The 57,671-nt window shown below is 73.0% G+C and carries 46 protein-coding genes (1 of these 46 running past the window's edge); 24 read left to right on the top strand and 22 right to left on the bottom strand.

Annotation, left to right across the window (positions count from 1 at the left end; translation table 11 throughout):
- Positions 1-1,950: the 3' portion of a DUF5107 domain-containing protein gene (locus ACFTWP_RS36215; RefSeq protein WP_380269321.1), read on the top strand. 9 nt of this gene lie to the left of the window's left edge; only the last 1,950 of its 1,959 coding nucleotides appear in the window; its start codon lies off the left edge, out of view; its stop codon occupies positions 1,948-1,950.
- A gap of 178 nt (positions 1,951-2,128) precedes the next feature.
- On the opposite strand, the gene ACFTWP_RS36210 is transcribed toward ACFTWP_RS36215, so the two are convergent.
- Positions 2,129-3,295, bottom strand: a complete 1,167-nt coding sequence (locus tag ACFTWP_RS36210; RefSeq protein ID WP_380269320.1) for a thiolase family protein — start codon at positions 3,293-3,295, stop codon at positions 2,129-2,131.
- Positions 3,296-3,344: 49 nt separating this feature from the next.
- On the bottom strand, positions 3,345-3,710 hold the full coding sequence (locus tag ACFTWP_RS36205) for a hypothetical protein (protein WP_380269319.1): 366 nt from the start codon (positions 3,708-3,710) through the stop codon (positions 3,345-3,347).
- A 408-nt stretch (positions 3,711-4,118) separates the two neighbouring features.
- Here ACFTWP_RS36205 and ACFTWP_RS36200 point away from each other — a divergent pair, with 408 nt between their 5' ends.
- Positions 4,119-6,974 carry an ATP-binding protein gene (locus tag ACFTWP_RS36200; protein ID WP_380269318.1) on the top strand — a complete coding sequence of 952 codons (2,856 nt, stop codon included), beginning with the start codon at positions 4,119-4,121 and terminating at the stop codon, positions 6,972-6,974.
- Positions 6,975-7,050: 76 nt separating this feature from the next.
- On the opposite strand, the gene ACFTWP_RS36195 is transcribed toward ACFTWP_RS36200, so the two are convergent.
- From ACFTWP_RS36195 to ACFTWP_RS36180, 4 genes are all read right to left on the bottom strand, one after another.
- Complete coding sequence (locus ACFTWP_RS36195) at positions 7,051-7,494, bottom strand: hypothetical protein (RefSeq protein ID WP_380269317.1); 444 nt, start codon at positions 7,492-7,494, stop codon at positions 7,051-7,053.
- 79 nt (positions 7,495-7,573) lie between these two features.
- Positions 7,574-8,842, bottom strand: coding sequence for an MFS transporter (locus ACFTWP_RS36190; protein ID WP_380269323.1), 1,269 nt, complete (start codon positions 8,840-8,842; stop codon positions 7,574-7,576).
- A 17-nt stretch (positions 8,843-8,859) separates the two neighbouring features.
- Positions 8,860-9,399, bottom strand: coding sequence for an ArsR/SmtB family transcription factor (locus tag ACFTWP_RS36185; RefSeq protein WP_380269316.1), 540 nt, complete (start codon positions 9,397-9,399; stop codon positions 8,860-8,862).
- Between the two features lie 128 nt (positions 9,400-9,527).
- Positions 9,528-10,160 (bottom strand): TetR/AcrR family transcriptional regulator, encoded by a 633-nt coding sequence (locus tag ACFTWP_RS36180; protein ID WP_380269315.1) that lies wholly within the window; start codon positions 10,158-10,160, stop codon positions 9,528-9,530.
- A gap of 258 nt (positions 10,161-10,418) precedes the next feature.
- On the opposite strand from ACFTWP_RS36180, the gene ACFTWP_RS36175 reads away from it, so the two are divergent.
- From ACFTWP_RS36175 to ACFTWP_RS36145, 7 genes are all read left to right on the top strand, one after another.
- Complete coding sequence (locus ACFTWP_RS36175; protein WP_380269314.1) at positions 10,419-11,555, top strand: FAD-dependent oxidoreductase; 1,137 nt, start codon at positions 10,419-10,421, stop codon at positions 11,553-11,555.
- A gap of 235 nt (positions 11,556-11,790) precedes the next feature.
- Positions 11,791-13,650, top strand: coding sequence for a hypothetical protein (locus ACFTWP_RS36170; RefSeq protein ID WP_380269312.1), 1,860 nt, complete (start codon positions 11,791-11,793; stop codon positions 13,648-13,650).
- 285 nt (positions 13,651-13,935) lie between these two features.
- Positions 13,936-14,541 carry a hypothetical protein gene (locus ACFTWP_RS36165; RefSeq protein WP_380269311.1) on the top strand — a complete coding sequence of 202 codons (606 nt, stop codon included), beginning with the start codon at positions 13,936-13,938 and terminating at the stop codon, positions 14,539-14,541.
- 310 nt (positions 14,542-14,851) lie between these two features.
- Positions 14,852-14,992, top strand: coding sequence for a hypothetical protein (locus tag ACFTWP_RS36160; RefSeq protein WP_380269310.1), 141 nt, complete (start codon positions 14,852-14,854; stop codon positions 14,990-14,992).
- 126 nt (positions 14,993-15,118) lie between these two features.
- Positions 15,119-15,445 (top strand): hypothetical protein, encoded by a 327-nt coding sequence (locus tag ACFTWP_RS36155; protein WP_380269308.1) that lies wholly within the window; start codon positions 15,119-15,121, stop codon positions 15,443-15,445.
- Positions 15,446-15,803: 358 nt separating this feature from the next.
- Positions 15,804-17,639, top strand: coding sequence for a glycoside hydrolase family 15 protein (locus ACFTWP_RS36150; RefSeq protein WP_380269307.1), 1,836 nt, complete (start codon positions 15,804-15,806; stop codon positions 17,637-17,639).
- A gap of 280 nt (positions 17,640-17,919) precedes the next feature.
- A complete protein-coding gene (locus ACFTWP_RS36145) occupies positions 17,920-20,397 on the top strand; it encodes an OmpL47-type beta-barrel domain-containing protein (RefSeq protein WP_380269306.1) in 2,478 nt (825 codons plus the stop codon).
- A 208-nt stretch (positions 20,398-20,605) separates the two neighbouring features.
- Here ACFTWP_RS36145 and ACFTWP_RS36140 read toward each other — a convergent pair whose 3' ends face one another.
- The 3 genes from ACFTWP_RS36140 to ACFTWP_RS36130 all read right to left on the bottom strand — a co-directional run bounded on the left by ACFTWP_RS36140 (position 20,606) and on the right by ACFTWP_RS36130 (position 23,174).
- Positions 20,606-20,893, bottom strand: a complete 288-nt coding sequence (locus ACFTWP_RS36140; protein WP_380269304.1) for a hypothetical protein — start codon at positions 20,891-20,893, stop codon at positions 20,606-20,608.
- 189 nt (positions 20,894-21,082) lie between these two features.
- Entirely contained in the window at positions 21,083-22,105 is a 1,023-nt protein-coding gene (locus ACFTWP_RS36135; RefSeq protein WP_380269303.1) for a substrate-binding domain-containing protein, read from the bottom strand.
- 208 nt (positions 22,106-22,313) lie between these two features.
- Positions 22,314-23,174, bottom strand: a complete 861-nt coding sequence (locus ACFTWP_RS36130) for an NAD(+)/NADH kinase (RefSeq protein WP_380269302.1) — start codon at positions 23,172-23,174, stop codon at positions 22,314-22,316.
- Positions 23,175-23,485: 311 nt separating this feature from the next.
- Between ACFTWP_RS36130 and ACFTWP_RS36125 the strand changes: the two genes are divergently transcribed.
- A complete protein-coding gene (locus ACFTWP_RS36125; RefSeq protein WP_380269301.1) occupies positions 23,486-23,845 on the top strand; it encodes a UBP-type zinc finger domain-containing protein in 360 nt (119 codons plus the stop codon).
- 106 nt (positions 23,846-23,951) lie between these two features.
- Positions 23,952-24,575 (top strand): histidine phosphatase family protein, encoded by a 624-nt coding sequence (locus tag ACFTWP_RS36120; RefSeq protein WP_380269300.1) that lies wholly within the window; start codon positions 23,952-23,954, stop codon positions 24,573-24,575.
- Positions 24,576-25,001: 426 nt separating this feature from the next.
- Here ACFTWP_RS36120 and ACFTWP_RS36115 read toward each other — a convergent pair whose 3' ends face one another.
- The 6 genes from ACFTWP_RS36115 to ACFTWP_RS36090 all read right to left on the bottom strand — a co-directional run bounded on the left by ACFTWP_RS36115 (position 25,002) and on the right by ACFTWP_RS36090 (position 30,922).
- Positions 25,002-25,664 (bottom strand): CoA transferase subunit B, encoded by a 663-nt coding sequence (locus tag ACFTWP_RS36115; RefSeq protein WP_380269299.1) that lies wholly within the window; start codon positions 25,662-25,664, stop codon positions 25,002-25,004.
- Positions 25,664-26,440, bottom strand: coding sequence for a CoA transferase subunit A (locus ACFTWP_RS36110; protein ID WP_380269298.1), 777 nt, complete (start codon positions 26,438-26,440; stop codon positions 25,664-25,666). Before ACFTWP_RS36110 ends, ACFTWP_RS36115 begins: the two co-directional genes overlap by 1 nt.
- A gap of 14 nt (positions 26,441-26,454) precedes the next feature.
- Positions 26,455-27,285, bottom strand: a complete 831-nt coding sequence (locus ACFTWP_RS36105; protein ID WP_380269297.1) for an alpha/beta hydrolase family protein — start codon at positions 27,283-27,285, stop codon at positions 26,455-26,457.
- Positions 27,286-27,418: 133 nt separating this feature from the next.
- On the bottom strand, positions 27,419-29,041 hold the full coding sequence (locus ACFTWP_RS36100) for a bifunctional 3-(3-hydroxy-phenyl)propionate/3-hydroxycinnamic acid hydroxylase (RefSeq protein WP_380269296.1): 1,623 nt from the start codon (positions 29,039-29,041) through the stop codon (positions 27,419-27,421).
- Between the two features lie 4 nt (positions 29,042-29,045).
- Positions 29,046-29,972, bottom strand: a complete 927-nt coding sequence (locus tag ACFTWP_RS36095; protein WP_380269295.1) for a VOC family protein — start codon at positions 29,970-29,972, stop codon at positions 29,046-29,048.
- 107 nt (positions 29,973-30,079) lie between these two features.
- Positions 30,080-30,922 carry a fumarylacetoacetate hydrolase family protein gene (locus tag ACFTWP_RS36090; RefSeq protein WP_380269294.1) on the bottom strand — a complete coding sequence of 281 codons (843 nt, stop codon included), beginning with the start codon at positions 30,920-30,922 and terminating at the stop codon, positions 30,080-30,082.
- 191 nt (positions 30,923-31,113) lie between these two features.
- Here ACFTWP_RS36090 and ACFTWP_RS36085 point away from each other — a divergent pair, with 191 nt between their 5' ends.
- Positions 31,114-31,887 (top strand): FadR/GntR family transcriptional regulator, encoded by a 774-nt coding sequence (locus tag ACFTWP_RS36085; protein WP_380269293.1) that lies wholly within the window; start codon positions 31,114-31,116, stop codon positions 31,885-31,887.
- A gap of 350 nt (positions 31,888-32,237) precedes the next feature.
- On the top strand, positions 32,238-33,545 hold the full coding sequence (locus ACFTWP_RS36080; protein ID WP_380269292.1) for an MFS transporter: 1,308 nt from the start codon (positions 32,238-32,240) through the stop codon (positions 33,543-33,545).
- 13 nt (positions 33,546-33,558) lie between these two features.
- Here ACFTWP_RS36080 and ACFTWP_RS36075 read toward each other — a convergent pair whose 3' ends face one another.
- Entirely contained in the window at positions 33,559-34,281 is a 723-nt protein-coding gene (locus ACFTWP_RS36075) for a GntR family transcriptional regulator (RefSeq protein WP_380269291.1), read from the bottom strand.
- Between the two features lie 125 nt (positions 34,282-34,406).
- On the opposite strand from ACFTWP_RS36075, the gene ACFTWP_RS36070 reads away from it, so the two are divergent.
- The 5 genes from ACFTWP_RS36070 (at position 34,407) to ACFTWP_RS36050 (ending at position 39,168) form a co-directional block, all read left to right on the top strand.
- Positions 34,407-35,213, top strand: a complete 807-nt coding sequence (locus tag ACFTWP_RS36070) for an IclR family transcriptional regulator (protein ID WP_380269290.1) — start codon at positions 34,407-34,409, stop codon at positions 35,211-35,213.
- A 273-nt stretch (positions 35,214-35,486) separates the two neighbouring features.
- On the top strand, positions 35,487-37,085 hold the full coding sequence (locus tag ACFTWP_RS36065) for an FAD-dependent monooxygenase (RefSeq protein WP_380269289.1): 1,599 nt from the start codon (positions 35,487-35,489) through the stop codon (positions 37,083-37,085).
- A 19-nt stretch (positions 37,086-37,104) separates the two neighbouring features.
- Positions 37,105-37,425 (top strand): hypothetical protein, encoded by a 321-nt coding sequence (locus tag ACFTWP_RS36060; RefSeq protein WP_380269288.1) that lies wholly within the window; start codon positions 37,105-37,107, stop codon positions 37,423-37,425.
- Between the two features lie 46 nt (positions 37,426-37,471).
- Positions 37,472-38,548 carry an amidohydrolase family protein gene (locus ACFTWP_RS36055; protein ID WP_380269287.1) on the top strand — a complete coding sequence of 359 codons (1,077 nt, stop codon included), beginning with the start codon at positions 37,472-37,474 and terminating at the stop codon, positions 38,546-38,548.
- A complete protein-coding gene (locus tag ACFTWP_RS36050) occupies positions 38,545-39,168 on the top strand; it encodes a nuclear transport factor 2 family protein (RefSeq protein WP_380269286.1) in 624 nt (207 codons plus the stop codon). Before ACFTWP_RS36055 ends, ACFTWP_RS36050 begins: the two co-directional genes overlap by 4 nt.
- A gap of 85 nt (positions 39,169-39,253) precedes the next feature.
- On the opposite strand, the gene ACFTWP_RS36045 is transcribed toward ACFTWP_RS36050, so the two are convergent.
- Positions 39,254-40,861, bottom strand: coding sequence for a carboxylesterase/lipase family protein (locus ACFTWP_RS36045; protein ID WP_380269285.1), 1,608 nt, complete (start codon positions 40,859-40,861; stop codon positions 39,254-39,256).
- A gap of 362 nt (positions 40,862-41,223) precedes the next feature.
- Here ACFTWP_RS36045 and ACFTWP_RS36040 point away from each other — a divergent pair, with 362 nt between their 5' ends.
- Positions 41,224-42,954 carry a ricin-type beta-trefoil lectin domain protein gene (locus tag ACFTWP_RS36040; RefSeq protein ID WP_380269284.1) on the top strand — a complete coding sequence of 577 codons (1,731 nt, stop codon included), beginning with the start codon at positions 41,224-41,226 and terminating at the stop codon, positions 42,952-42,954.
- A 251-nt stretch (positions 42,955-43,205) separates the two neighbouring features.
- On the opposite strand, the gene ACFTWP_RS36035 is transcribed toward ACFTWP_RS36040, so the two are convergent.
- Complete coding sequence (locus tag ACFTWP_RS36035; RefSeq protein WP_380269283.1) at positions 43,206-43,397, bottom strand: hypothetical protein; 192 nt, start codon at positions 43,395-43,397, stop codon at positions 43,206-43,208.
- Between the two features lie 290 nt (positions 43,398-43,687).
- Between ACFTWP_RS36035 and ACFTWP_RS36030 the strand changes: the two genes are divergently transcribed.
- Complete coding sequence (locus ACFTWP_RS36030) at positions 43,688-44,317, top strand: HAD-IA family hydrolase (protein WP_380269281.1); 630 nt, start codon at positions 43,688-43,690, stop codon at positions 44,315-44,317.
- A gap of 117 nt (positions 44,318-44,434) precedes the next feature.
- Here the strand turns inward: ACFTWP_RS36030 and ACFTWP_RS36025 are convergent, their stop codons facing one another.
- Together ACFTWP_RS36025 and ACFTWP_RS36020 are read right to left on the bottom strand one after the other, a co-directional pair.
- Complete coding sequence (locus ACFTWP_RS36025) at positions 44,435-45,271, bottom strand: alpha/beta fold hydrolase (protein WP_380269280.1); 837 nt, start codon at positions 45,269-45,271, stop codon at positions 44,435-44,437.
- A gap of 131 nt (positions 45,272-45,402) precedes the next feature.
- Positions 45,403-46,251 carry an alpha/beta fold hydrolase gene (locus tag ACFTWP_RS36020; RefSeq protein ID WP_380269279.1) on the bottom strand — a complete coding sequence of 283 codons (849 nt, stop codon included), beginning with the start codon at positions 46,249-46,251 and terminating at the stop codon, positions 45,403-45,405.
- A gap of 757 nt (positions 46,252-47,008) precedes the next feature.
- Here ACFTWP_RS36020 and ACFTWP_RS36015 point away from each other — a divergent pair.
- The 3 genes from ACFTWP_RS36015 (at position 47,009) to ACFTWP_RS36005 (ending at position 52,152) form a co-directional block, all read left to right on the top strand.
- Positions 47,009-47,878 carry a Bax inhibitor-1/YccA family protein gene (locus ACFTWP_RS36015; RefSeq protein WP_380269278.1) on the top strand — a complete coding sequence of 290 codons (870 nt, stop codon included), beginning with the start codon at positions 47,009-47,011 and terminating at the stop codon, positions 47,876-47,878.
- A gap of 593 nt (positions 47,879-48,471) precedes the next feature.
- Complete coding sequence (locus ACFTWP_RS36010) at positions 48,472-48,900, top strand: hypothetical protein (RefSeq protein WP_380269277.1); 429 nt, start codon at positions 48,472-48,474, stop codon at positions 48,898-48,900.
- Between the two features lie 480 nt (positions 48,901-49,380).
- Positions 49,381-52,152 carry an AAA family ATPase gene (locus tag ACFTWP_RS36005; protein WP_380269276.1) on the top strand — a complete coding sequence of 924 codons (2,772 nt, stop codon included), beginning with the start codon at positions 49,381-49,383 and terminating at the stop codon, positions 52,150-52,152.
- 124 nt (positions 52,153-52,276) lie between these two features.
- On the opposite strand, the gene ACFTWP_RS36000 is transcribed toward ACFTWP_RS36005, so the two are convergent.
- Together ACFTWP_RS36000 and ACFTWP_RS35995 are read right to left on the bottom strand one after the other, a co-directional pair.
- Positions 52,277-52,855, bottom strand: a complete 579-nt coding sequence (locus ACFTWP_RS36000) for a hypothetical protein (RefSeq protein ID WP_380269275.1) — start codon at positions 52,853-52,855, stop codon at positions 52,277-52,279.
- Positions 52,856-53,417: 562 nt separating this feature from the next.
- Entirely contained in the window at positions 53,418-55,052 is a 1,635-nt protein-coding gene (locus tag ACFTWP_RS35995) for an ABC-F family ATP-binding cassette domain-containing protein (RefSeq protein ID WP_380269274.1), read from the bottom strand.
- Between the two features lie 960 nt (positions 55,053-56,012).
- On the opposite strand from ACFTWP_RS35995, the gene ACFTWP_RS35990 reads away from it, so the two are divergent.
- Positions 56,013-57,623 (top strand): DUF6351 family protein, encoded by a 1,611-nt coding sequence (locus ACFTWP_RS35990; RefSeq protein ID WP_380269273.1) that lies wholly within the window; start codon positions 56,013-56,015, stop codon positions 57,621-57,623.
- Positions 57,624-57,671: the final 48 nt, after the last annotated feature.

The raw sequence follows: 57,671 nt of genomic DNA, 5'->3' as shown, positions 1-57,671 counted from the left end.
CTGCGGCTGACCGCGCTGACCCTGCCGACCGCTGCGGTCGGCCCCACCAACCCCCTGCCGCCGCTGTTCTCCGGCGCCGACCTGCACCAGGTCGCCGACGCGAGCGAGGCCGACGAGGAGATGCGGCACAACATCGCCTACGGCCGGGTGCCCTCCGTCATGCCCTACCTCATGCAGGACGGCTACACCCGCGAACGCGCACCCGCCGACCACCTCGTGGCGGTACTGGAGAACGCCACCCTTAAGGCCACCTTCCTGCTCGGCGCCGGCGGCCGACTCTGGTCACTGATCCACAAGCCCACCGGACGCGAACTCCTCTTCCGCAACCCGGTGTTCCAACCCGCCAACCTCGCCCTGCGCGGCGCCTGGCTGGCCGGCGGCGTCGAATGGAACATCGCCACCATCGGCCACACCCCCACCACCTGCGAGCCCCTGCACGCCGCCCGCGTCACCCGCCCGGACGGCACCCCCGTCCTGCGGATGTGGGAGTACGAACGCATCCGCGGCGTCGTCTTCCAGATCGACGCCTACCTCCCCGACGACTCCCAGGTCCTGCTCGTCCACATCCGCATCACCAACCCCCGCGACACCACCGTACCCATGTACTGGTGGTCCAACATCGCCGTCCCCGAAGCCCCCGACGTCCGCGTACTCGCCCCCGCCGACGCGGCCTGGCAGTTCTCCTACGACCGCCGCGTGCGCCACATCGACCTGCCCCAACCCGACGGCACCGACCTCACCCGCACCACCCACGCCCGCGACGCCGCCGACTACTTCTTCGACATCCCCGACGACCGACGCCGCTGGATCACCGCCCTCGACGCGAGCGGACGCGGCCTGGCCCAGGCCTCCACCCAACGCCTGCGCGGCCGCAAACTCTTCCTCTGGGGACAGGGCGAAGGCGGCCGACACTGGCAGGACTGGCTCTCCGAACCCGGCCACGGCTACCTGGAGATCCAAGCCGGCCTGGCCCGCACCCAACTCGAACACCTCCCGATGCCCGCCGGCGCCCACTGGTCCTGGATCGAGGCCTACGGCCTCCTCGAAGCCGACCCCACCGCCGTCCACAGCGACGACTGGACCACAGCCCGCGAAGCCGCCCACCACAGCCTCGACACCCTCATCCCACAGAGCGTCCTCGACGCCGAACTCGCCGACGCCGCACACTGGGTAGACCAGCAGCCCGACGAGATCCTGCAAGCCGGCTCCGGCTGGGGCGCCCTCGAACACCACCGCCGCACCCGCACCGGCCAGACCCCACCGAGCACCCCCGGCACCCCCTTCCCCGACAGCACCCTCGGCCCCGACCAGCAACCCTGGCTCGACCTCCTCGACCACGGCCACCTCGTCCCCGCCGACCCCCACCAGGCACCCACCTCCTACCAGACCGACCCCGCCTGGCAGGAACCACTCCAAGCAGCCGACGGCTGGCTCCCCCACCTCCACCTCGGCGTCCTACACGCCCACGCCGGCCACCTGGAAGACGCCCGCAAGGCCTGGCAACGCTCCATCGAGCACCGCCCCACCGCCTGGGCCTGGCGCAACCTCGCCGCCCTCGCCGACCACACCGGCAACCCCACCGAGGCGACCCACGCCTACCGCCAAGCCCTCCACCTCGCCCCCGACCTCCTACCACTCACCCTCGAAGCCGCCACCGTCCTGCTCCGCGCCGGACACCCACACGAAGTCCTGTCGCTCCTCGCCGCCCTCCCCGCCGCCCGCCGCACCCTGGGCCGCGCCCGCTGGGCCGAAGCCCGCGCCGCCCTCGACACCGGCGACACCGAACGCTGCGGCCGACTCCTGCACGAGGGCATCGAACTCGCCGACATCCGCGAAGGCGAAGCCTCCCTGCACGAACTCTGGTTCGCCCACCAACACGCCACCAACACCACCGAACCGGCCCTCCCACTGCCCCGCGCCTACGACTTCCGGATGCTCGCTACGAGTTGAGGCTCGGTGCACCGGAGGTGTGCGGTGGTGGCGTCGGCCGCCCTGCATCGGGCCGTCACCGTTGGGGGGCGCCGATCGTTCAGTGGTCGACTCGCCTGCGACGCGTGGCGCGGCTTCATCGGCCGCCCCCACGCGTCGGCCTGTTTCGGGCCGGGTGCCGCTCCAGTCCGGCCGGGTGTCAGAGCAGTTCGAGGACGGTGGCGTTGGCCATGCCGCTGCCCCCGCACATGGACTGCAGGCCGTACCGGATGCCCTCGTCGTGCAGATGGTGGACCAGGGTGGTCATCAGGCGGGCACCGGAGCCGGCGAGCGGGTGGCCGATGGCGATGGCACCGCCGAGCGAGTTCATCCGTTCGTAGGCGGCGCCGGTCTCGCGCAGCCAGGCGAGGGTGGCCGGCGCGAAGACCTCGTCGATCTCGAAGGCGCCGATCTCGCCGATCCGCAGACCGGCCCGTTTCAGTGCCGTGGCCGTGGCCGAGATCGGGCCGCCGAACATGCGGACCGGGTCGGTGGGGGCGGCCACCGCGGTGTGGATGCGGGTCATCGGGGTCCATCCCCTGGCCCTGGCGAAGTCGCCGGTGGTGACGAGCAGGGCCGCGGCCCCGTCGGAGACCTGCGCCGCGTTCCCCGCGGTGATGCCGCCCCCCGTGCCGAAGGCCGGCTCCAGGAGAGCGAGGGTCTGCAGGGTGGAGCCGCGGCGGATGCCTTCGTCGTCGGCGAGGACGCGACGTGTGCCGTCCCCGCCGGTGACGGTGACGGGGACGATCTGGCCCGTGAACCGGCCCTCGTCGGCGGCCCGGGCCGCGCGGTGGTGGGAGTCCACGCCGTGCTGGTCCATCTCGGTGCGGCTGATGCCGTACTCGTCGGCGATCAGCTGCGCGGCGGCTCCCCACTGGAAGCGCACACCGCCGTGGCGGGCGAGGACGTCCGGCCCGAAGGGCTCGCCGGCGCGGCCGTGGAGGCGGGTGGCGCCTGGCGGGACGGAACCGGTGAGCTCGACGCCGCCGGCCACGGCGACGTCGTACTGCCCCGACACCACACCGGCGGCGGCCTGGTGCACGGCCTGCTGCGAGGAGCCCTGTTGCCGGTCGACGGCCACTGCGGTCACGGACTCGGGCCAGCCCGCCGCCGATACCGCGGCGCGCCCGACGCCGCCGGCCCGACCGCCGACATCGGCGGCGCAGCCCCAGACCACCGCGTCGACCAGTGCGGGGTCCAGCCCGGTCCGTTCGGCCAGCGCGTCGAGGACGTGGGCGGACAAGCAGGCCGGGTCAAGCCCGGACAGGGCGCCGTTGCGCCTGCCTACCGCGGTGCGTACGGCGTCGACGATGACTGCGTCGCGCATGGGGATCTCCTGGGTGCCGCGGACGTGGGGACGGGCGAGGACGGAAGCGTCAGCGCATGGCCTGGACGTGGGCGCGGTACGGGGAGGGCAGTTCCACCACTGCGCAGCCCATCCTCCGCAAGCGCCGGGCAACGGCGCGGGCCTGGTCGTCGAAGAGGGAGAAGACGAAGAGCCCGGGAACCAGCACGATGTGGACGGCACCGTCGGCCGCCCGGTTCAGCAGGTGTTCGAGGGACGGCCTCACCTCGCAGGAGCGGATCCCGTTGTCCAGGTGCAGCACGGGCCGGGGGAGGGCGAGGAACTCGGCGTGACCGCGCAGAGCGCTCTGGTGGTTGGCCATCTCCCAGCGGTCGAAGGGGTAGCAGCGGAGGTACATCGCCGTGCGGACCACGGAAGGCACGGAGGTGGGGTACATGGCGGCTCTCGTTCGGTTCTGGGGATCGGGTCTGTGGCCGAGCGGCTTTCTGGTAGGGGAATCTCCGACCAAGACCAATGGAATAACGGGAGGTAAGCGCATTGCCATGCGTTTCTGAGGTCAAATCGACCATTTATCCCTGAGTTATTAAGGGAGTGCTGCGCATTTCCATGAGTAGCGCCGCCGGGTGACCGCCGCCGGTGTGCCGGTGCGGCTGGGTAGTGCGCGCCCCGCCCGTGGGTAGTCCATGAACAGGCCGACCGCGCGGGGCGGTCGCGGGCGGCCCGGCCTCGACGCCGGCAGGGTAGCGTGAGGAAGGGTCACCCCCGGCCGGCGGCGCCGAGGTCCTGCATCTGCCCCGGACGGGGCCGCGGACCGGGTCGCTCCTACCCGAAGTGTTGGTACGCCATGGCGGAATTCAGTGGGAGGTCCGGATCCGGCCGCCCGGGATTCGACTTCGTCGGACGGCAGGAAGAACTGCGGGTCCTCCTGGCGGCACTGCGGCAGGAGCCGGTCGTGGTGCTCGTCGAGGGCGAGGCCGGGGTGGGCAAGTCCCGTCTGCTCTGGGAGACGGCCGCCCGGCTGGAGGGCGAAGGAGCGACGACCCTCATCGGATGGTGCCACCCGCTGCGCGAACCCCTCCCTTTCGGCCCGGTCATCGACGCCCTCCGCCGGGCCCACCTGGACACCGAGGCACGCCCGGGGCCCGCCACCGCCGCGCTCGCCCCCTACCTGCCCGAACTCGCCGCGAGGCTGCCCGTCGGGGTGGAGGTCCACATCCCAGGCGACCTGCACCATCGCCTGATGCGGGCCGTGCACGACCTGCTGTCGGCGCTGGGACCGGTCGTGCTGGCCGTCGAGGACGTGCACTGGGCCGACGAAGCGACCCGCCAACTGCTGCTCCTACTGGCCCGCAACCCGCCACCGCAGCTGCGCCTGCTGCTCACCTATCGAGCGAGGGATTTGCCGGGGCACGGGAACGTCCTGGGCTCGCCCTACCGTCGCCCGGTGGGCGTCGGCGGCACCGAGGTCGCCCTCGGGCCGTTCGACCGTGCAGAGGTGCGTGAGCTCGCGGCCGCCGTGATCGGCCCGGCCGCGGCCGCCGCGCTGGGAGACCAGCTCTACGAACGCAGCGGCGGGTTCGCCCTGGTGGTGGAGGCGGACCTGATCGTTCTCGCGGACCGGATGGCCCACGGGCGCGGCGGGTTGCCGCAGACGCCGAAGGACCTGAAGGACCTCGGGGTGCCGAGGACGCTCCAGGAGGCGGTCAGCAGCCGGATGGCGACGCTGTCCGAGGACGCGGTGGCGGTCGTGCGGGGCGCGTCGGTGCTGGGCGTACCGGCCGGGGAGGAACTGCTGGCCCGGCTGGCAGACCTGGACGCCGACCAGGCCGAGACCGCCCTGCTGGAGGTCCTCCGGACCGGCTTGCTGCGCGAGACGTCCGCCGACCGGTACGGGTTCCGCCATGTACTCGCCCGGCAGGCGGTGTACGAGCGGATCCTCGGCCCGCGGCGGCGTCGGCTGCACCGGCGCGCCATCGAGACCCTCTCGGAACAGGATCCCGCTGCGCTCGTGCAGATCGCTCACCACGCCCGCCGGCTCGGCGACACCGCCGGATGGCTTCCCCATGCCTGGGCCGCCGCCGAGCACGCCGTCGACGTCGGTGACGAAGGCGTGGCAGCCGACCTGCTCCAGCAACTGCTCGCCGAGCCCGCGCTGCCGTCCGAGCAGCGGACCCGCGCCGCCATCGGGCTCAGCCACATCGCGGGACGCCGTACCGACCTGCCGGCGAGTCTGGCCATGCTGCGCCGCATCGTCTCCGACCCCGCTCTCGCCGAGTCCGCCCGCGGCGAGATCCGCCTCGGCCTGGCCCGGGCGCTGCTGAACCAGGGCGACCTGGAAGGGCTCGACGAGATGGGCCGCTCTGCCGAGGAACTCGCGGCAGACCGTCCCGGCCTGGCCGCGATCGCCCTCGCCTCCCTCTGCCACGGATTCCAACTCAGCCGCACCGCCGACCAGGACCGGGCCGGGATGGAGCAGGCGGTGCGGATGGCCGCAGACGCGGATCCGAGGACCCGCGCCACCGTGCAGGCCGGCCAGATCACCCTCCTCAGTCACCTCGCCGACCCACGGACCGAGTCGCTGCTACGGCAACTTCCCCGCCAGGACCCCGATCCGGAGATCCGCCGCGAGTGCGCCCGCGCGCTGCGCAACGCCGCCACCAACCTCGCCTGGACCGGCCGCATCGAGGACGCCCGCGCCCTGCTGCGCCCGGCCGAGGAACTGGCCCACCACACGGGCTACGGGCAGGTGGAAGAGGCCTGCGCGCTGACCCGACTCGCCCTCGACTTCGAGGAGGGGCGGTGGGACGATCTGCCCGAACGGATTGAGGCGATCGTCCCACTGGCCGCCGAGGGCGGAACCTTCCGCATCGAGCCGCTCCACCTGCGCGCCCTGCTCGACATCGCCCGCGGCCAGTGGGCCCGTGCCCGCGCCGCCCTGACCACCCATCTGCTGCCCTGGCAGACCCGGGACGGCGTGCTGGCCGGCAGCGCGGCCCTCGCCCGCCTCCACCTGCTGGAACAGCAGCCCCGAGAGGCCTGGGAGATCGCCCGGCGGGCCCTGGAACTCCAGCGGCACAAGGGCGTGTGGGCCTGGGCCACCGACCTGGTCCCCATCGCGGTGCAGGCGGCGCTCGCCGGCGGCGAGCGCGAGGAGGCCCGGGCGCTGACCGCCGAGGCCGCGCGCGGGATCGCCGGCTGCGACGCTCCGGCCGCCGAGGCGGAGATTCTGCTCTGCCAGGGGCTGCTGGCCGCGGACACCGACACCGCGCAGGCCGCGCGCCTCCTGGAGCAGGCCCGTGCCGTCTTCGAGGACTGCGGCCGGGTCTACCGCGCCGCCCGTACCGCCGAACAGGCCGGACGGATCCTCCTCGCCGACGACGGAACCGAGGCCGCCCGCCTCCTCCAGCACGCCCGCGACGTCTTCGCCCGGATCGGCGCCGGCTCCGATGCCGCCCACTGCGAGCAGGCCCTGCGAGGTAGTGGCCGGCGCCCCGCGACCCGTGGGCACCACAGCTACGGGCCCCGGCTGTCGCCCCGCGAGGAGCAGGTGGCCGGACTCCTCGCCGCGGGTGCCACCAACCAGGACATCGCCCTCGCGCTGGCCCTGTCCGTCCGCACCGCCGAACGGCACGTCGCCAACACCCTCAAGAAGCTCGGCGTCACCCGCGACCAGGTCGGTCAGGCGCTTCCCCCGTCCTGACCGTACAGGTCTGCGGGGGCGGCTGCGCGGGCGCCGTCAGCTTGCGCGAGGGCCTGGGGTTCCTCGCCCGTGACCCCTACCTGCGCTCGATCTGCGGCTTCTCCGCCCTGACCAACCTGACCGGCAGCGTCCTGCAAGCGGGTTGGTGGTCTTCCTCCTGCACGACGTCGGCCTGAGCCCGGGCGTCGGCGGCGGCCTGCTGGGCACGATCAGCCTCGGCGGAGTCCTCGGAGCGACGGTCGCGACCAGGATCACCCGGCGCTTCGGCACCGCGCGCGGCCTGCTGCTGTGCAACCTGTGCACCGACAAGTCGCTGCTGGCAGGACTCGATCGACTGCTGCCACCGGCGTCCGTCCTCGTCATCGAGGAACCGGACGTGATCGAGGCCCGAACCGCACCGCCGCACCCTCGTCGGCGGTGCCGCGAGGCAGAGGGCGGGGCCGAGCGGCAGGAGCGGCCGGATGGACGGCTCGCCGGTGCGCGGGTCGATCAGGGTGAGGGCGCGGTCGGCGCGGGCCACGTACGGTTCGGGGTTCTCCGTACCTCGTCGTGGCGCATCATCTGCCTTCGTCGGCGGCCCGGAAGGCATTCCGAACCGATCAGCAAAGGACGCCCGTCTGGACGGAGTCCCGGGTTTCCGAGTGCTCCGGGTCATCGGCTGCGGCGGCGGCACGCAGCGCCGCCTCGACCCGGCGGTTGCTGGTCATGGTCGCCGTGACGGCGGTCATGGTGAGGAGGAGGCCGGCGGCGGTGTACAGCGGGGTGCGTACGTCGTAGGTGGTGGCCAGCCAGCCGCCGAGGAAGGCGCCGAACGGGGCGGCGCACATGGCGAGCATCCGGGAGGTGGAGGCGACCCGGCCCATCAGGTGGGCGGGGACGACCGCCTGTCGGAGGGAGGGGGCGAGCACCATGGTGGCGCCCATGCCCGCTCCGCAGACGGCGAGTGCGAGACCGGCGACGTACGGGTTGGGGGCGACGGCGAGGCCCAGGACGGCGAGTCCCTCGACCGCGGCCGTGCAGGTGAGCGCGGTGCCGGTGCCGAGTCGTCGGCCGAGGAAGGAGGCGATGCCCGCGCCGAGCAGACCGCCGGTGGCCTCCGCCGTGAGGAGCAGGCCGAAGCCGAAGGTGCCGACGCCCAGACGGTCGTGGGCGAAGAGGGCGAGTACGGTCTCCACGGCGAGGAAGGCGATGTTCCCGACCGCCGGACGCAGCGCGAGCCCGAGCAGCAACTGGTTCCGGAACACGTACGAGGCGCCGGCCCGCGCCTGCCGCAGCAGCGACTCACGGGCCTGCGGTACGGGCCGGGGTGCGGCGGGCAGCGACCGTACGAGCACCGCGGAGACCGCGAACGACACCGCGTCGGCGAGCAGCGGAACCGCCCGGCCGAGCGCGAGCAGGGCACTGCCCGCAGGTGGCCCCGCGAAGCCGGACGCGGCGGTCTGGGCGCCGCGTAGGCGGGAGTTGGCGCGCTCCAGGAGCGCGGGGTCGCGGCCGAGCAGATCCGGCAGGTAGGCCGTGGCGGCCGTGTCGAAGAAGAGTCCGCCGAGGCCGAGCAGGAAGGCGACGGCCGCGAGCAGCGGAATGCTCAGCAGGTCGAACGCGGCCGCTGCCGCCGGTATCGCGAGCAGCACCGCACGCGCCGCGTCCGTGACCCACATCGTGCGCCGACGGTCCCAGCGGTCCACCAGCGCACCGCCGAGCACGCCGAACAGCAGCCACGGCAGCGTTCCGGCGGCCGTGACGACGGCGAGTGCCATCGGATCCCGCGTCAACGCCAGTGCGAGCAGCGGCAGCGCGGCATGTGACACCCCGTCACCGAGCGAGGAGATCGTCTGCGCAGTCCACAGTCGTCCGAATCCGGCGGGCAACCTGCTGAGCTCTGTGGTCACTTGGCGTCTCCTTCGACCTGCTGACGCGATGCCGGGTGGAACAGTGCGAAGACGAATGACGCGTCCGGCAGTGACGGATCGGACAGCTCCCGGTACTCGTCGGCCAGTGCCTGCAGCCGCGTCCCCAGTTCCGCGAACTGCTCCTCGGTGAGCCGTAGATGCGCCATCCCCACGTGCCGTTCGCCGTCGGCCGGCGCTGCCTCCAGGTCCGCCACCGCATGGCGCATCAGCACGTCCGGCCCTCCCTCGCCCGGATCCGGCAGCACGATCGCCCGCGCGGCCATGGCGTAGTACCGCTCGGTGACCCCCCGGACCTTCCGCGTCCGTACCACCTTCACCAGGCCGGCCCGCTCCAGCAGCCGTACGTGGTAGCTGGAGCTCCCCTTCGCCAGGCCCACCCGCTCGGCGATCTGCGTGATCGTCGCGGGCTCGAAGCGGAGTACGGCCATGATCCGGTGGCGCGTGAGGCTGGAAACGGCCCGTAGCTGCTCGTCGGTTGTGACGTGGAACGTCTCGGGGAGGTCGTCGGTAGGCATGCCCCTAATGGTCAACACTTCTTGACCATTGGTCAAGGGGATTTGTTCGAGCTTTCTGACTGACCCGGAGCTGGGCGACCGCCCTGTCGGCGCCCGAGGTCGGGGGCCTTCCGGTCGCTGGGGCCTGCCTATGAGGCTTGGTCGGGCTCGGAGTTGAGGTCGGGTCGCCGGGTCGCGGCGGCGTGCCATCCGTGTTCGAGGAGGTGGAAGGCGGCGTCGACGGCCCGTTCCGGGTCCTCGGAGCGGTGGGCGAGGGCGGAGGTCTCCAGAGCGAAGCGGGCGAGCGCGGCGCTGTGCGGGTCGCCGGGCGGGAGGCCGGCGTCGCGGGCGATGGCGTGGGCGAGGGCGTCCTGGTGGCGCATCCACATCCGGTGGGCGTAGTCGCCGAGGGCGGGGGTGCGGGTGACCAGGTCGAAGAAGTCGGTGTAGTGGGGGTCGGAGTCGGCTCCGCGCAGGCGGACCTGCTTGACGTGCGCGCACAGGGCCTGGGGGACGGTGGTGTCGGGGGCGCGGTCGTGGACGGCGGCGACGAGGGAGGTCTCCTGGTCGGAGTCCTCGTCGAAGACGAGGGCCTCCTTGCTCGGGAAGTGCTTGAGCAGGGTCGTCGTGGAGACGTCGGCGGCCTCGGCGATCTCGTGCAGGGTCACCTGGTCGTAGCCACGGGCGAGGAAGAGGGTCAGGGCGGCGTCGGCGAGGGCCTGGCGGGTGGCGGCCTTCTTGCGTTCGCGCCGCCCGGCCGGAGCGGGGGTCGGGGTTGTCATGCTGCCATCGTACGCAAAGATGCCTGATTCAAAAAGTTGTATCGTTGCACTTAATTGATGGGTGTGCTTTTCTGGAACGGCGGCAGCGCGGACCACCGCCCCGCCCCTTCGTCCCGTCCCCTCCCTGCCCGAACGCAGCGGACTCGCCATGTCCGACGCTGCTTCCGGCAGGTGCGGCGGCCCACTGACACCCCCGTACCGCACCACCACCCCGCGCGCGGCAGCACCGACGCCGGGCGACTCGAACGGAGCACCACCATGACCACCGCCCCCGCCCCCCGCATCGCGATCATCGGCGCCGGCCCCGCCGGCCTGACCTGCGCCCGCATCCTGCAACGCCACCACATCCCCGTCACCGTCTACGACGGCGAAGCCGGCCCCGACGCCCGGGACCAGGGCGGCAGCCTCGACCTGCACCAGGACAACGGCCAGATCGCCCTGCGCGAGGCAGGCCTGCTGGAGGAGTTCCTCCGCCTCGCCCGCCCCGAGGGCCAGGAGATGCGCCAGCTGGACCCCGAAGGCACGATCCTCTTCCACCACGTCCCCGAGGAGGGCGAGCTCTTCAAGCCCGAGATCGACCGCGGCGACCTGCGCGATCTCCTGCTGAACTCCCTCGCCCCCGGCACCATCCACTGGAACCGCACCCTCACCGCCGTCGACGGCCCCGATCAGGGACCGCGCCGCCTGCGCTTCGCCGACGGAACCACCGTCGAGGCCGACCTCGTCGTCGGGGCCGACGGCGCCTGGTCCCGGGTCCGCCGGGCCATCTCCCCGGCCCTCCCCGAGTACAGCGGCGTGAGCTTCCTCGAAGCCTGGTTCCACGACGTGGAGACCGAGCACCCCGAGATCGCCGCACTCGTCGGCCAAGGCGGAGCCGCCGCCGCCGACGGGGAGCGCGGCCTGTTCGCCCAGCGCAACGGCGGCGACCACATCCGCGTCTACATCGTCCAGCGCGTCCCCGTCGACTGGATCGCCGCCGCCGGCCTGACCGTCCGCGACACCGACGCCATCCGCGCCCTGCTCCTGGAGCGCTTCCGCGACTGGTCGCCGGCCCTGCGCCGGCTGCTCACGGACAACGACGGCCGCTACGTGGACCGCCCCGTCAACGCCCTGCCGGTGCCGCACACCTGGGAGCACAACCCCACCGTCACCCTGCTCGGCGACGCCGCCCACCTCATGCCCCCGCTCGGCGTCGGCGTCAACCTCGCCATGCTCGACGCCGGCGAACTCGCCCTCGCGATCGTGGGCAGCGACAGCATCGACGCCGCGGTCACCGCGTACGAGAGCACCATGCTGCCCCGCTCCCACGCGATGCAGGAACTCCTCGACCACGGCGCCGAGCAGCTCCTGTCCACCGAGCTCCCGGACTTCGCCACCGACGACGACCGCCACTGAGTCCGCGCGCGCGAAGGTCGCCCGCCCGGCCCGGGGTGGCGAAGCTGCGGCGGGATCGCCCGGGGCGTCAAGGGCACCCTCGACAGGGCCGGCGCGGCGGCGGCGTGAAAGCCGTACCCGGCGCCCCCGGTCCGGTGGCGGGTGGCTGCGGAAGTCACCCGAGCACTCCCGCCGGCGGCCTTGTCATGGGTGATCGGTAGGGTCGGCGCACCCGATCAGCTGAGGAGCGCGGACGATGAGACCTCCGGTCGACCTGGATCACGTCCGATGGCAGGACCTGACCCATGCCTACGGCTGCGCCGAGGACGTGCCCGATCTGATCAGGGCGCTCTACCGGGAGGACGAGGAGGTGGCCGACGAGGCGATCTACGAGCTCTACGGCAACATCCACCACCAGGGCACGGTCTATGCGGCGTCAGCACCTGCCGTCCCCTTCCTCGCCCACGCCGCCCTGCACGCCCCGGGCAGGCACGACGAACTGCTGATGCTGCTCGCCGTCCTCGCCGACCACGACCCTGCCGACGTCGACTCGCCGCACTGGCCCGGCAGTCCGGTCGCCGCCGTCTGCGCCGAACTCTGCCGAGTGCTCCCGAACCTGCTGCCATGTCTGGAAGACGGCGAACGGACGGTTCGCCGGGCGGCGCTGCGCGTCGTTGCGGTCGTGGCCGAGCTGCTCCCGGTCGAGTTGAGGGCTACCGTCGTGGCCCGACTCGACGTGATGTATGCGACTGATCCGGTCTCCGTCGTGCGAGCGGACGCGGTGGTCGCCCTGGCCCGCCTCGGCCAGGAGAGGGCGGCGCTGGAAAGCCCACTACCCGACGTCAGACTGGCGGCGGCCGTCCTCGCCGTCGAGCGGTCGGAGCCGCCCTACCGGGCCGAGCTGGTGGAGATCATCGCCGAGGACGGCACCGAACCCGACCCGGGGGATGACGACTTCCCCTGGTCGGGCACCACCACGCGCGACGCGCAACTCACCCACATGCTCACCCGGGATCCGGACGCCTGCCTCTCGGTGGCCGCCCGCTGGATCGCCGCCGGCGACCTCGGCACGCGCGGTTCCTGGCTGGCCGAGCGAACCGCCGAGACCTGGCGCGACCGCGAACCGGAGGTCCTGGACCTGCTGCTGACCGCCCTTCCCCATCAGACGGACGCCCGTGCCCTGGCCGCCCGACTGCGCACCATCGGCCACTGGATCGAGTGCCTGCCCGCGCCGCACTCCGGCCTCCGGGACACACTGCACAGGTATGCCGACACCGAGGACGAGACCGCCGGGGCGGCGCTCCTCGCGCTGGTGCACTCCCGTGACCCCCGCGCCCTGGACCTCGTGCTGCACCGCCCCGGCGCCCGCCTGCTCGAAGCGGCGGCGCGGCACTATCCGCAGGCCGCCGACCGGCTGGTGCCCGCGATCCGCCGCGAACTGGCCCGGGGCGCCACCGGGAACGAAGGCATCGCCCTGGTCCGAGCCCTGGAGTCGTCGGGCACCGCCGCCCGCCGAGCCCAACCGGAACTGGTCGACTGCCTGCGCGACCGCCGCGCGGCCATCGTCGCCGCCCGTCAGCTCGGGCTCAACGGCGTACCGACGCAGGAGACCGTCGACCTGCTGCGCGACGCCATGCGGAGCACCGACCCCTCGCTGCGTGCCGCGGCAGCCGCGGCGCACTACCGGCTGACCGGCGACGCCGACTCGGCCCTTCGCACGTTCCGGGAACTGCTCACCGGCAGCGGTCAGACCCACTGGTACCTGAGCAGCCTGGAGCCGCTCGGCGGTTCCGCCGCTCCGCTGCTGCCGCTCGTCGAGCCCATGCTGGAGGCAGGCCAGTGGACCCGGTTCGCCGCTGCCGAGGCCCACCACTGGATCACCGGCAACCCGGAGCGCGCCGTTCCCGTCCTCGCCGAACTGGTGGGTCCCACCCCGGTCGGCCTCCGCGCCCTCGGAGCCCTCGCCGTCACCGGCCGGTTCCCGGAAGAACTCCGCCCCACCCTTCGAGGCTTCGCGTTCTCCCCACTCCGCATGCTTGCCGACTCGCCCTACTCCGGCCAGGGCCACCCGGACGGAGAACTCCGAACCCTGGCCCGGACGTTGCTCGCCGGCTGACAGTCGTCCGAGCAGTGGACGGCAGACCACCCGCCGAGTCGCCCGACGGCGGTCGTCCGGCGTGCGGCATCGTCTTCTCCGGTGCCCACCGTGTTCGGGCGACCGTCGTGACCGCTGACCGTCAGCATTCGGCCCGCGGTACCCAGGCCTGCGGCATCATCCTCGCCGCGCCGGGAGAGCTCGTCCTTGACGACCATGTCGTCCGCCCGGCGGGGGCGTGTCGGTCTCCCGGTCACGGCGGGAAAAGCGCTGGCCGGCGGGGCGGGTGTCCGGGAGGATCCAGGGATGTCCGAGAATCACGAACCCACCCCTGACGGTTCCGCCGACGTCCGGCGCGTGCGGCGGCGGCTGGACCGTGCGTTGCGCACCGGTACGCCGGTCCGCATCCACCGTTCGATCCCCGACGCGGACCTGATCGACGGGTTCGTGGTCGCCGCAGGTGCCTGCTGGACTCTGCTCGCCACCTGCGAGGACCTCCACCGTGACGGCTGGACGGCGCTGCGGACGGCCGACATCACCAAGGTCAAGCGCACGGGCGACGCGAGGAGCCTGACCGTTCGGGTACTGGCCCGCCGGGGCCAGTGGCCGGTCCAGCCGCCCGACCTGCCGCTGGAGGACCTGTCGAGGGACGGACTGGCGGCCCTGGCCGGCGCGGCCTCCCGCCGATTCGGTCTGATCGCGTTGCACCGGGAGCTGCTGCGGCCCGACGTCTGCTGGATCGGAGCCGTGACCGGGCTGCGCCCGAAGTCGCTGCGGCTGCACGAGGTGGGCATCGAGGCGCGTTGGCTGCCCGAGCCGTCCAGGTTCCGCCGGCGGGACATCACCCGGATCGGCTTCGAGGGGCGCTACGAGCGCACCCTCGCGGAGTTCGCCGGCCCCCTGCCGGCGTAGGAGCTGAGGGGCGGAGGCACGTGCGAGTCACCGTACAGAGCCGACCGCGGAAGCGGATACGTGATGTCAGGGCGGCTCGCCATGAGGAAGAATGCTCGACATGACGCATTGAAGAGCACCCGGCGACCGGTGGCGATGGCTCAAGGTCTCGACCTGGGAGACCGCGCCCGACGGGGATCGGCGCATCTGTACGACCTGCGGGACGCCTGTCCGCTCGTACCAGTACCGCCACTACCCACCCGAATCCTCGATGTTCGAGCGGTGTGTCGGGCTTGCCTGGTGTTCCGGCTGTCGCATCTACTCCGGCGCCATGGTCCACGTTCCCCGTCAACGGGTTCTCGTCGACGCCCTGGCAGCGCTGCCCGGCGACCAGCGGGAGCGTCTGCAGCGGAGCGAGACCAGGCTGATCGACCATCTGGACAGGCAGGCCCGGAGGGACAGCACGACCTGACTGCTGGCCGGTGGTCCGCTCCGCCTGGCCCGGCGGGGGAGGCGGCGGGCAGGCCTGGATCCTGACATCCGCCATTCCTCGACGGCAAAGGTTCACCTGATGTCTGCTTTGTGTTTAATATCTGATATGCGCAATATCGGGCAAGATCTCCTCGACTCCGTCCAGGCGGCGTTGGTGATGAACGGGGTCCCCCTCACTGAGCGTCAGGTCGCGGCCGGGCGCTCGGGCGCCGTGGTGCGCATCGAGCGGCACGGCGTCTCGGTGTACTGGTGGCAGCAGGCCGGCGAATCAGCTGCCCCGGCCGAGGCTCGCTCGGCGGGCCGGGCGGTGGGCGGGGCCTCGGTCGCGTCCCCGGTGTTCACGGAGACCCTGCGCCTTGCCGCCGTACTCGCCGATGCCGGCTATCACACCGATCACCTCGGTGATCGCGTACTGGTCGGCCGACGTCCGTGAGTGCGCGCGTCGGGACGGCAGGGGTGCGACGGCATCGTCGACGCGGAGGCGACGACCTGCGGCTCGGGCGGTCGAGCACCACCCCGACGCGATCGAGCCGGCAGATCGCCGGCACCCAACGGCTCTCGGCCTGACCAGCGCGGTGAGCCCCGTTGTGGCGGCGGTGCCGCCACACGGAGGATGGGGATCCACCTCTCGGCGCCGGCCGCCGCGCCCACCCGCGGACCACCGGCGGGTTGCCCGGGACGAGTCGACTGCCGAGCCCCGTCCGTACGGCCCGCGGCGCCCCGCGTAGTGATCTAGCATGAAAAGCGACGTTTCATCCCCGGGCCAGCGCCGCAGCGGCAGGGAGGCCGACATGGCGTTCGACACGACCGGTTTCGAGCCGGCGGACGGCTCCCGCTACCTGCCGATCTCCGAGCACGGCCTGATCGGCGATCTCCGGACGACCGCTCTGGTCGGCACCAACGGCACCATCGACTGGTACTGCTGCCCGCGCTTCGACGCGCCCAGCGTCTTCGGGTCCATCCTCGACGCCGACCGCGGCGGGTCGTTCGAGTTGGCCGCCGAGGTCCCGACCCGCACCCGACAGTTCTACTTCCCCGACACCAACGTGCTGATCACGCGGTTCTTCGCGGCGGACGGGGTGGCGGAGATCCAGGACTTCATGCCCGTGGTCGACGAGTCGCGCGAGGCGGACCGGCACCGGCTCATCCGACGGGTGCTCTGCGTCCGGGGAGTCCTTCCGTTCAAGGCGCGGATCGCCCCGCGCTTCGGCTACGGCGCCGAAGCGCACACCACACACCTCGAAGGCCACGAGGCGGTGTTCCGCGCCCCGTCACTGACGCTCGCGCTGACCGCCACCGCACCGCTGGAGAGCGACGGCCTGGACGTGTGGTCGCACTTCAAGCTCATGGAGGGCGAGTCCCACGTGTTCGCCCTCGACCGGATCGGCGACGGCGTCCCGACCCGCTCCTGCCCGCGGGCCGAGGCGGAGGAGCAGGCCGAGGCGACCGTCCGGTTCTGGCGCCACTGGCTGGCCGGGTCGCGCTACCACGGGCGGTGGCGGGAGATGGTGAACCGCTCCGCGCTGCTGCTGAAGCTGCTCACCTACGCGCCGACCGGTGCGATCGTCGCCGCACCCACCACCAGCCTGCCCGAGCAGATCGGCGGCGAGCGCAACTGGGACTACCGGTACGTCTGGGTCCGCGACGCGGCCTTCTGCGTCTACGCGCTGCTGCGCCTGGGGTTCACCTCGGAGGCCGAGGCGTTCATGGGGTTCCTCGGCGAGCGCGGCATCATGCGCGGCACCGGCGCGGCCGGCCCGCTGCAGATCATGTACGGCATCGACGGGCGCAGCGAGCTGCCCGAGTACGAGTTGCCGCACCTGGAAGGCCACCTCGGCTCCGCCCCGGTCCGGGTCGGCAACGCCGCCACCGGCCAGCTCCAGCTGGACATCTACGGAGCCCTGATCGACTCCGTCTACCTGTACGACAAATGGGGGCAGCCGATCAGCAGCGACCGCTGGGACGAGGTCGGCGCGATGGCGGACTGGATCTGCCAGCACTGGGACCAGCCCGACGAGGGAGTCTGGGAGACCCGCTCGGGGCGCAGGGACTTCGTGTACTCGCGGCTGATGTGCTGGGTGGCACTGGAGCGGGCGGTTCGGATGGCGAACCGGCGCGGCCTGCCGGCCGACCTGCCCCGCTGGCGGGAGTCCCGTGACGCGATCTACCGGCAGATCATGAAGCGCGGCTGGTCGAGCCGACGGAAGGCGTTCGTGCAGGTCCTGGACGACGGTGAGCTGGACGCCTCGCTGCTGATGATGCCGATGGCCAAGTTCATCTCGCCCACCGACCCGAAGTGGCTCTCCACCCTGGACGCCCTCACCGCGGACCTGGTCTCCGACTCGCTGGTCTACCGCTACAACCCGGCCACCAGCCCGGACGGCCTGACCGGCCCCGAGGGCACCTTCTCGATCTGCTCCTTCTGGTACGTGGAGGCGCTGGCCCGAGCGGGCCGGCTGGAGGAGGCCCGGCTGGCCTTCGAGAAGATGCTCACCTACGCCAACCACCTGGGACTGTTCGCCGAGGAGATCGGCCCGACCGGCGAACAGCTCGGCAACTTCCCCCAGGCCTTCACCCACCTCTCGCTGATCAGCGCCGCCTTCAACCTCGACCGCGCACTGGGCTGACGCGGTACCGCCGCCCGGAGCGCAGTGTCCGACGCCTCGCGGCGGGTCGACGGCCCGCCGAACGCTCTCGGCAGGCGAGCCGGGAAGCAGGGAGGGGTGAGGTCCGGCACGCCACCGCGCCGTGCGGTTCGCGGCGCCGATTCGCCGCCCTCGGAGGGACGAGTCATCCGACCGAGTGAACCCACCCGAACACGGGATCCGTCCGGGCACAGCAGCCGGCCGGCCACTGCAAGGTGAGGGTGAACCGGGGCGGGTCGAACACGGCGACGGGTGGTACGGGATGAGACCGGGTGACGGCATGGGCCCGCGGCGACCGCGGACCGGCACGGCCCTGGCGGTGCTGGCGGTGCTGCTGCTGTGGATCGGCATGGCATCGCCGGCCGTGGCCCTGAAGGACTTCCGCACCACCTCGGTGGTGCTGGCCAACAACAGTGATCTGCCGCTGATCCTGACCGATCACTACCTCGACCACGGGTGCTGGGAGACCGAGCCGCCGGAGCGGATCGAGCCGGGCCGGACGGTGCTCTGGAAGTCGGTGTCCTGCGGGATCGGGACGGGTGTCGAGGGCTCGGCCTTCTACCGGGTGGAGCACGACGCGGGCCCCAATCTCCGGGTGCACTGGGACAACTCCGCCACCGGCTCCCAGAGCTACGAGGAGTCGCTGCCGAACGGCTACGTGATCTCCCGTAGCGGCGGGGACGGCGATCACGCCACCGTCTCCTACACCTTCGACTGCAACTCCAGGATGTGCGACGGGATCCCCGACGACTGGAAGCTGCACGGCGTGACGGTCGATCCGGGCGACGGCAGTGGACCGCAGTTCGTCGACCTGCCGGCCATGGGCGCCGACGTCGACCGGCCCGACATCTTCGTCCAACTCGACTGGATGGTGAACAGCGCCCACAGCCACAAGCTGGACCCCGAAGCGATCAAGAAGGTCGTCGACGCCTTTGCCAACGCGCCCTTCCAACGACGGGGAGCCGCCCGCCCCGGCATCGACCTGCACATCGACCAGGGGCCGGACAGCATCCTCGACTTCGCCACCGGCCGCACCTGGGGCGCCCTGAGCCGGGCACGAGCGGTCACGGAGTACACCCACCTCGGCAACTGCAACGGCGACGGCAGCTGCAACCCCGACCACGACAGCGGCTACGACTTCGGCGAATTCGACGACATCAAGAAGCGGCCCGGCGGAGTCGTCGGGTCCGGCCGCTTCCCGGTGTTCCACTACGCGCTGTCCGCGCACCAGATCGCGGACAGCGGCGTTCTCGGGATCACCTCCCACGGCAGCAGCGACTTCATCCTCAGCCTCGGCGGGTTGTACCAGCAGGTCGGCCTGCCGGACGACCAGGCCACCGTCTTCATGCACGAACTCGGCCACAACCTGGGCCTCGACCACGGCGGCTTCGAGAGGCATCCGGACCACAAACCCCAGTACTTCAGCGTCATGAACGTCGCGTACTCCAAGGACGGCATCCCGTACGGGACCTCCCGGTACGCGGACTACTCGCGGGTGGCGACCACCCTCGACGAGAACCACCTCGACGAGAGCGCCGTGCCACCCACCGGGTCGTCCCTGCGGTACGACGTCACCCGCTACTGCGGCCGCTCCTACGTCACTGCGGTGCACGTCGGCCTCGACAACTACGTCGACTGGAACTGCAACGGCACCCAGGACAGCGGAACCGTCTCCGCCGACATCGACGGGGACGGCAGTCTGACCATCATCGTCGGATACGACGACTGGGCACACCTCAAGCTGACCGGCGGTTCGGTCGGAGGCCTCAGCATGCCGGGGACGCCGGAGCCGCAGGAACTCGAGGAGTTCAACGAAGACCCCGCCAAGCAGGTCGAGCCACTGGACACGACCGACCCGGTCACCACGGCCGTCGCCGATCCTCCTTCGAACGACAGCGGGTGGCACGCCACCGCCGTCACCGTCACGCTGGGTGCCACGGACGACCTCAGCGGCGTGGCCAGGACCGAGTACGACGTCGACGGAGCCGGCTGGACCGCGTACAGCGGACCGATCCGCCTCGACAGCCCCGGCAGTCACACCCTGTCGTACCGATCCGTCGACCGGGCGCAGAACACGGAGCCCACCGGAACCCTCCCGGTGCGCATCGACCGCGAGCCGCCGGTCACCACGGCCGTCCTCAACCCCCAGCCCAATCCGGCCGGCTGGATCAACGCGAACGGCACGGTCACCCTCACCGCCACCGACGACCTGAGCGGGGCGGCGAGCATCACCTACCGCACGACGAACGCCCAGAGCACGCCGAGCACCACCGTTGCGGGCGACACGGCCGAACTGACGATCAGCCAGGAGGGTGAGACGGTGATCACCTTCCACGCCACCGACCGGGCCGGCAACGTCGAGGCGGATCGGACCCTGACCGTGCGGCTGGACAAGGCGCCACCGGGCTCGAAGATCACCACCTCATCGGGTACGATCTTCGTCGCCCGCCCGCCGGGCGGCCCGCTCGACGACCAGTACGTCACCGGAACGGCCAGCGACCCGGGCTCGGGCGTCGATCACGTCGACGTCACCTTCACCTCCAAGGTCCCGGGCCCGACGATCGTCGAGCGAGCGACCCCGAGCTGCGCCGATCCGACGCTGCACAGCTGCACCTGGCGGGTGCGGCCGCCCTCGGACATCGGTATCTACCGGGTGACGTCCGCCGCCACGGACGTGGCCGGAAACGTCGAGACCCCGGGGCCCGGCATCGACCTCGTCGTCGTCCGGAACGAACCGTGACCCGACGAGCGCGGACCCCGGATTCCCGGCCCGTGACACGCCTCGTTCGGGCTGGTCAGGGCTTCTGCGGTCCCGGTCGTGCCGGTTGGGACTCTGTCTGGTGGTCAGGTCTCCCGCGGCGACCGGTTCGCTGCCGATCCGACACCCGGTGAACTGAATCCCCTTCGCCTGGACGAGCGGGCGCCCGGTCTGGCCGGAGCGGGCTCCGTCATTCCTGGCACAGTCTCACGCACTCGTAGTCGTGTGTGTACTGGCAGCAGGAGGTGTGGCGGACGATGTCGTCTTCGCGGTCGTAGAACTCGGTGATGATCCGGCCGTCCTCGATGTGTGAGACGCCGACCTGCTTCTTGAAATCGATCTTCAGGAGTACGGTCTCCATCCGCAGACAGTTCACCGAGTACCTGTCGGCAGCCTCGGGGTACCTGGCGAACACCTTGTCGATCTCTTCGAAGAATTCGGGGTCGCGCTGCGGCCCACATGCGGGCTTGGTCTTCATGGCTCGTTTCCCGGTGATGAGTGTGTTGAGCCCCAGAACCATGGTCTCGCAGCTCGGCGGCCGTTGCCACCGTCGCCCCGGGCCGCACCCCGGGCCACGTGCCGGCCCGTTGACACCCTCCTGCCCCGCTCACGGACCTGGGGTGCGGTGTCCCGGGCTTCCGGGTCGGGAATCCCGCCCGGTCCCTGGTCAGGTGGTGATGATCACGCCGGGGCAGCCCGGGATGAACCCGTAGTCGTCGATCACCAGCGGGTGGTTGCAGATCCAGCCCTGGGGGCCGAAGACGCTCTTCAGGGCGGTGGCGTGGGCGTTGCTGGCCACGTACTCGCTGGTCCGCACCGCGTGGTACAGCAGCCTGCCGTACAGGCCGGCGGCGAGGGCGGGGGTGATGTCCTGGCCGCTGGTGATCGGGGCGATGCCGTTGACGTTGCGTACGGTGAGCGGGCCGGGGGTCTCGGTGGCGCTGCCGTGGCCGCGGTGGACCTGGGCGATGTAGGTGCCCACGGAGTAGGGGAACACGGCGTCGGGGTTGTCGAGCGCCGGGTCGGTGCCGCGGTCGGCCTGGGGCCCGGAGACGACGCAGGAACCCACGGTGGTCACGCCGATGGCCTTCAGGAAGGAGGACCGGGTGTCGGAGTTCGCCGGGGGCAGGAAGGGCTTGATGAGGGCGTTGGGGCCGGAGTAGCCCGCCACGTCGGTGATCTGGTTCCAGTTGGTGACGGCGCAGTTGTAGATGGCGCGCAGGTCGGTGGTGGTGAGGTTGGCGGGAGCGTGGCCGCCGAACTTGGCGGACCAGGTGACGGCGTCCTTGGCGAACGGGATGAACGACAGGCCGATCGGGTCGCCGGGCTGGGGCGCGCGGGCGGTGCGGGCGTAGTCCACGGTGGCGGTCGTGTTGTTGGCCAGCGCGCTGACGCCGGCGCCGCCGCTGTACGGACGCAGGATGCTGATCGCGCCGGTCTTGGGGGTTATCACGAGGGGCGAGGCGTAGGCGTCCCAGCTGTACAGCCTGGGCAGCCCGGCGGAGGCCGCCGCGTCGTAGTCGGCCGAGGTCTGGTTCATGAAGTCCTCGGTGGTGTCGGTGCCGACGCCGACCAGGTCGACGGCGGCGGGCAGCACCGGGGGGTCGGCGACGGCGGCCGGCGCGAGCAGTGCGGACGCGCAGAGTGCCGCGGTGACCGTGGTGAGTGCGCGGGCGGTGAGTATTCGCATGGCGGAGGCCCTCCCAGGCGGAGCGGACGGAGCGGGCCCCATCCTGGGTACCGGCCAGTCGTCCGGCAACCCGGCAACTCCCCTGACCCACCAGTGACTTGAGGTTCTTTCGGAAGCGTTCACCCGCCGGTTCCGGCGCACTGTCACCCCGTTCGCCGCCCCGTTGACGCCGTTGGTCCCGGCCCGCCCTGTCGGCGGGATCGCGGCGTCAGCCGTGCTCCGCCGAGCCGGTGAGCCGGAGTTTGCGTTGGGCCCGCTGGTAGAACGTGGTGTGGCCGAGTCGTACGACGCGTGCGGCGCCGGGCAGCATGGTCACCTCGACGCCGCTGCCCGGTGAGACACGGCCGACCAGGAGTCCGTCGGCCTCGACGGCGAGGTCGCCGCTGTGCGGCAGGACCTCCAGATCGAGCCGCTCGCCGCTGGAGAGGAACACCGAGCGGTTGAAGGCGGCATGCGGAGCCACCGGAGTGATCAGCAGACCCTCCGCGTTGGGGGAGACGATCGGCCCGCCGGCGGAGAAGCTGTACGCCGTGGAGCCGGTCGGCGTGGCGACGACGACCGCGTCGGCGGTGTAGGACACGAAGGGCTCGCCCTGGACCCGTACGGCGACCGCCGCGGACTTGTGCCCCGGGCTGCGCAGGAGCACGACGTCGTTCAGGGCCGTCTCCTCGGAGTCCCCGAAGCGGGCGCGGACGCCGGAGCGGGCCTCCACGGTGAAGCGGCGGGCGTCGATGGCGTCCAGTGCGGCGGGGAGCTCCGGGATGTCGACCTCGGCGAGGAAGCCGAGCCGTCCGACATTGACGCCCAGCACCGGTGCGTGGCCTCCGGTGGCGAGCCGCATGGCGCGCAGCATGGTGCCGTCCCCGCCGAGGCTGATCATCAGGTCGGCGCTGCCGGCCATCTCCTCGGCCTCCACCGGAATGGCCTCGCAGCCGATCCTGGCCACCTCCGCCGCCAGCCCCAGGACCTTCGTGCCCCGGGCCCGGCTCCAACGCACCACGGCCTCCACGGTGGGCGCACAGGTGCGCTCCGGGTGGAGAACCAGTCCCACTGTGCCGATGAATCCCATCCCGGGCACCTCGATGTCGGCCGGATCACCCTTGCTCCCTCCAGTCACGCACAGCCGGTCGCGACCTTCAAGGTCACCGCGGGGCCTTCGTGATCACGTCGGGCCGCCTTGCTCCCCGGCGGCACGGCCGGTCCCGGTATGACAGGACCGTGCACGACCGGGCCTTTCCACTGCAGCTCGTCACGGAATCTTCGTGCGAGCGGGCTGGTTGGAACTGGCACAGACGGTCCGACGCTTCGGCGCCGCCGTGCCGAACCGGTGCCCGTGCCGAAACGGTGCCCGGGCCGAACCCTCGTCGAGAGGCATGCCCGATGGCTGACAGCCCAGTCCAGGGGATCGATCCCTCGGTGAAGCCGAGCGGAGACGGGTGCGTGGAGTGCCTGGCGGGGGACGGGCCAGGGTGGTGGTTCCACCTGCGACGCTGCGCCGCGTGCGGGCACATCGGATGCTGCGACTCCTCACCCGCACAGCACGGCACGCGGCATGCCCGGGAGGCGGGGCACCCGTTCCTGGCCAGCTTCGAGCCCGGTGAGGAGTGGCTGTGGAACACGGAGACCGAGCAGTACTACGAGGGGCCTGAGCTGGCGGCGCCCGCCGCGCACCCGGCTTCGCAGCCGACTCCCGGACCGCGCGGCAAGGTCCCTGCCGACTGGCAATCGCACCTGCACTGACGCGCTGATCCTGCTTGGTCTTCGACTCCACCGTCGTGGAACCGGACCGCGGGGGTCGGCGTCCCTCCACGAGTCCGCAGGATCGACCGTGCTGAAGGATGCGCCCATGACCGCAACGTCCGCCCGCTACCTCTATCTCGCCCGCCACGGCGAGGCGTCGTCGGACGAAAGCGAGCTGACGGACGCGGGCCGTCGGCAGGCGGCCTTGCTGGGGGAGCGACTGCGCGGGGTGCCGCTGGCGGCGATCCACCACGGGCCTCTCGCCCGTGCCGAACAGACTGCTCGGTTGGTCGGTGAACGGCTCCGCGGCGTCCCCCGTCATCGCTCCGAAGCGGCCGGCGACTACGTCCCCTACCTGCCGACACGTGAGGAGCTGCCGCCGGTGGCAGCCGATGCCTGGATCGGGTTCCTGGACCAGTTCACGGCTGAGGAGCGCGAGCGGGGCCCCGGGCTCGCGGCGGCGGCGCTGGCGGACTTCACCGGGCCCGTGGTCGGCGACGAGCCGCGCCACGAGCTCGTCGTCACCCACAACTTCCTGGTCGGCTGGCTCGTGCGGGCCGCCCTCGACGCGCCGAAGTGGCGGTGGCTGGGCATCAACCACGCCAACGCGGCCCTGACGGTCATCCGCTACGCAACCGACCGGCCCCCGGCGGTCCTTCTCTTCAACGACACCGGTCACCTCCCCGTCGAGCTGCGCTGGACCGGCTTCCCGCCGGAGCTCCACGTCTGAGGCCGGTGGGCGCACCGCTGTCGATCTGTCGCGGGAGCGGCTGCCTGTCGACAGACGACGGCGACCTCAGGCGGTCGGCGAAGCCGCGCTGTTGGAAGGCCGGCGGTCATGGTCGACCGGCGGCCATGGTCAGGTTCAGTCGGGTCACGGCCCGGGCGAGGCCTGGCGTCCGGCGGGCCGGCCGGCTGGCCGGTCGGTGAGTCGGGTGATTCGCCGGCGTGGGTATGCGGTCGTGGCGGGAGAGCACGAGGCGCAGGTGCCCGTGGGCGGCGGGTGCGGCCAGGCCCGCACCGGCGTGGTGTCCACCCCGGCCGCGAGGCAGGGCAACCTCGGATGGACGGTGCGGCCGGGGTGGAGCGGGAGGGGCGGATCCGACGGCGTGACTGCTGTGTCGCCTGCGTCGCCGGACCGGCCGGGTGGGGTGGGTCAGGCGGCAGCAGTCGGCGCCACGGCGGCCGGGGCGGTACGCACGGGTGCGTCCGTGCTGGTCAGGACGTCCTCGGTGGTGACGCCGGGGGCGGTCTCGACGAGGACGAGGCCGTCGGGGGTGACGTCGAGGACGGCGAGGTCGGTGATGACGCGGTGGACGCAGGCCCTGCCGGTGAGCGGCAGGGTGCAGGTCCGGACGATCTTGGGGGTGCCGTCCTTGGCGGTGTGTTCCATGAGGACGATGACGCGGCGTGCGCCGTGGACGAGGTCCATGGCGCCGCCCATGCCCTTGACCATCCTGCCGGGGATCATCCAGTTGGCGAGGTCGCCGTGGGCGGAGACCTGCATGGCGCCGAGGACGGCGGTGTCGATGTGGCCGCCGCGGATCATGCCGAAGGAGAGCGCGGAGTCGAAGAAGGAGGCGCCGGGCAGGACGGTGACGGTCTCCTTTCCGGCGTTGATCAGGTCGGGGTCGACCTCGTGGTCGGCGGGGTAGGGACCGGTGCCGAGGATGCCGTTCTCCGACTGCAGGACGACGTGGACGCCGTCCGGCAGGTGGTTGGGGATGAGGGTGGGCAGGCCGATGCCGAGGTTGACGTAGGTTCCGTCGGTGAGTTCGGCGGCCGCGCGGGCGGCCATCTGGTCGCGGGTCCAGGGCATCAGACGTGCACCTCCGTGGTGGGCGCGGAGACCGTGCGCCGCTCGATGTTCTTGGCGGTCGCCTCGGCGGGGGTCAGCGGCAGGACGTGCTGGACGAAGACGCCGGGCAGGTGGATGTGGTCGGGGTCGAGGTCGCCGGCTTCCACCACTTCCTCGACCTCGGCGATGGTGATCCGGCCCGCCATGGCGGCGAGGACGTTGAAGTTGCGGGCCGACCTGTTGAAGACCAGGTTGCCGTGGCGGTCGCCGCGGGCGGCCCGGACCAGGGCGAAGTCGCAGGTGATGCCGTGCTCCAGGACGTACTCGGTGCCGTCGAACGCACGGACCTCCTTGGGCGGGGAGGCGAGGGCGACGCCGCCGTCGGGGGAGTGGCGCCAGGGGAGGCCGCCCTCGGCGACCTGGGTGCCGACGCCGGCCGGGGTGTAGAAGGCGGGGATGCCGCAGCCGCCGGCGCGCATCCGCTCCGCGAGGGTGCCCTGCGGGACGAGTTCGACCTCCAGTTCGCCGGTCAGGTAGCGGCGGGCGAACTCCTTGTTCTCGCCCACGTAGGAGCCGGTGACCCGGGCGATCCGGTCGGCGGCGAGCAGGACGCCGAGGCCGGCGCCGTCGACGCCGCAGTTGTTGGAGACGATCTCCAGTGCGGCGGCGCCACGGGCGTGCAGTGCGTCGATGAGCACGCTCGGGATGCCGCACAGGCCGAAGCCGCCGACGGCCAGTGAGGCGCCGTCCCCGATGTCGGCCACCGCCTGTGCGGCGGAGGTCACGGTCTTGTCCATGGGAGGCCTTTCGGTCATCGGGTGGTCGGCGTCGGGGAGCCGTGGTGGGCGTGGGGAGTCGCCTGGAGTGCGGTGTGCAGGGTGCGGTGGAAGAAGCCGGCCACGGCTCCGGCGGACAGGGCGGGATCCAGGTCCGCGCCGCCGTGCCCGGTCCCGTCGAGCAGCAGGACGGAGGCCCGTCCGCCGGCCGCGGTGACCACCTGGGCGAAGCGGACGCCGTGCTCGGCCGGCGCGGTCGGGTCGTCGGTGGTGCCCACCACGAGCAGCGGTACGTCGTTGCCGGTGGCGAGGGCCACTTCGCAGACCTGGTGGAGCACGTCGGCATCGGCGCTGCGCCTCGGTCTCCTGGCGGCGGGGCGGGCGTCGGTGTCCGGGGCGGCTTCCATTCCCCAGGTGCCGCCGACGCCGGCCAGCGCCTGGACCTGGGCGCGGGGGTCGACCGTGCTGTAGGCGGCGAGAGCGGCGAGGTAGGCGGCGTCGGCGCGGCCGAACAGGCCGATCCGCTCGGTGGCGGGGCCGAACGCGGCGGCGGTCGTCCGGAGCAGACGGACGAGGGCGCGCAGGTCGCGCAGCGCGTGGTCGTGCCGGGCGGTGTGGCGGTGCTGGACGGCGGCCACGGCGATGCCGTGGGCGGCCAGTTCGGGCGCCCACGGGGTGAGGGCGGGGCGCCGGGGCCGGGCGTAGCCGGAGACGTCGATGACCAGTGGGGGCCGCGAGGTGCCGCCGGACGGCAGGTGGAGGTCGACGGTGGGGAGGGTGCCGTCACGCGGGGCGCGGAGGATGTCGTGCTCGACGCGCGCCCGGGCGGCTGTCGGGTGTGCGTCGGGGTCCGCGGTGGTCTGCATCTGGTCCTCGGGAGGGTGAGTGGTTGCGGGTGGGGGCGGGCCGGGCCGCCGGTGCGCGCTGTCCAGGGGTGCAGCGGTGGCCCGGCCCGCCGGGGGGCGTGCCGCCGGTGTGCCGGCACGAGCGCGGCTGCCGCTACCGGGGTACGGCCGCGGCGGCGAGGGGGGCGTGGTGGTGCAGCCCGTCGCGGAGCTGGCCGAGCAGCCGGTGCAGTTCGGCCGCATCGCCGGCGGCGCCGAACAGGTAGAAGTCGGGGCGGACGACCGCGGCGAGGTGGTGGCGTTCGCGCAGGTGCGCCAGGTAGCCGCCGTCGGTGTCCAGGAACGCGTCGTCGGGGGCGTCGGCGTCGTCGGCGGAGTAGAGCGGGACGAGGGTGGCGCCGAGGGTGTCCAGCAGCTGCCGGTCGGCGTCGTCGAGGGGGGTGCGATGGCGGGCGCCGTCGGTGAGGACGGTGAAGCCGCCGCCGGTGAGGTCGTCGAGCAGGGCGGTGCGGCCCCGGTGGGTGAGGCGGTACTGGGGAGTGAGATGGCCGACCGCCGGGCTGCGGGTGCCGTCGGGCCGCCGTTGGAGCACCCCGTCGCCGAGGACGGGCGGGGGCATCGCTGGAAGGGCGAGCGCGGGGTCCGCGCCGGTGGCGATCATGCGGGCGTCGCGGTCGGCGGCCTGCCGGGGATCGAGGACGCAGATCACCTGTCCGAGGGCCATCGACATGCCGATGGCGTGTTGGACGTGCTCGCTGCGCTCGCTGGTGTAGCTGTCGAGCAGCTCGGGGGCCGAGACGCCGCGCAGGACGAGGCTGAGCTTCCAGGCGAGGTTCATCGCGTCGCGCAGGCCGGAGCACATGCCCTGCCCGGCGAACGGCGGCATCTGGTGGGCGGCGTCGCCGGCGAGCAGCAGGCGGCCCTCGCGCCACTGTTCGACCCAGCGCGCCTGGAAGGTGTAGACGACGTGCCGTTCGATCCCGGTGTTGTCGGGGGTGCGGCCCCAGGGGGCGAGCAACTCCCAGGCCCGCTCAGGGGTGTTGAGATCCTCGACGCTCTCGCCCGGCAGGCGCAGGAACTCCCATCGGCGCCGGCCGGGGCCGCCGGAGACGACGGTCGTCGGACGGGCGGGGTCGCAGAGCTGCCAGTTCATCGGCGACCAGGTCTCCTGCTCGGCCGGGATCGTGTCGACGATCAGCCAGTCGTAGAAGAAGCCGAGGTCGGTGACGGAGCTGCGCATCCGGGAGCGGACGAAGCTGTTGGCACCGTCGGCACCGATGACGTACCGGGCCCGGAAGGCGTGTTCGGTGCCGTCCTGGGTGCGGGTGGTGAGGCGGACGTGGTCGTCGGCCTCCGTGAGGTCGACGACCTGGTGGCCGCGGTGCAGGGTGACGCCGTCCTCCAGCAGGGCGGCGGCGGAGAGGACGGACTCCAGCTCGGGTTGGGAGAAGAAGCTGGCGGTGGGCCAGCCGGAGGGCCCGGTGCCCGACCAGTCGATGCGGACGAGGGGTGCGCCGTCCCGGTTGCGCCACTCGTAGTGGTCGGGGACGGGGTCGGTGACCGCCCGGACGCTCTCGCCGATGCCGGCGGCCTGGAAGATCCGGCCGATCTCGTGGTCGAAGTGGACGGCGCGCGGCAGGTCGTAGGGCTCGGGCCAGCGCTCCAGGACGACGACGTCGTGGCCGGCGCGGGCGAGGAGCAGGGACAGGAGCTGGCCGACGGGGCCGAAGCCGACGACGGCGACGTCCCGGACGGGGGGTTCGGCGGGTGGGGTCACGGGTTCACCCGGCCTGGCTGTGGGCGCCGGTCATCAGGGCGGCGAGGTCTTCGGGGGCCAGGAAGGACGGCGGCGGTGGCGGGCCCCAGCTGAACAGGCCCTTGGCGCCTTCCAGCACCTCCGGGGTCCACAGCTGGTCCTCGACGATGCAGTCCATGTCGGAGTAGTACTCGGCGAAGTTGCCGGCCGGGTCCTTGAGGTACCAGAAGAAGTTGGAGCCGGCGTGGTGGCGGCCCAGGCCCCAGACGTGGCGTTCGGGGTGCTCCGCGAGCATCGCGGAGGCGCCGCGGCCGACCTCGTCGACGTCGTCGACCTGCCAGGAGGTGTGGTGCAGGTAGGTGACCGGCGAGGCCAGCACCAGGATGTTGTGGTGGTCGGTGGAGCAGCGCAGGAACGCGCCGTGGCCCTTGATGTGGTCGGAGGTCTTGAAGCCGAGGCCGTCGTGGAAGAAGGCGGTGGTCGTCTCGAAGTCGGTGGTGCCGACGACGGCGTGGCCGAGCTTGCGGGGGCGGACACGGCCGGTGCGCAGGATGCCGGGGGCGCGGGAGCCGGCCCGCTCGGTGCGGCCGGGGCCGTTGTAGGCGGTGGCGGTGGCCGGGTCCTGGACGAGGCGGGGGGCGATCTCCAGGACGGCGCGTACGCCGGTGGGCCGGTCGTAGGCGGTGAGGGTGCCGGGGGTGCGCTCGACGGGGACGTCCAGGCGGTGCAGGCGGGCCGCGGCGGCGGCGAGGTCGTCGGGGTGGTCGACCCCGACCCGGACTTCGACCAGGCGGCGGGTCGGGGCGTGGACGATGCGCAGCTGGCGGCCGCCGTCGCGGCTGGCGAACCAGCCGTCGCTCTCGGGGGCGAGGCCGAAGTCGGCGTAGTAGGCGGTGGTTTCACCGACGTTGGGGACCCCCATCGTGATGGAGGTCAGACGGTGCAGTGCCATGGGGGGTACTCCTCGGGCGGAGCCTGGCGGCAGGATGACGGGGTGGGGGCGGCCCGGCGGGCGGGGGCGGCGCCCGCCGGGCCCGCGGCGGTGTTCGCCGGTCGGTCTCAGGCGGTGAAGCGCTGGCGCAGCTCGCCGATGCCCTCGATGGTGCTGACCAGCTCCTCGCCGGGCTTCAGCCAGCGCTGGGGGTCGCGGCCGAGGCCGACGCCGGCCGGGGTGCCGGTGAAGACGACGTCTCCGGGGAGCAGCGGGACGACGGCCGAGAGGCCGGCGATCAGGGCGGGGAGGGAGAAGATGAGGTCGCGGGTGCGGCCCTTCTGGACCTCCTCGCCGTCGATGGTGGCGCGCAGTTCGAGGTCGTCGGGGTTCTCGAACTCGTCGGGGGTGACCAGCCACGGGCCGATCGGGGTGAAGCCCGGGTAGGACTTTCCGAGGCTGAACTGCGGGATCGGGCCAGCGAGTTGGGTGATGCGCTCGGAGAGGTCCTGGCCGACGGCGAGGCCGGCGACGTGGCCCCAGGCGGCTGCCTCGGAGGTGTTCTCGGCGCGGGTGCCGATGACGGCGACCAGCTCGACCTCCCAGTCGGTGTGGCCGCCCTCGGGCAGGGCGACGTCGGTGACGGGGCCGGTGATGCTGGTGGCGAACTTGGTGAAGACCGGCGGCAGGCCCTCGGGGGCGGCGAAGCCGGACTCGGAGGCGTGGTCGCGGTAGTTGAGGCCGACGGCGAGCAACTGGCGCGGGGCGGGGGCGGGGGAGCCGAGGTCCGCGACGTCGAAGGCGGCGCCCTCGGGCAGCTCGGCCTGCGCGGCCCAGCCGCGGAACTCCTCCCACCGCTCGTAGACGGCCTGCGGGTCGGCGGAGAAGCGGCCGGCGCTGGCCTGCTCGACGTCGACCGCGCGGCCGTCGGCGATCAGGGCGAGGCGGCCGCTGAGGTTGGCGATACGCAAGGGAGGCTCCCGAAGTGCTGGGGCGGGGTGGCTCGACCGCGCGGGGCGGGCGGGACGCGAGCCGGACGTACCGGCTCCGAGCTATTCACCATGATGATTACGTTGATATTGCGCCCGCTGATCCGGGGCGTCAAGAGGTATCAGCCGGTAACCTGCATGATGAATTGGTTCGAACCTTGAGAGGAGTGCCCGTGGCAGCCGCCCAGGACCGCACGCCGAGCGTGCTGCACAGCGCCCCGGCGGCGCCCGCCGCCCGCTCCGCCGCCGCCAGTCGCGCCGAGCACGCCGCCGACCGGATCGCCGGACTCGTCGCCGCCGCGCCACCCGGCACCCGGCTCGGCACCAAGGAGGAACTCCGCACCCTGTGCGGCGTCTCGGTCGGCACCTTCAACGAAACCCTACGCCTGCTCCAGGCCCGCGGCCTCGTCACCGTGCGCCCCGGCCCCGGCGGCGGACTCTTCAGCGCCGCGCCCTCCCCGATGGTCCGGCTCGGCAACTCCGTCCTCGCCCTCGACGCCCAGGAGGGCGACGTCGCCAACGCCGTCCGCATCCGCGACGCCCTCGACCCGCTCCTCGTCGAGGACGCCCTCTGGCACGCCTCCCCGGCCGACATCGCCGACCTGCGCGGGCACATCGCCGTCATGGCCGAGGCCGCCGCGGCCGGCGACCCGGTCGCCTTCGTCCACGCCAACTGGCGCCTGCACGGCCGCATCGCCGAGATCAGCCCGAACGCCCTGCTGCGCTCCCTCTACAGCAACCTGCTCGACCTCATCGAGTCGCACACCCTCTCCGTGCTGCCGCTCGGCGAGCGCCCCCTCGCCGAGTACATCGCCGAGCGGCACCGCCTCCACAGCGACCTCGTCGACGCCCTCGACCGCCGTGACCGCGAAGCCGCGCTGCGCCTGATCGCCGAGCACAGCACCAGTGCCGCCCCCGGCGACACCGCCGCGAGCCCGCTGATCTGACGTCTCCGCAGGCCACCGGGCCCGTCCGGCGCAGGCTCCGCCCGGTCCGGGGCGGGGCGGTGACCCGCGGACGGGCCCCACGCGTTCCCCGGCGCCGTCCGCCGCGACCCCGGAAGAGCGCCGCCGCGCCGCTCCGCGATGATTCGAATCTATGACTCACTTTCGAAACATCCATTGACCCGGCGAAAGCCGGTGCCGTACACATGTGGCACCTGCCGAGCCCGCCGCTCCCAGGGAGCCGTGAACCGGAGCACGAACACCGCCCGCACGGCCGCCCTGGCCTCTCCAGCTGCGGATGCCCTCGGCCCACCCGCCACACAGTCGTGGCCGGAAGAAAACGGGCCCCACTCATGACATCCCCCACCCCGGAGACATCGGCCGGAGCAGCCACCGGCGCCCCGAACCGCCGGACGTCCCTGCTCGTCCTGCTGATCGGCGTGATCGTCCTCTTCATCGACGGCTACGACCTCTTCATCCTCGGCACCGTCGGCCCCTCGCTGATCTCCGACCCCCACTGGCACATCGCGCCGTCGACCATCGGCACCCTCGGCAGCCTCACCGCCCTCGGCATGCCGATCGGCGCCGTCGCCACCGCCCGGATGGGGGACGCCCGCGGCCGCCGCCTGCCCATCACGATCTGCCTCGCCTGGATCTCGCTCTGCATGCTGCTGAGCGGCCTCGCCCCGGACCTGGGCGTGTTCGGCCTCAGCCGGTTCCTCACCGGCATCGGCGTCGGCGCGCTCTCCCCGCTGGTCACCGCCCTGGTCGTGGACTGGGCGCCGCCGCGCCGCCGCACCCTGTTCGTCGGCGTCGCGCTCTCCGGGATCGCGCTCGGCGGCGTCGCCGTCGCCTGCATCGGCCGCGCGGTCCTGCCCGGCGTCCACTTCCAGACGCTCTTCCTCGTCGGCATCGTGCCGCTGCTGCTCGTCCCGCTGTGCTGGAAGGCCGTCCCCGCCCACCGGCCCGCGTACGCCGCGGCACCGGACACCGCCACCCCCGCCCCCGTCCCCGGCGCGGTCGCCGCCGAGAGCGGCTGGGCCGCGCTGTTCGCCCCCGGCCGTCGGCTGGCCGTCGTCGCGTTCTGCCTCGCCGCCCTCCTCGGCCTGGTGCTCGTCTACGGGGCCAGCACCTGGCTGCCCACCCTCATGATCAAGGCCGGGTACGACCTCAGCTCCGCGCTGGAGTTCACCATCGCCTTCAACGGCGGCGCGATCGTCGGCACCCTCGTCGTCGCGCTGCTCGCCGACCGCGGTCACCTCAAGAGCGCGGCGCTCGGCCTCTTCGCCGCCGCGGCCGTCGCCATGCTCGTCCTCACCCGGCACCACGGCCACGGCCTCATCCTGGCGATGTCCGCCCTGGCCGGCATCGGCACCCTCGGCACCCAGAACCTGATCAACGCCTGGGTCGGCCGCTACTTCGGCCCGGAGCTGCGCGGCACCGCGCTCGGCTTCGTCATCGGCGTCGGCCGGATCGGCTCCATCCTCGGCCCGAGCTACCTGACGTACGTGACCACGATGTCCGCCTCCCCCAGCGCCGGCTTCTACGCCTTCGTCGCCCCGGCCCTGCTCGGTGCGCTCGCGGTCGCCTTCATCCCCACCCGCCGCGCCGCCGGCCGGCGCCGGCCCGAACCCGCCGCGGGCCTGACCGCCGAGGCGTGAGCGCGGCCGGCGCTCACCCGACCGGCTCCCCGTCCCCGCGGGTCGGGGGAGCAGGCCACTGATCGTCCGGCGCACAGGTGATCAACAACCGGGCGGTGTGGGCGATGTGATCGCGGACCAGCCCCACCGCCCGCCCGACCTCGCGGTCGACCACCGCCTCCAGCAGGGCGCGGTGCTCGCCCGCGAGGTCACGGTCGTTCTCCACCCCGAAGGGAGCGGACCAGTGCAGGTACAGCTCGGCCTCCTCGCGCAGCCCGCGGGCCGTCTCCAGCAGCCGGCGGTTGGTACAGCCCGCCAGCAGCGCCAGGTGGAACTCCGCGTGCGCCGCCGCCCAGGCCGCCCCCGGGTGGTCCGGGTCGTCCGGGCCGAAGAACGGCGTGCGCCGCAGCACGTGGTGCGCCGCGACCGCACGCGCCTCCCACTGCGTGTCGCCCTGCTCCATCGACAGCCGCAGCACCACCGACTCGATCTCCACCCGGGCCGTCGCCAGCTCGCGCAGGTCGTCGTGGGAGAGCGGCGTCACCGTGTACCCCTGGTGCGCCTGGGCGCGCACCAGCCCCTCCCCGGTCAGCCGGACGAGCGCCTCGCGCACCGCACCGACGCTCGTGCCGTAGTCGCGGCACAGGTCGGGGAACTTCAGCCGCTGCCCGGGCACCAGCCGGCCGCCCAGGATGTCCTCCCGCAGCCGCCGGTGGACGTCCTGGCTGCGCGTGACCCCGCTCGTAGGCTGCGACATGCGCACACCCTACGGTTCGGCCGCGCAGGGGGACAATGTTCGAAAGTCCGCCGGCCCGGTGCAGCAACCCGGCGGACCCCGGGCCCGGCCTGCCGCCCGCCCGGGCCGACCTGCGGAGAGACACCATGAGCGCGAACCCCTCCCGGCCCGCACCGGCCCCCGCCACGTCCGAGCGCGGCCGCCGGCCCGCCCACGGCGACCCCGTCGTCGAGCGCGCCTTCGCCCTGCTGGGCGCGTTCTCCGCGCACCGCCGCTCCATCGGGCTCGGCGAGCTCAGCCGGCTCACCGGCATCCCCAAGAGCAGCACCCTGCGCCTCGCCCGCACGCTCGTCAAACTCGGCGTGCTGGAACGGTCTGACGACGGCGAGTTCGTCATCGGGCTGCGACTGTGGGAGATCGCCCTGCTCACCCCCCAGGTGCACGGACTGCGCCGGGCGGCGATGCCGTTCATGGAGGACCTCAACCAGATCACCCGCCAGCACGTGCTGCTCGCCGTCCGCGAGGGCCACGAGGCCGTGCTGGTCGAGCGCCTCTCGGCGCACACCGCCGGCCCCGTCCTGTACGAGATCGGGGGGCGGCTGCCGCTGCACACCACCGGCGTCGGCATGGTGCTGCTCGCCCATGCCGACTTCGGCGACCAGCACGCCTACCTCGCCGACGCGGCCGCCCTGAGCGCCCCCGACGGGCCGCCGGTCGCCCCGAACGCCCTGCGCAGGGACCTCGCCGCCGTCCGCCGCGACGGCTACGCCGTCGTCACCCGCGCCACCCCCGAACCGGTCGTCTCGGTGGCCGCCCCGGTGCGGGACGCCGACGACACGGTGGTCGCGGCGCTCTCCGTCGTCGTCCCGCAGGGCGAGGACGTCCGCGCCCTCACCCCCGCCGTCCGGGCGACCGCGCGCGCCCTCTCGCGCGTGCTCGACGCCCGCCGCTGATCGGGCAGCCCCGCTGAAGCGTTCCACTCAATGGAATCCGTGCCCCCGGGCGCCGGCCCGGTGGACAGCATGGGGGCACGGCCGCGGCCGTACCGGAACGGACGGACGCCGCAGGACCCGCCGGCCGCGCCCCGGCCGTGGACGCACCACCCGCCGGCCGCGGCCCGGCCGTGGACGCACCACCCGAAGGCGTTCCCGCCGCCGTCCACGTCGCCGGACCGCCCGCCGGCCGGGCACCCCCCACCCCACCCTGAGCGAACGGAACACCGCCCAGTGAACGACCAGATCCCCGTGCTCATCATCGGCGGCGGCCCCGTGGGCCTGGCCACGGCACTGGAACTCGCCTCGCACGGCGTGGCCTCGACGGTCGTCGAGAGCCGCCCCGAGGTCTCCTGGGCCCGCCCCCGCGCCAAGACCACCTCCGCCCGCACCATGGAGCACCTGCGCCGCTGGGGCCTGGCCGGGGTCCTGCGCGAGCGCGCACCGCTCCCGCAGGCCTGGTCCGACCAGGTCGTCTTCTGCACGACCCTGCTGCACCGCGAGGTCACCCGCTTCGACCGCGCCTTCGCGCTCGACCTCCTGCACGACGAACTCGTCGCCGAGGGCGGCCAGCAGGTGCCGCAGCCACTCGTCGAATCCGTCCTGCGCGAGCGCGTCGCGGCCCTGCCCGCCTGCACCCTCGTCACCGGTGCCACCGTCACCGCCCTGGCGCAGGACGCCGACGGCGTCAGCGCCGACGTCCGCGCGCAGGACGGCACGGTGAGCACCCTGCGCGCGCGGTACGCCGTCGGCTGCGACGGAGCCCGCAGCGTGGTCCGCCACACGCTCGGCATCGGCCTCGACGGCGACGACGACAGCAGGCCGAACTACAACATCGTCTTCCGCGCCCCGGGCCTCGCCGCCCGCGTGCCGCACGGCGACGCCGTCCAGTACTGGGTGCTCAACCCGAAGCAGCCCGGCCTCCTCGGCCGCCTCGACCTCGACGGCACCTGGTGGTGCATCGGGATCGGCGTGGACGCCACGGCCGGCGCCGCCGACCCGGTCGGCATGGTCCGCAACCTGATCGGCGACGAGGCCGGCGAGATCGCCGTCGAGGTCGTCGCCGCCGATCCCTGGTACTCCCGGATGCGACTCGCCGACGCCTACCGCGTCGGGCGGGTGCTGCTGGCCGGCGACGCCGCGCACCTCAATCCGCCGTGGGGCGGCCACGGGTTCAACACCGGCGTCGGCGACGCCGTCAACGTCGGCTGGAAACTCGCCGCCGTGCTGCAGGGCTGGGCCCCCGACACGCTGCTCGACAGCTACGAGCACGAGCGGCGCGCGGTCGCGGCGGGCACCATCGAGGCCGCCACCCGCAACATGGGCACCCTGACCCCCGAACTCGGCGACCCGCGCCTGCTCGGCACCGATGAGGAGTTCGCCCAGGTCCGCCCGCTGATCGCCGAGGCCGTACGGCGGAGCAAGGACAGCGAGTTCCACAGCCTCGGCCTGGTCCTCGGCACCTCCTACGCCGGCTCACCGATCGTCGACGCCGGCCCGGTCCGCGAGCCGGACGAGGCGCACTACACCCCCGGCGCCGCACCCGGCGAGCGACTCCCGCACACCTGGCTCGGCCCCACCGAGTCCCTGTACGACCGGCTCGGGCCCGGCTTCAGCCTCGTCGGCGACCTGACGGAGCCCGCGGCGGCCCGGATCGCCGATGGCGCCCGGCGGCTCGGCATCCCGTTGACCGAGCTGGCCTTCGCCGGGGCCGCGGACCTGTTCGACGCGCCGTTGGTGATCGTCCGCCCCGACCAGCACGTCGCCTGGCGCGGCTCGGACGTCGAGCGGCCCGAGGAGCTGTGGCGCCGCCTGACCGGGCACACCGGCTGACGTGAACGGAAGGACCGTCATGACCGACACCTGCGCGATCTACCTGCGGTGCCACCCCCGGGACGAGTGGGAGATGGACGCCCACCGCCGGGCGCTGGAGAACCACGCCACGAAGCTGGGCCTGCACCGCCCGGCCGTCTACCTCGACAACGGGGTCCCCTCCCGCGGCCCGGCCCCGCGACGCACCGACCTGGCACACGCCGTACGCGCCGGCCGGTACCGGGTGGTCCTCATCCCCGGGCGGTGGGTGTTCAGCCTCGACGCGTCCACCGCCCACCGCATCGCCGACACCCTGGCAGCCGGCGGCTGCGAGATCGTCGAACTCCCGCCCCGGCACTGACCGCCGCCCGGCAGCAGAACCGGCCCGACGCCCCAGAAGGAACGCCATGGCACATCCCACCCGAACCGCACTGACCGACGTCCGGGTCTTCGACGGCAGGCGGCTGAGCGAGCCGCGCACCGTCGTGATCGACGGCCCGGTGATCGGCACCGACCCGGCCGGCGCACGCACCGTGGACTGCCGCGGCGCGGTGCTGCTGCCCGGCCTGATCGACGCGCACATCCACCTCGGCGGCCGGGACACCCTGGAGAAGCTCCTCCTCCACGGCGTCACCACCGGCCTGGACATGGCCACCTGGCCGCCGCAGCGGCTCGCCGCCCTCCGAGGGCTGCCCGGACTGACCGACATCCGCAGCGCCGGCACCCCCGCCATCGGCCCGGGCGGCCCGCACTCCCGCATCCCCGGCCTGGCCGAGACCGCCGCCCTCCTCGACCCGGCCGACGCCCCCGGCTTCGTCGCCCGCCGGATCGAGGAGGGCAGCGACTACCTCAAGGTGGTGCTGGAGGGGCCGGGCGAGGGCGGCCCGGACCCTTCGGTGGTGACCGCACTGGTGACAGCCGCCCGCTCGCGCGGCCTGACCGTCGTCGCGCACGCCGCCTCGCCCGGCGCCTACGCCCTCGCCCTGGACGCCGGCGTCGACGTCATCACCCACGTCCCGCTCGGCCGGCCGCTGCCGGCCGCGGACGTGGCCCAGATGGCCGCCGACGGGCGGGTGGCCGTCCCGACGCTGGCGATGATGGAGGGAACCGCCGCCGCCCGCGGCCGGGCCGAGGCGTTCGGCGCGGCCGTCCAGAGCGTCGGCGCGCTGCACCGGGCCGGCGTGCCGGTACTGGCCGGCACCGACGCCAACTCCCAGCCCGGGGTGCCCGCCGCCGTCGAGCACGGCAGCAGCCTGCACCACGAACTGGAGCTGCTCGTCCAGGCCGGACTGTCCACCGTGGAAGCGCTGCGCGCCGCCACCGTGCTGCCGGCCCGGCACTTCCGGCTGGCCGACCGCGGCGCCGTCGAGCCGGGCCTGCGCGCCGACCTGCTGCTCGTCGACGGCGACCCGCTCGCGGACATCCGCGCCACCCGCGCGATCCGCGCCGTCTGGTGCGGCGGCGTCGAGCACGTCCCGGCATGACGGGCCCCGCCCGGCTCGAAGGGAACCACGGCACCGTGAACGACATCACCGAGATCGCCCAACTGGTTCTGCACGAGCGCCAAGCCCGCGACCGCGGCTGGTGGGAGTCGATGGACGGGTGCTTCGCCCCCGACTCCACCGTGCGGCTCAGCTGGTTCGCGGGCAGCGGAGCCGAGTTCACCGCAGGCTCGCGGCGGATGACCGGCCGCGGCCACGCCGCCGTCCACCGGCTCTGCCCGCCCGTCGTGGACGTGCGGGGCCAACGGGCCGCGGTCGAACTGCCGGCCGCCGTCGAGCTGCGCACCCTCCTGGACGGCGTCCAGGTCGACCTCACCTCCTACGCCCGGCTGGTCTACCGCGCCGAGCGCCGCCTCGGCCGCTGGTCGATCCACTCCCTCGACGCGGTGTACGAGCGCGACGTGCTCGTACCGAGCGTGCCCGGTACGAGCCTGCGGGTGGACCCGGCGGACCTGGTCGGCCTGCGGCCGCCCTACCGCATGCTGGCCCACGTGTTCGGCCGGCTGGGCTACCGGGTCGGCGACGACCTCTACGGCGAGGACCGGCCCGAGGAGGTCGCCGTCCTCTACCGACGGTTGTTCGCCTGGCTGCGCGGGGCCTGACCGGCCCTCGCGAACCGGTCCTCGCGTACCGCGCGTACCGGCGCCCGCCCGTGGGTGACCCGGGCCGGCGCCGGTACGGCATTGGTCAACTCCCTTGTCTCTGCCAGGATTCGGGGAACCGGCCGCCGCTGCGGAAGGAGGCGAGGAAGCCCAGCCGTGCCGCGTCGGGTTCGGCGATCGCGGCCGGCTCGGCGTCCAGCTCCATCACCTTCGAGCCGGGCCCGGCGTACTGCGGCCACTCCGGCAGACCCGGCCCGTTGGGGTCTCCGCGCACGGCGAAGTTGGTCCAGTAGGCCATCAGCGTGTCCGAGAAGGCGCGATCGGCCTCGCCGGCGGGTGGCGCCTGGGGCGCGAAGTACTGCGGCAGGAGGTTGCCGAAGACGAACGGCACGTCGGCGACATGGGCCGGCACGGGCGAGTACGGGGACGTGTAGGTGAACGTGTACCCGTACACGTTGGAGCCGCCCGTCCGCTGCTGCAGGCCGAGCAACTCCCAGCTCTGCTCCGAGATCACCATGTCGCCGACGAGACGGCGGGCCTGAGCCGCCGCCTCGGCCGGGGTGGCCGCCGGGTAGAGTCTCGCGAACTCCGCCATGCGGCCCGCGCCGAACATCCGCTCGGCCGCGGCGCGGAACTCCTCCGGCGACGCGTGCGGCAGCGCCCGGGCGTCGAAGACCGGGAAGTCCTCGGCCCCGGTGTACCCGGCGAGCAGCGGGACGCGTCGTTGCCCGCCCCGGGCGAACACGGCGGCCGGGGAGTCGGTCAGTACCCGGCCGTCGACGCTGGGTGCGAAGAAAGCGCTCCCAGAAGCGGCGGCGAGCCTGTCGGCCGGTACGGCGCGCAGGTCGGCGAGGGTGGGGGCGTTCAGCGCCGTCGAGAGCGCCGCGCCCTGCGCCAGCGCGGTGGCGTGCGGCTCGATGGAGCCGTACTCGCTGTCCCAGAAGGCCCCGCTCTGGGCGACGGCCTTCGCGAACAGGCCGTGCGTCTGCGGGGACGACATCAGCATGCCCACCGCGTGGGCTCCCGCGGACTGGCCGAAGAGCGTGACGTTTCCCGGATCGCCGCCGAACGCCGCGATGTTGCGCTGCACCCAGCGCAGGGCGGCGATCTGGTCCTGCAGGCCGAAGTCGCCGGAGGATCCCGCCTCCCGGTCGAGTTCCGGCCGTGCCAGGAACCCGAAGGCTCCCAGCCGGTAGTTCAGGCTGACCACCTCCACGCCCTGGGCGGCCAGCCTGGCCCCGTCGTACTTGGGATCGGCCGAGGACCCGAACTGGAATCCTCCTCCGTGCAGCCACACCATGACGGCTTTCGGCGGCCCCAGTCGTCGGGGCGGCTGCCAGACGTTGAGCGTCAGGCAGTCCTCGCTCATCGCCACCGCCGGCGCGCCGGCCTGCTGGGTGCCCCAGCAGGCCGGCCCGAAGGCGTCCGCCCGACGCACCTCCTGCCAGGCCGGCGCCGACCGGGGTGCTTGCCAGCGGAGGGGACCGACGGGCGCGGACGCGTAGGGGAGACCCTTGAAGGCGGTCACGCCGTTCGCGTCCGGCGCCGCCCCCTGGACGAGGCCGGTGTCGGTCGCGACGACGTTCGACGGCTGCGCCGATGCGGCGGTCGGGCTCAGTGTCGCCGCCGCCGTCACCAGCGACAGTGCCAGACCCGCGGTCGGAACGCCGACCCGTCGTGTTCGTTGTTGCATGTACGACTCCCAGGGTGGGGCCACCGAGCGAACAACCTTGTGGTGGCCAGGGGTTGAGACACTAGAAGAACTGCTGACACCCTGTTCGGGGCAGTCTCATTGAGTGGCACGCCGGTTCCGCGACGGCTCTGCGGGGCCCGGCGGCATGCCTGCGCTGACGCGTCGTCCGGACGGCGGACCGGCGTCGGTCAAGTGCCGTGAGCGGCCCGCCGATTCGGTCGGCGGCCGGTGGCGGTCCGAACAGAGCACGGCTGCCCGGGGTGAGTTGGCGGGCGGTGGGCCGGGCCGAGATCGCGGGACTTCCGGAAGATGAACGTGTCGGCCTTCTTGTCGAACGGATGGCCGATCACCATGATGCATCCATGACATCTCTCATGGCGCAACCACGCCGCCGCGCGTGGAAGAGAGCGCTCTCATTGATACCCGTCATCGCGGTCACGGTGGCGGCCACCGTCGTCGGGACCGCGACCGTCGAGGCGGCGGTGCCCCCGACACCGTCGGGCTTCTCGCTCACCTGGAGCGACGACTTCAACGGTGCGTCCGGGACCGGCATCGACCAGGGCCTGTGGAAGTACGACACCGGGCCGGGCAGCAACTTCGGCACCGGTGAGATCGAAACCATGACCAACAGCACCTCGAACGTCTACTACGACGGCCAGGGCCACCTGGTGCTCCAGGCCCTGCACTCCGGCTCCGACCCGCGGGGCGGATGGACCTCCGGGCGCGTGGAGACCCAGTCGGCGTCCTTCGGCGCCCCGGCGGGCGGAGTCGTGCGCATCGAGTCCGTCCTGCAGCAGCCGAACGTCAACACCGCCAACGGTGCCGGCTACTGGCCGGCGTTCTGGATGCTCGGCGCACCCCTGCGCGACGGTGTGACCTGGCCGAAGTCCGGCGAGATCGACATCATGGAGGACATCAACGGCCGCAGCTCCGTCTTCAGCACGATCCACTGCGGGGTGAACCCGGGCGGTCCGTGCAACGAGTCGACCGGCATCGGGTCCGGCGAACGCGCGTGCGCGGGCTGTCAGACCGGCTTCCACGACTACGCGACGGAGATCGACCGCTCGGTGTCACCGGAGCAGATCCGGTTCTACCTCGACGGGAACAACTACTACACCGTCAACGCCGGCCAGGTGGACGCCACGACCTGGGCCAACGCGATCGACCACCCGTTCTTCATCATCTACGACCTGGCGATCGGCGGCGGCTTCCCGGACGCCTTCGGCGGGGGCCCGAACGCGGCCACGGTCTCCGGCGGCAAGCTGGTCATCGACTCGCTCGCCGTGTACAACAAGGGCCCCGGCTCCGGTGGCGGTGGCGGCGGTTCGGTGACGGGCCAGGCGATCACCGGTCCGGGTGGCAAGTGCGTGGACGTGGCGGGTGACGACGTCGGCGGCGACGGCGCCGCGGTGCAACTGTGGGACTGCCAGTCGGGGGCCAAGGACCAGCACTGGACCTGGAGCGGCCAGACCCTGCAGACCCTCGGCAAGTGCCTGGACATCGCCGGCGGCAACAGCGCCGCGGGGACGAAGCTGCAACTCGCCACCTGCAACAGCGGCGGCTACCAGTCGTGGGTGCGGCAGTCCGACGGCTCGCTGCGCAACCCCGCCAGCGGCCGGTGCATCGACTCCCCGTCCGGCGCCACCGCGAACGGCACCCGGCTGCAGATCTGGGACTGCAACGGTGCCGGCGCGCAGAAGTTCGCCATCGGCACCCCGATCTACGGTCCGGGTGGCAAGTGCGTGGACGTGGCGGGCGACGACGTCGGCGGCGACGGCACCGCGATCCAGCTCTGGGACTGCCAGCAGGCCACCGCGCTCGACCAGAAGTGGACGTGGAGCGGCCAGACCCTGCAGACCCTCGGCAAGTGCCTGGACATCGCCGGCGGCAACAGCGCCGCGGGGACGAAGCTGCAGCTCGCCACGTGCAACAGCGGCGGCTACCAGAACTGGGTCGCCAACGCCGACGGCTCGTTGTCGAACCCGACCAGCGGCCGGTGCATCGACTCCCCGTCGGGGGCCACCGCGAACGGCACCCGACTGCAGATCTGGGACTGCAACGGCTCCGGCGCACAGAAGTTCTCCCTGGCCTGAGAACCAGCAGGGCCTCGACCGTGCGCGGTCGGGGCCCTGGAAGTCGTCCTCCGCGAGGTTGCGGGCAGCCCTTGCGTTGCCGGCACGGTCGGTGCGCCGGTGGGGGGCAGCAACGTCCCACACCGGCGCACCCTCCCGCCCGCTCGACGACCTGTGGCCCCTCTGTGCCACGAGTGGTCGCGCGAGTGTCCGGGTGTGCCGGGTGGGAACCCCCGGCCCGCGGACGCCGGTCGGGGCGACAGGCGCTTGTCCTACAGCCCCAGGTCCAGGGGAAGGCACGAGTAGAAGGTCCACGACCGTTCGGGGTTGTAGGGGTTCGCCTCCCCGTGCTCCGAGACGTCCCTGACTTCGGTCATGTCCTCGAAGCGGATGCGGTCGGGCAGGCGGGCGAACCGCGCACGCCGTGCTGCGGCAGTGATCTCGGTGCCCTCGTCGTCGTTCATGGTCCTCCTCCGCTCTCGTCGGGGGTGATTGCCGCGCTCGCCCAGCCAGCATCCCTCGTCAACAATAACCAGTCAAGAGGGTTACTAAGTGGGATCGTCGGGCTTGCCCACTTCGCCTGAGCGGGCAGTGCCGGTGCGGGCGGCGATGGCCGGACGGCTCCGCGCGGAACGCCCGGGCGCCCGCCGGAGGTGTCCCGTCGGGCCGGGCCCGGTGATGCCGCACATGTGTCATACGTGTGGCCGCCCGGCCCCGGAGGCCGCGGCAGAAGCCGCCCCGTTAGGGTGTGAGGATGACTCTCCGCAAAGGCATCGTCCTTGACTTCGGGGGCGTGCTGACCACGGCTCTGTTGCCCGCCGCGCTCGCGTTCGAACAGCGTGAAGGCCTCCCCGAGGGTGCGCTCCTGACCTCGCTCTACCTGGACCCCGAGGGGATTCGCCGCACCCGGGACCTGGAGCGCGGGACGCTGACCCAGACCGAGTGGAACGAGGCGGCCGGCCGGAGCCTGGGCGTGCCGCACGACAACCTGATGGGCCGGATCTTCGCCGACCTGCGTCCGGAGCGCTCGGTGATCGAGGCCGCCGCCGCGGCCCGCCGGGCCGGGGTCAAGGTCGGCATCCTGTCCAACTCGGTGGGCCGGTCGCCCTGGGACCTCTACCACGGGTACCGGCTGGAGAGCCTGTACGACGCCGTGGTGGTGTCGGAGGACCACGGGCTGCGGAAGCCGGAGCCGGAGATCTTCCGCCTGATGCTCGACCTGCTCGATCTGCCGGCCGAGGAGTGCGTGTTCGTCGACGACACGGAGTCCTACCTGCCACCCGCGGCCGGGCTGGGCTTCGCCACCGTCCACGCGGTGCAGCCGGCCCGGACGATCGCCGAGCTGGAGGCCCTGCTCGGCATCCCGCTGGCGGTCCGGGCCTGAACGGTGCCGCCGGGTCCGGCCGAGCCGGTGGCCGGCGGCAGGCGCCGGGCGGCCGGCGGGTGAGGTGCGGGACACGGGGCCCCGCACCTCACCCGGCCGCTTGCTCGGCGGGCCTGCTCAGGCGGCGAGGAAGGCCAGCAGGGCCTGGTTGACCTCCTCGGCGTGCGTCCACAGAAGACCGTGCGGGCCGCCCTCGACCTCGACGTAGGTAGCGGCGGGCAGAGCCGTGCGGAACGGCCGGGCGGTGGCCTCGACGGGCAGGATGCGGTCGGCGGTGCCGTGCAGGATGAGGGCCGGCACGTCGATCTTCGCGATGTCGGCGCGGAAGTCGGTGGACCAGGTCAGCGGTGCTGCGGCGGCCGCGTGCGCCCCGCCGCTCGCGGCGACGTCCCAACTGGCCCGCAGGGCCTCCTCGCTGATCCGGCTGCCGAGGTGCTCGTCCAGGTTGTAGAAGTCCCGGAAGAACGACGTGTAGTAGGCGTACCGGTCGGCGGCCGCCGCCTGCGAGACGCTCCGGAAGAACTCGGCGGGTGCCGCACCGCCGGGGTTCTCCTCGGTCCGCAGCAGCCAGGGCTCCAGCGAGGCCAGGAAGGCCACCCGCGCGACGCGGGAGGTGCCGTGGGTGCCCACGTAGCGGGCGACCTCGCCGGTGCCCATGGAGAAGCCGACGAGCACCACCTCGTCCAGCTCCAGCGTCTCCAGGACCGCGTGCAGGTCGGCGGCGAAGGTGTCGTAGTCGTAGCCGGTGGTGGGCTGGGAGGAGCGGCCGAAGCCGCGTCGGTCGTAGGTGATGACGCGGTGGCCGGCCTCCAGCAGTGCCGCGGCCTGCTTCTCCCACGAGCGGCCGCTGAGCGGGTAGCCGTGGATGAGCACGACGGGCCGGCCGGCGCCGTGGTCCTCGTAGTACAGGTCGATGTCGGCGGAGTTCTGGCGGCCGACCGTGATGTACGGCATGGGCGTGTCCCTTCGGTGGACGGATCCCGGACGGTGCCGGGCGGTTGGGTGGGTGATGCGGCGGGCGACCGGCGGCGGTAGGTGTGGCGTGGCCGCCACCGGTCCGCCGGTCCTGGGTCGTGCGGCCCGCGTCAGCGGCCGGCCTTGGCCGCTTCCTCGATGACCCGGGCGACCAGGGCCGGGTGGGAGACCGCGACGGAGTGCGAGGCGGCCACCTCGGTGATGCGGGAGTGTGCGCGCCGGGCCATGAACAGCTGCGCCTCCGCCGGGATGTTGAGGTCCTGGGTGGTGACGATGTCCCAGCTCGGCTTCTCCTGCCAGGCGGCGGTGGTGGCCTTCTCCGCCAGGGCGCTCTGGGCGATGGGCCGTTGGGCGGCGGCCATGACGGCGGCCTGGGCGACCGGCACATCGGCGGCGAACTGGTGGCGGAACTTGTCCGCCTGGATGTACAGATCGGTGGTGGCGGCGCCGCCGGCCGGCGTGTAGGTGACCGGGTTCAGGGCGTCCGGGAGTGTGGAGCCGGGGAACCTCCCGGTGAGTTCCAGCGCGGTCTCACCCGGGGCCGGGAGGAACGCGGCCACGTAGACCAGGGCCTTGACGTCCGGGTCGTTCGCGCCGGCGGCGCTGATGACCGAGCCCCCGTAGGAGTGCCCCACGAGGACCTTGGGCCCCTTGACGCCGTCCAGCACGCTGCGCAGCACTGCGGCGTCGGCGGCCGGCCCGCGCAGCGGGTTCGCGGCGGCGACCACCGGGTAGCCGTCCGCCCGCAGCCGTGTGATGACGCTGCTCCAGCTGGAGCCGTCGGCGAACGCGCCGTGCTCCAGCACGATGGTGGGCCTGGCCCGTTCGACGCTCACCGTGGGAGTGGTGGCGTTCGCCGACCCACCGATGGCGACCGTGCCCAGAGCCACACCGGCCGCGACCATCGGGACGACGGCCTTCGGAAACCACTGCTTGCGCCAGCTGGTGCTACCTGCCATGGGAGAACCCCTTCCGGGTGTGATCGACGTGTGAGGAGAGAAGCCGCCTCGTACCGTGCGCCGCACGGCCCACCGCTGCGCCGCGGGGCCGCCGGGCGGCGATCGAGGGGGCTTGACGGGCTCCACCCTCGCTGCCGGGGCGAGGGCCGGGGATCCGTCACATGACGGTCGGTTGCCGGGTGCCCGCGCCGCGGGCTCCCTACGTCACGCGACCGGTGTGAGCCGTGCGGCGCCGCCCGGGTGCGCACCGGTGGGTGTGTCGGCGGGTCCGCCGGCGTCCGGCCACCCGTCATCGGGCTCGGCGGGGTACGGGTGTGAGGCCGTGGGGGCCGTTGCCGTGGTAGGTCCCACCACCGTGCCACCGGCCGTCGCGAGGGCCGACCGTGGATGCCAGGGCTCCCGGGTGCCACGGCGGATCGGTCCTACCTGACCGTCAACTGACTGATGTGGGAGGGCGGTGCGAGGCCGAGAGTAGGGGGTGCCGGGCTCGTCGCCCGCTCGCGAGGAGCACGTGTTGCTCTCCCGCGAGGGGCACCGGACGGCCGTGGCTGCCAGGTTGCGCCGGCCGGACGGCGTACCCCGCGTACCGCCGCCGGCGGTTGCGCCGAGCCGGCCGGTTGCACCGTCGACCCGGGCCGGCCCACCCGTCCCGTCCCCGGTCCCGTGCCTCCGCCCGTCCCGTCCGCCGTCACCGGTCGAGGGCCCGGCCGGTACGAACGACCCGTGCGACGGCATGACCACAAGAAGGAGATACGTCGTGAGAAGCAGCAACCCGATCCTGTCCAGGCGGGGATTCAGCCGCATCGACGCCCGGGGGGCCGAGGCCGCCCGGCCCCGGTCCGTCGGCCTGTCCGCGGGCGCGCAGTGGCCCGGCGACCACCCCGGGAGCCCCTACGCGGGGTTCGACGACCCGGGCCCCGCCGAGGACGTCTCCGCCGGCAGTACGCCCATGACGCTGGACGACGTGGTGGTCCGTACCGCCGCGAGCCTGGGTACGGTGGCGCTGGCGGCGGTGCTCTCCTGGACCCTGCTGCCCGTGGACGAGACCGGCGTCGCCCGCTCGTACGCCATCGCCGTCGGCTGCGCGCTGGTGGCGTTCGTCCTGTCGCTCGTGCAGACGTCCAGGCGCTCGCCGTCACCGGCGCTGATCCTCGGCTACGCGGCTTTCGAGGGCGTCTTCGTCGGCGTGCTGTCCGAGGTCACCTCGACGTACATCGCCCCCGGGGTCGTCGTGCAAGCGGTGCTCGGCACCCTGACGGTCTTCGCCGGCGTGCTGATCGCCTACCGGATGCGCTGGATCCGTGTCACCGCCCGGTTCTCCGGCTTCGTCCTGGCGGCGGCGACGGGCTTCGTCCTGCTGACCGTCGCCGACCTGCTCTTCTCGGCCTTCGGCGGCGGGAACGGGCTCGGTTTCGACAGCGGCGGCCTCGGCATCGCGTTCGGCGTCGTCGGGATCGTCCTCGGTGCCTGCTTCCTGGCCCTGGACTTCCGGCAGGTGGAGGACGCCGTGGCGGACGGCGCCCCGCGCGAGGAGGCGTGGCTGGCCGCCTTCGGACTCACCCTGACCCTGGTGTGGATCTACCTGGAGGTGCTCCGGGTGCTGACGCTACTGCGGGGTGACGACTGACGCCTCCGCCGGAAGCTCCGCGCGTCCGCCGGGACGTACGGCACATCCGTGCCGTACGTCCCGGCGGTCCGGAGCGGACCCGAAGATCTGATGAATCGTCAAACACGCCGGCCCGCACGATGTGCGGCACCCTGCGAAAGGTCTCACGCCATGCCCGAGTCCGAGCGGTCGCGCCCCGAGCGGTCGCGTCCCACGCCGTCACGCCCCGCGCCGTCGCGCGCCGCTACGAGGGTCGCGGCCCTGCCTGCCCCGCCGCTTCGGGCGTTCGGGGTGCTCACGGAGTCGCTCGCCCGCAGTACGGGGTCGCATGCCCCGGCGGAGTTCGCCGGAGCCGCCACCGTGGCCTGGCTCCTCGCGGGGTACCTGCCGGCATCCCCGCCGCCGGACGCCTGCTGGCTGCGCTCCTCGCCGACCGGCGGCGACGGTGGGTGCGGATTCTGACGGCGCCCTGGTTGCCTCGGGCGGCCCCCTCCGGGGCTGCGGTGTCTCGGAGGCGGGAGAGCGACACGCGTAACCGTCTTGACAGGTGATGGCTGCCCATGGAAATCTCATCACCTGTCAAAGCGGTTACTCGTTCCTGGGGAAGGTCCACCATGGCAGTCGTCCGTATCCACCTCGTCTCCGCGCTGAGCCCGTCGGCCGTACGGGAGGTACTCACCGACTTCGGCCCCTCCCGCCCCCAGGCCTGGTCCACGATCGACGCCGAACACTTCACGGTCCACGACCTGGGTGCCGACTGGGCCGAGGTGACCGAGGGAACCGCCGCGGCCTGGGAGCGGGCCCGCTACGACTGGGCCCCTGACGGCGACACCGTCACGGTCACGACGCTCGACTCGAAGCTCTTCGGTGCCGGCGGCGGCTGGGTCTTCCGGATGACCCCGGAAGGCGACGGCACCCGCGTCGACGTGGAACTGACGCGACGACCTCAGGCGCTCAAGGGAAGGATCCTCGCCTCGCTGCTCCCGGTCGTCGCTCCCGCAGCCCTGCGCAAGTCCCTCGCCGGGCCGCTGCGGGCGAGGTGAGCGACCGCCGCCCGCCTGCTGTGTGGCACATCCAGACACACATGTGAGGCGCCGAGGAGCGCCGTCACTCCTCTGGGAGTCGACGGAGAACCGGTGAGAACCGGCGGAGCAGCGGACGGAGGGGCCGGACAGGCACATGTCTGCCCACGGTGCCGGGCTGGTCAGCTCACACGTGTTCCGGGTAGGTTGTCCCGGCGGAGGGGGAAACTGCCTGCCAACCGCCTGTCTGCCGCCTGGTCCTGATGCGGCGCCGCGTAGGAGGGTTGGGCCGGTAAGAGCGATCCTCCTGCTGCGGCCGTCCGGGCCGTCCCGCCGGGGCCGTCCCCCCGGGAGCGGTCCCGGCCGGCCGCTCCGCACACGTCCGTCCGTCCGGAGCCGGGGGAGCGGGAGGCACGCCTCGACCGGGCGTCCCGCAGCAGGCGGTCGCAGTATCCGAAGGTCCGGGGCGCACCCCGGCCCGTGCGGGGAAGGGAGCAGGAGGTGGAGTCGCTCGCGTCGCCCATCGTGGGCCGGGAAGCGGAGGAGTCGGTTCTCTCCTCGTTCGTCACCTCACCCGGGGGCCAGGCCCTCGTGGTCAGGGGCGAGACGGGCGTGGGGAAGAGCGCCTTGCTGAAGCACGTCGCCGAGCGGGCGGCGGGCGCCGGCGTCCGGGTGGTCCGGGCGGTCGGTGTCGAGGCCGAGGCGAATCTGCCCTTCGCCGGCCTGCACCAACTGCTCCATCCGCTGCTCGGGTACGCCGAGCAGTTGGACGGCGTCCACCGGGTCGCCTTCGACGTGGTGTTCGGGCGGAGCAGCGCGCAGGCCCCGTCCGTCATGACGCTGGGCACCGCGGTCCTGGACCTGGTCACGGTCGCGGCCGCGCAGGAGCGCCTGCTGCTCGTCCTCGACGACGGCCAGTGGTTCGACGCGGCCAGCACCGCGGTCTGCGGCTTCGTGGGACGTCGTCTCGCCGGCGGCACCGTGAAGCTGCTGGTCGCCATGCGTCCCGAGGGGTCCTCGGGCTTCGAGACGGCCGCCCTGCCGGTCCTTCCGGTGCCACCGCTGGCGGAGCCCGCCGCGACCCACCTGCTGGACACACGTCATCCGCACCTGGACCCGAAGGTCCGCCGACGGGTCCTGGAGGAGGCCCAGGGGAACCCCCTCGCGCTGCTGGAACTCCCGCCCTACCTCAGCGCCAACACCGCCGAGCACACCTTCGACATGCTGTCCGGGTACGGGCTCGTCCCCCTGCTCGACCGGTTCCAGCAGGTGTACGGCGCGCGCATCGCGGCGCTCGCACCGGCCCTGCGCGCGGAACTCCTGCTCGGAGCGCTGGACGGCGTCAACGCCGGTGCGGTGACCGGCCTGCCGGGTTCCGCGCGCTACCGCATGCGGGACGTGGACGAGGCGGTGGCGGCAGGCCTGCTGGACCTGGACCCGGGCAGCGGGGAATTCGTGTTCCGGCACCCCCTGGTGCGCTCGACGGTCGTTCGCTCGGCCGCCCCGAACGCCCGCCGGGCCGCCCACGGCACCCTGGCGCAGGTGCACCGCAACGACGTCGAGCGCCGGGCCACCCACCTGGCCGCCGCCACCGTCGACCCGGACGAGGGGGTCGCCGCGGCGCTGCAGGAGGCGGCCGCGTCGGCGACCCGGCGAGGCGGCGCGGCCGCCGCGGTGACCTGGCTGACCCGCGCGGCGGAGCTGAGCGAGACCCGCGAGGACCGGTCCCGTCGGCTGGCGAACGCGGCGTTCGTGGCCGGGCACGCCGGACTGCTCGACCGGGCCCAGCGGCTCCTCGACACCGACCGCGGGCCGGCCGAGAGCGAATCGGCGGCCTCGGTCCTGGTCTCCGCCTACGCCGCGCTCTACGAGGACGGCGACGTGCGCTCCTCGCACCGCCAGCTGACGGCGGCCGTCGAGCGCAGGCGTGACAGCGGGACGGCCGAGCCGGACGAGGAACTCACCAGGCTCGTCAACCTCCTGCTGGCCATCAGCCAGTACGCCGGCGACAGCGACGCCTGGCAGCGGACCCACCGGCTGCTGGACTCCCTGGGCGACCTGGTCCCTCCGATGTCGCGGATCTACCAGGACGCCTGGAGCGACGTGGTCCGCCGGGGCCGCGGCGTCCACGAGCGCGTCGCCGCGGCGTACGCCGCCTTCCCGCACCTGGACCCGTGGGACATCACCCGGCTGGGCGTCGCCGCCTACCACGTCGACACGTTGGGCGACCACCGGACGCATCTCGCCCGCAGTGTCGAGCGCGAACTGCTGGCCGGAGCCGTGGTGAACGGCATGACCATGCTGCACCTGATCATGCTCGACCAGATCGCCTCCGGTGACTGGGAGGCGGGCGAGGAGACGGGACGGCGCGTGCTGGAACTGACCACGGCGCACGGCAACGTGCTGTTCGCCCACCAGAGCCGGGCCTACCTGGCCCTCCTCGCCGCCCTGCGCGGCGACCTGGACCGGGCCCGCGAGCTGCAGGCCGTCGTCGACCGCTGGGCCCGCCCCCGCAGGATCGGCTTCCTGACCCAGGTCGCCGAGGCCGTGGCCACGGCCGCCGCCCTGAGCGAAGGGGACTACGAGAGCGCCTACCGCTGCGCGACCGGCATCACCCGGCCCGGCACGTTCGAACCGGGCGCGCACCAGGCCCCCCGCACCCTGCTGGACCTGGTCGAAGCCGCCCTGCACACCGGCCGGGCCCGGGAAGCCCGCGACCACGCCCTGGCGGCGCAGGCGGCGCACCTGCCGGACGTCTCACCCCGCCTCGCCCTGGTCACCTTCGGGGTGCTCGCCATGACGACCGAGGACAACGACCGGGCCGCCGAGCTGTTCCAGCGGGCCGAGACACATCCCGGCGCCGCGGACTTCCCCTTCGAACGGGCACGCATCCGCCTCGCGCACGGCGGCCGGCTGCGCCACAGCCAGGGCCCCAGGGCCGCACGGCAGCTGCTCGGACAGGCCGCCGAAGCCTTCGAACAGCTCGGCGCCCGGGCCTGGGCCGACCGGGCCCACGCCGAACTGCGCGCCTGCGGGGCGCCCGCGCCGCACCGCTCCACCCACCCGGCGACGCTGACCTGGCAGGAGCACCGGATCGCCGACCTCGCCGCCCGCGGTCTGACCAACAAGGAGATCGGGGAGCGGACACACCTGTCCCCGCGCACCGTCAGCTCCCACCTGTACCGGGTGTTCCCGAAACTGGGCATCTCCTCGCGCGCGGCCCTGCGCGACGCGCTGGCGGCGATTCCGGACGACGCCGGAGCGGGTTCGTAGGCGGGGTCCGGGGAACTCGCCGCCCGCAGGGCTCCGGGCCCGCCCGCAGGGCTCGGAGCGCAGCGGAGCCCGAGGGGAGCGCGGAGAGCACCGCATCTCCCCGGGCACCCGCCCCCGGGAGCCGCTAGCCGGCCGCGCCGCCGGAAGCCAGGGCCCGGCGGGCGGCGCCGTCCAGGGTGTACGTCACCGAACGGTCCTCCTTGTGACGCCGCACCTGACCCTTCGCGACCAGCGACTCCAGGGTGTTCCGCACGACCTGCGGGGTCGGCTCCCGAGCCGGGTGCTTCGCCATCAACTCGTCGCGCAGGTCCTTCGCCAGACGCGGCTCGCGGTACCCGGCGAGCAGCTCCAGGAGGATGTCCCCCAGCAGCGGCCGCTGGGCCTTCCCCTTCTCGCCGGCCCGCGCGGCAGCCGGACGCGGGGCAGCCGGACGCGGGTCCGCCGTGCCGGGCACGGCCTTGGTGCGCCGCTGCGGCCGGGCGGATACCGGCTCGTCCTGGGCCTGCTCCGGGAGGGGGGAGGGCTCCGCGCCGTCCTGGTAGTGCTCGGCCAGTGTCATGATGTCGATCAGGAGCGCCTCCTCCTGCTGCAGCGACTTGAGTTGCCGGGTCAAGTCCTGCTGTCGGCGGCGGTTCTCCTCCAGATCCGACGCGGCCTGTGCGACGTACCGCGATCGGAGCGTGGCGGCTGATTGGTCGATCACAACCGGTCACTCCTCCGTACATTGGATGGTGCTGCTGCGCATGTCTCCATGCCGAGGTCCAGGACACCTGGACGGGTGTCGAGACGGTGAGCACGTCAGGAACGTGGTTCGCCACCGTACCGCCGTACCGTCCCGAGCACCGCCTCCCCGGGTACCTGCCCCGAGGTGTGTCGGTGAATCGTCGGCGGCGACCATCCTGGCACATCTCCCGGTCGCCCGTGCCGGTGTGCGGGACCCCGGGGCCCGGCTGGACCCCGGGCGGCCCCGGGTGCCGGAGCAGGCGGCTTCGGGGCTGAAGGGCGGGGGCACTCGGCCCGCACGGGACCTGCCGGCACCCGTCCGGAGCCGCCCACTGGCCAGGTAGGGGCGAGGCGACGGGAAGGCCCGCCGATCACACCACCATGTCACCGTTCTGACAGGTGATCCGAGCGTCAGGGGTGTGCCTCGGCGATTCGCGTGCCCGCATGGCCCGGACGCGGACGACGTGTTCCAGCAGCGCTGTCCCGGTCGCCACACCCGGGGCGCGTCCCGCGGCCCCGGGTGTGGCGTTCGCGGCCGGCGCTCACATCGCGGGCGGCGCCGTCTCCGTCAGGGTTCCGTCCGCCAGCCGCAGCCACCGGTCCACCCCGATGCCGGCCAGGAACCGTTCGTCGTGGCTGACCACGACGAAGGCCCCCTGGTAGGAGTTGAGAGCGCTTTCGAGTTGCCCGACGCTGACCAGATCGAGGTTGTTGGTCGGCTCGTCGAGCAGCAGCAACTGGGGGGCGGGCTCGCCGCACAGCACGCAGGCCAGGGTGGCACGCAGCCGCTCGCCCCCGGACAGCGCCCGGACGGGGAGGTGCGCGCGGGCCCCGCGGAAGAGGAAGCCGGCGAGCAGGTTCATCCGGTCGGGCGCCGGCAGGTCGGGCACCGCCGCGGCGAAGTTGTCCGCGACGCTGAGGTCCTGGTCCAACAGGTCCAGCCGCTGGGACAGATAGGCCGCGCGGCCCTCCGAGCGCCTGATCCGCCCGCCGTCCGGGGCCAGATCGCCCACGAGCAGGCGCAGCAGGGTGGTCTTCCCCACCCCGTTGGCACCGACCAGGGCGATCCGCTCGGGCCCTCGGACACTCAGGTCGATCCCGTCGCCCGCGAACAGCGGAGCACCGCCGCGCAGGACCTGCACGCTCTCGCCGACGAAGAGGTCGCGTCCGGTCGGCACCCGGGTGCCGGACAGGTCCAGGGTCAGGCGCTGGTCCTCGCGCAGCGCGCGCTCCGCCCGGTCGAGCCGGGCCCTGGCGTCGCCGACCCGGGCGGCGTGCAACTGGCCCGAGCGGCCCGCCGACTCCTGGGCGCCCCGCTTCATGGTCCCGGCGAAGATGCGCGGCAGCCCGGCGTTCTTGAGGTTGCGGGAGGCGTTGCCGGCCCGGCGTTCGGCGCGTTCGCGGGCCTGCTGCATCTCCCGCTTCTCCCGCTTCAGATCCTGCTCGGCGTTGCGGGCGTTCTTCTCCGCGACCTCGCGCCCGGCCTGCACGGCCTGCTCGTACGCGGTGAAGTCGCCGCCGTACACGCGTAGTTCGCCAGGTTCGAGTTCGGCGATCCGGTCCATCCGGTCGAGTAGCACGCGGTCGTGGCTGATCAGCAGCAGGCAGCCGGAGAAGTCCTCCAGCACGTCGTGGAGCCGGCGGCGGGCCGACAGGTCGAGGTTGTTGGTGGGTTCGTCGAGCAGCAGCACGTCGGGACTCCTGAGCAGCTGGGCCGCGAGACCGAGCTGCACGATCTGGCCGCCGCTGAGCGTGCCCAGCCGCCGGTCGAGGCGGACGCCGCCCAGGCCGAGCCGGTCCAACTGGGCCAGGCAGCGCTCCTCGACGTCCCAGTCGTCGCCGATGGCGGTGAAGTGCTCCTCGGCGACGTCGCCGGACTCCACCGCGTCCAGGGCGCGGATCACCTCGGCGACGCCGAGGACGTCGGCGACCGTGCGGTCCGCGCTCAGCGGCAGGTCCTGCGGCAGGTAGGCGACCGTACCGCTGACCGTCACCGACCCGGCGGTGGGCGTCAGTTCACCCGTGAGCAGTTTGAAGAGCGTGGTCTTGCCCGAGCCGTTGGGCGCGACGAGGCCGGTGCGGCCGGCGCCGACGGCGAAGGAGAGGTCCTGGAAGACGGGAGTGCCGTCGGTCCAGGAAAAGGACAGGCGGGAGCAGACGATGGATGCATCGGACATGAGATCAACCCGAGGGTGAGCGGGGCGAAGTCGGCTCGGCCCCGTGCAGGCAGGGACATGGGTACGACGAAGCGGGCCGTCGCCGTGGGTGCCCGGCACCCGTCGACGGCCTCAGGGCCGGATCTCACCCGGAGATGTCGTCGTCGCCCGTCATGTCTGCCCCACGTCGTTCGTCGGAAGGTCTGCCGCACACCAGCTTAGCAGTCCCGTTCCGGTGACACCTGCTGCGCGGGGTGCTGCGGTGTGTCGGCCTCCCGCGGCTCCGCCGGGGGTGGGGTGCCTTGACGAGGGGTAGGCCGGATGCCAGTATCGTAACCGTTCAGACCGGTTATTCCGAAGGTTCTGCGAAGCTCGTGGCACACGTGTCCATGTGGGCAGGTGTGTGGACCTGGACGTTCCGCGGGTCCCCGCGCGATCCGAACAGTGCGGGACCGAACACCGCGGGACCGGACGGCGCGGGGCCGGAGGGGGGAGGACATGGCGGACGAACACGACCGGCGCGGCCGGGGAACACCGGTGGGCCGGTGGATGCCGCCGGGCACCTTCGACGTACGCCGCGCGCCGCGCGACCCGCTGGCGGGCCGGGACCGTCGAATGACCTAGGGCACGACCGGTCACGCGGCCACGACGGGTCCGCGTACCGGGCCGTCATCCTGCCGACGTCACCGCGACGACCTGTGCTTTCGTCGCCACGGCCCGGGCCCGGCCACGGTGGCGGGCCACCACCCGGCGCGGGGTACCGCCGCCGTCAAGTGACTGATGTGCGCTCCCCCGTACCGGGCCAGGCTGGATCCCGTCAGCAGCGGACCGCACGGCGCCGATCCCGGTCGAGCGCACCCCGCAACCGCGGCCCACCTCCGGCAGTCCCGCCGGCACCGGGCCCACCCCACCCGTCCCGGACGCACGCACCGACGTGCCCCGGCGGACCGAACCGACCCCACTACCTTGGACGGCACATCGATGAAACGACTTCTGACGGTCTTCGCAGCCGGAGTACCCCTGGCCGCCGCCATCTACGCGCCGAGCGCCTCGGCGGCCGCGGGCGACCCCGCTGCCACCGCCTACAGCTGCGTCAGCCCCGCGGTGAAGGCCCCGGCCGGAACCCGGGTGGAGAGCGTCACCGCGGTCGCCCGTGCCGCCGGCACCTTCGAGGTGCCCGCCGTCTTCCCGCTGCCCGCGGTGCACATCCCCGACGTCCCGGCCTTCTGCGACGTCACGATCACCCTCACCCACCCGGGCCAGGGCGACCACGCCCACGTCCGGGTCTGGTTGCCGCAGCAGAGCTGGAACGGCCGGCTGCAGTCGGTGGGCGGCAGCGCCTACGCCGCCGGCGACTACGGCACCGACCTGGCCGCCGCGGTCAAGGGCGGCTACGCCGCCGCCACCACCGACGCGGGCGTCAGTACCTACATCGACGCGAGCTGGGCCCTGGACGCCGACGGCAAGGTCGACACCGGGCTGCTGCAGAACTTCGCCTCGCGCTCCCAGCACGAGGCGGCGGTCCTCGCCAAGCAGGTCATCGCCGGCCACTACGGCCGCGCGGTCTCCTACTCCTACTTCACCGGCTGTTCGACCGGCGGGCGGCAGGGCTACGCGGAGGCCCAGTCGTACCCGGAGGACTACGACGGCATCCTCGCCAACGCCCCCGCCGTCAACTGGGACGAGTTCGAGGTCGCCACCCTGTGGCCGCAGGTGGTGATGAACGAGCAGAAGACGTACCCGACCGGCTGCGAGTTCAAGGCCTTCACCGACGCGGCCGTCCAGGCCTGCGACGCGGACGACGGCGTCAGGGACGGCCTGGTGGCCGACCCCGACCGGTGCGGCTACGACCCGCGCCGGCTGATCGGCACCGTCGTCGACTGCGAGGGCAGGCAGCTGACGATCACCGCGGACGACGCCGAGGTGGTCCGCCGGATCTGGGACGGCCCGCGCACCGCGTCGGGCAGGAAGCTGTGGTCCGGCGTCCCGGTCGGAGCGGACCTGAGCGGCCTCGCGGGCACGACGACGGGGACCGACGGCAAGCCCGTGGGCACGCCGTTCCCGGTCCCGGCCGAGTGGGTGTCGACGTGGCTGAAGAAGCAGCCCGCGTTCGACGTCTCAACCATCACCTACAGCCAGTTCGCCCAGCTCTTCAAGCAGTCGCAGAACGAGTACGACAAGATCATCGGGACGGACGACCCGGACCTGTCCGCCTTCCGCAAGGCCGGCGGCAAGCTCCTCACCTACCACGGCACCGCCGACCAGTACATCCCCACCGACGGCACCGTGAAGTACCGTCAGCAGGTCGAGCAGCGGATGGGCGGCGCGAAGAAGACCGACGACTTCTACCGCCTCTTCCTCGCGCCGGGCACCGCCCACTGCGGCCTCAACGGCCAGAACAGCGGCCTGGCGGCCCTGACCGCCTGGGTCGAGCACGGCAAGGCCCCGAAGACGCTTGCGGCCACACTGACCACGGCCTCCGGCGCTACCGTCAGCCGGAACCTGTGCGCCTACCCGTCGGTCTCGCGCTACCAGGGTGGTGACATCGCCGACGCGGCCAGCTTCCGCTGCAGCCCCGCCTCGGGCCACTGAACCGACACGGCCGCAGCCGCGGACCGCACCCCTGGAGGGGGTGCGGTC

Origin of the sequence: Kitasatospora sp. NPDC057015, assembly GCF_042673745.1 — a bacterium.
Taxonomy (GTDB): Bacteria; Actinomycetota; Actinomycetes; order Streptomycetales; family Streptomycetaceae; genus Kitasatospora.
Note: the sequence above shows the minus strand (reverse complement) of the source record. Positions and strands in the feature narration are given on the sequence as shown.

Coding starts and splice junctions, on each gene's coding strand:
- ACFTWP_RS36210 (WP_380269320.1), bottom strand. CDS start 3,295: ATGCGCGACGCAGTCATCGTCGACGCCGTACGCACCGCGGTAGGCAGG.
- ACFTWP_RS36205 (WP_380269319.1), bottom strand. CDS start 3,710: ATGTACCCCACCTCCGTGCCTTCCGTGGTCCGCACGGCGATGTACCTC.
- ACFTWP_RS36200 (WP_380269318.1), top strand. CDS start 4,119: ATGGCGGAATTCAGTGGGAGGTCCGGATCCGGCCGCCCGGGATTCGAC.
- ACFTWP_RS36185 (WP_380269316.1), bottom strand. CDS start 9,399: ATGCCTACCGACGACCTCCCCGAGACGTTCCACGTCACAACCGACGAG.
- ACFTWP_RS36180 (WP_380269315.1), bottom strand. CDS start 10,160: ATGACAACCCCGACCCCCGCTCCGGCCGGGCGGCGCGAACGCAAGAAG.
- ACFTWP_RS36175 (WP_380269314.1), top strand. CDS start 10,419: ATGACCACCGCCCCCGCCCCCCGCATCGCGATCATCGGCGCCGGCCCC.
- ACFTWP_RS36170 (WP_380269312.1), top strand. CDS start 11,791: ATGAGACCTCCGGTCGACCTGGATCACGTCCGATGGCAGGACCTGACC.
- ACFTWP_RS36165 (WP_380269311.1), top strand. CDS start 13,936: ATGTCCGAGAATCACGAACCCACCCCTGACGGTTCCGCCGACGTCCGG.
- ACFTWP_RS36160 (WP_380269310.1), top strand. CDS start 14,852: ATGGTCCACGTTCCCCGTCAACGGGTTCTCGTCGACGCCCTGGCAGCG.
- ACFTWP_RS36155 (WP_380269308.1), top strand. CDS start 15,119: ATGCGCAATATCGGGCAAGATCTCCTCGACTCCGTCCAGGCGGCGTTG.
- ACFTWP_RS36150 (WP_380269307.1), top strand. CDS start 15,804: ATGGCGTTCGACACGACCGGTTTCGAGCCGGCGGACGGCTCCCGCTAC.
- ACFTWP_RS36145 (WP_380269306.1), top strand. CDS start 17,920: ATGAGACCGGGTGACGGCATGGGCCCGCGGCGACCGCGGACCGGCACG.
- ACFTWP_RS36140 (WP_380269304.1), bottom strand. CDS start 20,893: ATGAAGACCAAGCCCGCATGTGGGCCGCAGCGCGACCCCGAATTCTTC.
- ACFTWP_RS36135 (WP_380269303.1), bottom strand. CDS start 22,105: ATGCGAATACTCACCGCCCGCGCACTCACCACGGTCACCGCGGCACTC.
- ACFTWP_RS36130 (WP_380269302.1), bottom strand. CDS start 23,174: ATGGGATTCATCGGCACAGTGGGACTGGTTCTCCACCCGGAGCGCACC.
- ACFTWP_RS36125 (WP_380269301.1), top strand. CDS start 23,486: ATGGCTGACAGCCCAGTCCAGGGGATCGATCCCTCGGTGAAGCCGAGC.
- ACFTWP_RS36120 (WP_380269300.1), top strand. CDS start 23,952: ATGACCGCAACGTCCGCCCGCTACCTCTATCTCGCCCGCCACGGCGAG.
- ACFTWP_RS36115 (WP_380269299.1), bottom strand. CDS start 25,664: ATGCCCTGGACCCGCGACCAGATGGCCGCCCGCGCGGCCGCCGAACTC.
- ACFTWP_RS36110 (WP_380269298.1), bottom strand. CDS start 26,440: ATGGACAAGACCGTGACCTCCGCCGCACAGGCGGTGGCCGACATCGGG.
- ACFTWP_RS36105 (WP_380269297.1), bottom strand. CDS start 27,285: ATGCAGACCACCGCGGACCCCGACGCACACCCGACAGCCGCCCGGGCG.
- ACFTWP_RS36095 (WP_380269295.1), bottom strand. CDS start 29,972: ATGGCACTGCACCGTCTGACCTCCATCACGATGGGGGTCCCCAACGTC.
- ACFTWP_RS36080 (WP_380269292.1), top strand. CDS start 32,238: ATGACATCCCCCACCCCGGAGACATCGGCCGGAGCAGCCACCGGCGCC.
- ACFTWP_RS36075 (WP_380269291.1), bottom strand. CDS start 34,281: ATGTCGCAGCCTACGAGCGGGGTCACGCGCAGCCAGGACGTCCACCGG.
- ACFTWP_RS36070 (WP_380269290.1), top strand. CDS start 34,407: ATGAGCGCGAACCCCTCCCGGCCCGCACCGGCCCCCGCCACGTCCGAG.
- ACFTWP_RS36060 (WP_380269288.1), top strand. CDS start 37,105: ATGACCGACACCTGCGCGATCTACCTGCGGTGCCACCCCCGGGACGAG.
- ACFTWP_RS36055 (WP_380269287.1), top strand. CDS start 37,472: ATGGCACATCCCACCCGAACCGCACTGACCGACGTCCGGGTCTTCGAC.
- ACFTWP_RS36050 (WP_380269286.1), top strand. CDS start 38,545: ATGACGGGCCCCGCCCGGCTCGAAGGGAACCACGGCACCGTGAACGAC.
- ACFTWP_RS36045 (WP_380269285.1), bottom strand. CDS start 40,861: ATGCAACAACGAACACGACGGGTCGGCGTTCCGACCGCGGGTCTGGCA.
- ACFTWP_RS36040 (WP_380269284.1), top strand. CDS start 41,224: ATGACATCTCTCATGGCGCAACCACGCCGCCGCGCGTGGAAGAGAGCG.
- ACFTWP_RS36035 (WP_380269283.1), bottom strand. CDS start 43,397: ATGAACGACGACGAGGGCACCGAGATCACTGCCGCAGCACGGCGTGCG.
- ACFTWP_RS36030 (WP_380269281.1), top strand. CDS start 43,688: ATGACTCTCCGCAAAGGCATCGTCCTTGACTTCGGGGGCGTGCTGACC.
- ACFTWP_RS36025 (WP_380269280.1), bottom strand. CDS start 45,271: ATGCCGTACATCACGGTCGGCCGCCAGAACTCCGCCGACATCGACCTG.
- ACFTWP_RS36020 (WP_380269279.1), bottom strand. CDS start 46,251: ATGGCAGGTAGCACCAGCTGGCGCAAGCAGTGGTTTCCGAAGGCCGTC.
- ACFTWP_RS36010 (WP_380269277.1), top strand. CDS start 48,472: ATGGCAGTCGTCCGTATCCACCTCGTCTCCGCGCTGAGCCCGTCGGCC.
- ACFTWP_RS35995 (WP_380269274.1), bottom strand. CDS start 55,052: ATGTCCGATGCATCCATCGTCTGCTCCCGCCTGTCCTTTTCCTGGACC.
- ACFTWP_RS35990 (WP_380269273.1), top strand. CDS start 56,013: ATGAAACGACTTCTGACGGTCTTCGCAGCCGGAGTACCCCTGGCCGCC.